This is a genomic window from Stomatobaculum sp. (genome assembly GCF_057248925.1).
This window is the reverse complement of the sequence record NZ_DBHIHF010000013.1, coordinates 1-55,688: the sequence shown is the minus strand read 5'-3', so window position 1 is coordinate 55,688 and position 55,688 is coordinate 1. Positions and strand designations below refer to the sequence as shown.

Below are 55,688 nucleotides of genomic sequence, written 5' to 3'. Positions count from 1 at the left end.
AAGCGCCTGGAACATAAACTGTTGCCCGAAGATCTGAATTACGAGGCGGTCGGAAGTCTTCGCCTCGAAGCTGTTCAGAAACTGAACACATTGAAGCCGCGATCCATCGGCCAGGCTTCACGAATCTCAGGGGTATCTCCGGCGGATATTTCGGTCTTGCTGGTATGGTTGGAGGTACATCAGTCCCGGAAGGAGGGCGGCAAATGACACAGGAAGAAAGAGTATGGTTTGTCCGTAATATGCGGACAGCTCTGGAAGGATTTTCCGGCACAGAAAAGTTGTCTTTTTCGGACGGACAGATGGAACAGTTCGCAATCTTCTATGAAGATATGCTGGAAAAGAACAAGGTCATGAATCTGACCGGAATTACAGAGCCGCGGGAAGTGATTGTGAAACATTATCTGGATAGCCTTGCACCTGCCAGCCTTCTCGCGGACTTCCCCGCAGAACACGCGAAGCTGCTGGATCTGGGGAGCGGAGCGGGCTTTCCTGGCATTCCGCTCGCAATTGCGTTTCCGGCCTTACAGCTAACACTAATGGACAGTTTAAATAAAAGAGTCGTTTACTTGACAGATGAAATCGAAAAACTCGGGCTGAGTCAGCATACCGTAGCAATTCATGCGCGAGCTGAAGATTTGGCTCGTCAGGCGAAGCAACGTGAAACATACGAGTATTGTACTTCCAGAGCCGTGGCACGCCTCTCTGTTCTTTCCGAGTTTTGTCTTCCGTTTGTAAAAATAGGTGGTCGGATGATTGCCTATAAGGCAGGTGATATTGCAGAGGAATTGTCGGATGCGAAGTACGCTATCCGGAAGCTTGGCGGTGAGCCGGAGCAGGTCATTTCATTTTCTTTGCCGGAGGATGCCGGAGACCGCAGTCTGGTAGTAATTCGCAAATGCCGTGAAACGCCTGCTATGTATCCGAGAAAGGCAGGCATGCCATCCAAAGAGCCGCTGTCCAATTCGTCACGGAAATCCTGAGTGTGTAAAAGAACTGAGTCTCCGATGTGAGACTCAGCTCTTTTTGAATAAGGATATGTCACAACAGAGCAAATCAAGTTCTCGGAATATGTTTCACGTGAAACATACTTCTTGTATAAGCTTTTTCCGGTAACAGCAATAAAAGCGAATGAAAATGCCGGTAATCAGTTAAATTTATCTTTCGAGGAATGTTGCGAATAATTTGATATCTTAGCTGCTTGTACCGAAGTTCATCTTCTACCGCAAAGGATCGGTTTGCTGTTGACTCCTTGTTATCATTCATGGAAGCATACCTCCTTAATCGAAACGAGTCGGCATAAGTTTCGGGAACATCTTCGCCTTACTTCTGTGTATCGGATCATTCGGAGCAATGCTTGCTGTCTTGGCAAAGCGGCTCACGATGTCTTGGCAAGCGGCTCACGAGAATCAGTGCAACACTTTCGTGTCTGAGAACATGTCGGGCGACAATCCGAAATTTGTGCAAGCCGAAACGGCGGCATATATGTTTCATGTGAAACAATGATTAGAATTCGATAGAATTAGACAGTTGCAGGTCATTCTGGCACCAATTTTGCAGGATTTTTGCTGAGGTCCGAGAATATCAAAGAGGATCAAATATTTCACATGAAAGCAATCATAGGCAATACTGTTTGGTTTTAGGTGCTTGCAAATTAGCGAAGCCAATTTATGCAGGAAGAATGATGCAGGGAGTCGGATCATATCATGGAGAAGCGATCACCGTGCATTTTCCCGAATTAAGAAGTTTCAGCATCTCTGCGGGAATACTTGTCGTGATATTTCCGTTGAAAGAAATCAGATGTTTCACATGAAATTTCTTCGTAGCATTTAGCTGTGTTCAGGTTTCCGCAGAATGATTACGGTTGTTCGGAACTTTCGCGTGAAAAATTTGTGAAAGGAATCAACTGTGTTCTATGTGAAAGCGCTTGCCGAAAATTTAACTTGGCTTAGATACTTACAAATAAGTTAAACGATTGATGCCGAGCGCTAAGCGAATATAGGTCAGCGTATAGTCGTATACGGCTCCAAGGAATTTCTGCACCTAGTTTCATAGTTCACGTGGAAGGGTTCATCCGAACGGAAGCAGATGTTTCATATACAATCTCGCACTTCAGCAGTCTTTACCTAGTCATACGAAGGTTCTGTGGCGGCTCGGCAAATTTTTCACAATATGAATCCGTCAGAGAAAGCAGATGTTTTAAGTAAAATAGCTTGTCACTACAGGGATTTTCACTGTAGTATGCGATTCCCGAAATGGTCCGCACATTTTCCGGATATGGCTCTGTCGAATAAGCGATACGTTTCACGTGAAACATATCGCCACGAATATCGGATTAGGAAGTTTAAGCTTTATCAGGAGTGCCGGGATAGCTGCGATTGCTTGCACACTTGTATTGATATTTTCCGGTCAAACTGAGATAGATGTTTCACATGAAACATGTTGCCGACAATATCGATGGTCTCGAGATATTTGTAAATGAGTTGGGTCGGTTTGTGCAGAGATCCGTACTGCAGTGTGAAGACATTTGATTCAGTCATATTCGAGATGCAAGAAATCCGTGCGAGTATCTGTACATTCATAGCAACGGAGCCTGTTAAATAGAAATAGGTGTTTCACGTGGAACAGATTGATGTCAATTTCAGTCGGACTCAGATGAGGTCACGAATGAGCTAAGTGATTGATGCAGAGAGTCAGACTATGGCGTAGTCTATGCAGTCAATCATATCCGCAGTGCTACGGAATCACCGGCTGTGATTGTCCGTAAGTGTGCTGAGATATGACGCTGTCAAATAGAATCAGGTGTTCCATCTGAAGCAAATTGCCACGAATAGCGATTGTCTCAGGATAGTTAATTGTAAACGAGTTGAGTCGCTTTGTGCCGAGCTGCTACAGTAAAATCATTGAATTCGGCCATATCGAAGTATCAGGGAATACCTGTGATTGTCCGTGTATTTGCTGAGACGTGATGCTGTCAAATAGAAATAGAATCAGATGTTCCACAGGGAACCTCTTGCCGCCAAAACGGATCGAACTCAGAGGAGAATAAATGAACTAGCTTGTTGGTATAAAGAGTTAGGCTAAAGAGTCGGACTACAGTGTGATCAGTAGAGGCATTCATGTTCGAAATGTCACGGAAGCTGTGCGAGTACCTGTCCTTTTGTAGCAACTGGCACTGTTAGATGAAATTAGATGTTTCACGTGAAACATCTCGAGACGAATGTAATTCGTCTCATTAGGATTCGAAATTGGCTGAGTTAAGTTATGGAGAGAACTGTGCTGCGTGGAAAACAGTATAGGTACTCATGTTCGAAGTGTCACGGAACCCTTACGAATACCTGTAATACATAGCGACCGGGACTGTTAAATAGAAACAGATGTTTCACGTGAAACATATTGCGGCGAATGTCAGTCGTCTCATTAGGATTCGAAATGGGCTGAGTTGAGTTATGGAGAGAACTGTGCTCTGCAAAACAGTATATGTACTCATGTTCGAAGTGTCACGGAACCCTTACGAATACCTGTAATACATAGCGACCGGGACTATAAATAGAAATAGATGTTTCACGTGAAACATATTGCGGCGAACGTCAATCGTCTCATTAGGATTCGAAATGGACTGAGTAGAGTTATGGAGAGAACTGTGCTACGGGGAAAACAGTATAGGTACTCATGTTCGAAGTGCCACAGAACCCTTACGAATATCTGTACATACATAGCGACCGGGACTGTTAAATAGAAACAGATGTTTCACGTGGAACATATTGCAGCTAATTTCTATCGAACTCATATGGTTGTGAATTAGCTAAGACCTGCGATTGCACGTACATTTGCGGGATACAATTCTGACAAGTTAAACAAAGGTTTCACGTGAAACATATAGTCGCTAATATGAATCGGATCCGGATGCTTGTAAGTGAATCGATTCGTTAAGGAGCCAAAGGCGGTAAAGTTGATTCATTTGTAGCTGCAATATCGAAACTGATTTCGGATGCCATATCAAAAATTAGAAGTCATAATCAGATATTCAATGTACGGATCAGGTCCGGAAGGCAAATCTGAGATCAAATCATAATTCTAAGCATAGATGGTCGGCAATCAGATATTTTAGTATTATGTGAATGATGCACAGCTGTCATCTCGAATGATTTCGGATTACTTGTGACCTGAGTGCGTCTGCAGAGCTGACTTGAAACCGAACCTTGCCAGAACATGTTTTGCGGATTGTCATAATATCTGTTCAGTTACAACCAGGAACAGAAATGGATAGAATTTTAGGGCTACTCTTTGGAGTTAAGTTGTGCCGGTATTGGCTGCTTCGTTGGCCGATTACAGGAAACATTGAGGATGTGCCTTGAGAAAGAAGGATATTTCCAGTAGAGAGTTAACGTTCTTTGTACATCAACTTGCTCGTTGTTATTTCAATGTTTCACGTGGAACAAATTATAGCTTTTCCGAAAGGCAATATATCTTACTCAAATAAGTGCAGTATAAACAGATGCCTAGCGATAGTACTTTTAAAAATTGATTTCGCAAAAATCTTCGGAGAAATTCATCCTCCTCTCAGCCATTCATAACCCTGAGAAGCTACTTTCTTCTGACATTTCATGTCAAACAAAGGGATGGGTTTCCGGAGATCGGGAAGTAAATGTTTTTGCTCAACCAAGAGCGCCGGGAGCTGATTTAGAGGAGTTTTTACATTACTTCGTAGCCGATACTGCAGCTTTGGTCGTTTACTTCAGAGGTCCACGATATTGATACTGCTATGTTAAATCCTATGACGATTGCTTTGATGTTTCACATGAAACGGATGACTGCTAAGAAAAGGAGAGGGTAATCTTCTGCCTCTATAAGAATCATTTGAAACGATTCTTATAGGGGCTCGCCGAAATGAATTCCAAAAGCAGTGAAACAGAATAAGCCGATAATCGCAGTGATCAGGATTCTGAAAAATTGCTTTTTGCCGGTGCTTACTTTGATGTTCCATGTGAAACGAAATGAGGGAGTTCCGGGAAACAGGGTGTAAATGATTTTGCTCAAATAAGAATGTTCTGAGCATACTCATAGCGATTTTCGGAAGTATTTATTCCGAAAGAAATATTTCTCACAGAATCGGAGAAAACAAGAAAATGAAGCTGTTAAAACAGAGCCTAGGTGTCACGATTAGAATACAAGAATACGGGAATGGACGGCGATGAAAGGGAAAATGCTTTCGATGAAAAGATCGGTGGTATAACAGTGTATAGAGCTCTTGAGAGGAAGAGTTGTACAGACATATGATATACGGCTATGCAGACAAGAATTATCGCCTGTTCGATTTTGATATAACGAAAGAGAAGGCCTGAGAAATCCGGGAATAGTTTCTTGTTTCATGTAAAATGCAAGGGAAAAGGCTGTTTCTCCGCAGATAATATTTCGAAGGAATAAAAATTATGTTATGATATAAAAAAGCGGAAATGAACGAATAGAGAGGCGCACGGTGGGGGCATGAAAAAGATCATTGCATTGGCAAATCAGAAGGGCGGAGTTGGAAAAACAACAACTGTCGTTAATTTGGCGGCGGCTTTTGCGGAAGCCGGAATGCGCGTATTGGCGGTCGATTTCGATCCGCAGGGGAATTTGTCAAGCGGACTGGGTATTGAGAAGAAAAAGGAAGAAAATACGATTTATGAGCTTCTGATGGAGCAATGCACTTTTGAAGAGGCTGTACATAAAACATATTCGGAAAACCTGGATGTACTCACCTCGAATGTCAATCTTTCGGGCCTGGAACTGGAGTTGCTCGACAAGCGGAACCGGGAGTATGTCTTAAAACATTATCTCGAGCCTGTGGTGGAGCAATATGATTACATTTTTATCGACTGCCCGCCGTCCTTGAGTCTATTGACGGTCAATGCGATGACAGCCGCAACCGATGTTATCATCCCCATTCAGTGCGAGTACTATGCGATGGAAGGTTTAAATCAGATGCTCCGCAGTATTAAACTCTTACAGATGAAGTTGAATCCTGCGCTTCGCATCAACGGAATCGTTTTTACGATGTATGATGCCAGAAATAATTTGTCACAGCAGGTTGTTGACAGTGTGAAAGATGTGCTGAAAGAGTATATCTATGACACGGTGATTGCGCGAAATGTACGGGTGGCGGAAGCACCCAGTTACGGTATGCCGGTGACAGAATATGACCCGCGCTCCAAGGGAGCGGAAAATTATCGGAAGTTGGCGGCAGAAATTTTGACGAGAGAGGCAGATTAAGTTATGTGTGCTGTGAGTAAGAAGCGAAGATTGGGGAAGGGACTCAGCGATCTGATGGGAGGAATGGAGCATCTCGAGGACAGATCGGAGGAGAGTGCGGTTCAGGAAGAGAATCATACTGCGGGCGAGAGCGAAGCTGCGAAAGATAAGGAGATGCTGCTGCGGATTGAAGAAGTACACGGAAATCCGGATCAGCCGCGCAAGCACTTTGAGCCGGAGGCACTGCAGGAATTGACGGACTCGGTCCGCCACTTTGGTATCTTGCAGCCGCTGCTGGTACAGAGAGATGAAAAGCTGGGGGGCTATCGGATTATTGCCGGCGAGCGAAGATATCGGGCCGCGCAGGCAGCCGGACTCAAGGAAATTCCTGTGCTGGTCAGAGATTACAGTTCGCAGCAGGTGGCGGAAATTTCCATCATCGAAAATGTGCAGCGCGCGGATTTGAATCCGATTGAAGAGGCAATGGCATATCAGATGCTGATTCGGGACTATGGTCTGACACAGGAAGAGGTGGCGGACAAGGTCAGTAAGAGTCGCACGACCATTACGAATGCGCTCCGTCTGTTGAAACTTGCAGAAGGGGCCAGAGAACTGCTGATGGAGGGAAAAATTTCCTCCGGGCATGCAAGAGCACTGCTCGCTGTCGAAGATGAGGATGACCAGGATGCGCTTGCGGAGAGAATCGTCAAAGAGATGCTCAGTGTCCGCGAGGTGGAAAAGCTTGTCAAACAGGCGAAAAAGAAACGCAAAGAACGGAAAGAAGTTGTGGTGGAGACAGCGGATTTGAGTCTGTACTATCAGAACTATGAGGACAAGATGCGAAGCATACTTGGTACGAAGGTTCACATCAACCGCCGTGATAACAATAAGGGGCGGGTAGAGATTGACTACTATTCGACAGCTGAGTTGGAGCGCATCATGGATCTCTTGCGCTCCGTAGAAAATAAGTGAGGGGGCGTGAGTCATGCATACCACAATTCTATTGGGGGCACTGATTGCTTTTGACGCAATCATGCTGATTCTTGTGTTGTTTTTACTGAGCAAGTATACGAAGGTCAAGCGATCGTATGACTTCTTTATGCGCGGGAAAGATGCGGAGAGCATGGAAGATATGATTTTTGACTTGGAAGAATCTCTGCGGCAGTTGCGGGCGGAAGATCAGGTAAACAAGGAGGCAATCCGTGTCCTGAATAAAAACCAGAGAGCATCCTATCAGAAGGTCGGCATTGTGCGCTACAATGCGTTCAAGGATATGGGGGGTAAGATGAGCTTTGCGCTTGCCCTTTTGGATTATACAAACTCGGGTTTTATTCTGAATACGGTACATTCGCGGGAAGGCTGTTATCTTTACATCAAGACTGTAGACTGCGGCCAGACGGAAGTGTTGCTCGGTGCGGAAGAAAAAGATGCTTTAGAGCGCGCGCTTGGTTATACGGAAGCGTAACTTAAGAGAATTGAAAGAAATTTTTGCTACTTTCTGTGCAGAAAAATAGCAGAACTATGGTACTATCATACATAGTTCTGCTGCGAATGTCGAACAGCGTGATTGAAAAATTCCGCTGTTTTTTTTGTAAAAAAAATGAACCTTTTACTGCTTTTTACCGTCCTTATATAAGTGGAGAGAAGTTGCATCGAAAAAGACAGCGTACTTGTGGAGGGAACATGATATGGAAACGGCAAAGAAGTATATGCGCAGAGGGATTCCTTATCTTGCGGTAATCTTCATGGTCTTGTGGCAATGGCCGATATGGCAGCACACGGCATGGGCGGCCGGTGGCGTACACGGTTTTTCGGTCGAGAGCATTCAACAGGCCGGCGTGCGGGACACAGCTTTTGCGGAGGCTATATTCGATAGTATCTCTGCCCACATCGCCGATGGCAGTTATTCGATATCGCCGGGTGACAGCACGGAGAAGATCCTGCTGGAGTACGGTGCACGCACAGCGCAGGCAGAAATTGACGCACAGGGCAGAGAAATCAGAGATATCAGCGGAATATGGCTGCTACGGCATGCGACGCGAATCGACCTCTCGGACAATCAGATTCAGGACTTGAGCCCGCTGAAACGGGATATGAGCATAGAGGAGCAAGCGAATTATTTTGCGGCGACGGAAATTGTGCTGACAGGGAACCCCATCTGTCGGGTGCCGGAACAGTTGATCGGATTTACCGCAGGCTGTTATCGCCTGGATGAAAAGATCACCATACCTGTTTCGCTTTCTTACCGGAATGATGAGGCAGAGAGACGGTTGCTGCTGCACTATTTTGAGGAACCCGGTGGTCGGCCGACCGAGAAGGCAGTTGCTTTCCGGAATCGCGAAGAAGCAGAGAGTTTACACAGTATAGAACAGGCGTATCCCGTATCGTTTTCCATGACAGCGCGATACCTGCAGCGTGAAGGTACGGAAGCACAGTTACAGCTACAGTGGTCCATGCCGCTGGATGTCAGGTTTATGCGAGAATTTGAGGACGGGATATACGAGAAAACGCTGGGGAGCATAGAACTGACAGCTACGACAGAAGAAGGAGAGCCGCTTCCGGGTATTTGCTACCGCATATGGCAAGTGGACAGCGGCAGAGAGATCCGCAACGCAGACGGCGGTGCGGACTATATAACGGATGTGACGGGTAGGATTTACATTGCGAATTTGGAAGCCGGTACGTATCGGATAGAGCAGCGGAATCGGAAGCCGGGATACGAAGCGCGCCGGAGAAGTTTCCAAGTTGTCATACGGGATGCCCGTCAAGGCGCCGAGATTCCGGAAAAAGAGGCGCAGTGTTCAGGCCTTCCGAAAAGGTACGTGCTGACAGGAGATATGAAAAATATCCGTTTTCTCAATCGCGGCGAAATGCAAGGAATCGAGACGGAAGAGGATACAGCTGTTTTGCAGCAGGCAGAGGCACTGAATTGTGATGGGTTTTTATCCGACCGGGGATATGTGGAGCTTCTGAAAGGAGAGTTGCCGTACAAAGAGGGATATGGGCTCCTTCCGGGAAGCAGAGTTTCAATCTATGAGGATGAGACACTGCTCGGAAGTTATTCGTACCCGACAGAAGCGAAGCAAGTGCTCAATCGAAGAATACAGGAGCAGGGCTTGCGAAGAGACAGTCGACGTATTCGCGTGGAGGAGGCCTTATTCTATGACGGGGGCTGTCAGAAAGTGAACGCAACCTTTTCGAGATCCGAGGACTCGGAAATTCACCGCATCGTAGTCAAAAAGAGCTGGCGAGGTGCAGCCACGCCGTCAGAGGCATATTTTCGCCCGGTGCTTCGCAGAAACGGGGAAGTGGTCGCTGTGCTCGGAACTGTTAAGGCGGTCAATGCGGAAAATGGCTGGGAGGTCAGCTGGAACTTATTACAGGCTACACCCGCCGACGCGAGACGCGGGCTCATACGGCGCGCAAGTATGACAGATGCAGAGCGGGAAGAGGAATTTCGCGAAGATGCGGAACTGTTGAATGACAGCGGCGATACAGGTGGACAAATCAGTGTGGAAGAAGTGGACATTCCGGCAGGTTGGACGCCGGAGTATCAGGCGTTCCGGCGTATCGGTGACAGCGCATATTTTGATGTGACGAATCGGAAGGAGATGTCAGTCGGGATTGACAGATTCTTCTCGCGGGGACAGGATGCCACGAATGCAAAGAAGCGAGAGGGACAGCCGGAACGGTTACGACGGACCGAACGCGCGACGGAAGAAGTGAAAGAGCAAGCGGAACCGACAAAACAGCAGGAAGTGAAGCGGGAAGAAGTAAAACCGCAGGAAGCAAGGCAGGAAGTACAAAAAGCGGATGCGCATCCCGGCAGAGCAGACGAAGCGCACAGGCAGATACAGGCCGAAAAAAGAGAGACGGCAACGCTAATGTATCTTCCCTGGGCAGAAATCAGAAGTTGTAAGGTCAAAAAAACACAGGGACATGTGCCGGGACGGCAACTTGTTCTGGCCGGCACGGGAGAGCGAACACAGCGCACGGTACTGCGTCGACTTCCGCACACAGGAGAAATAGCTGAAAAACAAGGGGTATGGTTTCATCTGGCAATTCTTTGGTCACTGGCAATGTTATTGCGTGCGCTGCATATGGTTGCAAGGCAGCACTGAGGAGACAGGATGAAGGACAAGATGGAGAAGGCAAGTCGCGAGCGCAAACAACGTGTAACGGAGCTGATTGCAGCGTATCAAAAAGGGGATAAAAGGGCATTTGACGGGATTTACTCGCTCTGCTACGGACCGATATACTATATCATTTATAAGATGATTCGGGACAGACATGAAGCTGAGGATGTCACCCAGGAAGTGTTTTTGCAGATTTTTCATCAGCTCCGCGAACTGACGGATCCGGAGAGCTTTCAGTGCTGGTCCAATCGAATTGCATATCACAAGACTTTGGATTATATGGTCTCAACCCGCTATGCGGGAGTAAAAAATACGGTTTCTCTGGATGCGCTGCTCGAGTCGGACTTTAATACAGAAAAGTTTTCGGATCAGGGAAGACAGATTGAGCAGGCTGAGCAGAACAAGGTAATCATGGATGCGGCAGATCATCTCTCCTGGGCGTTGCGTGCCACGCTGTTGCTTCGGTTTTTTGCGGGACTTCGAGAGGCAGAGATCGCAGACATTATGAATGTGCCGCTCGGAACCGTTAAAAGCCGTCTTGCCGAAGCCAAGAAGAAAATGAAAAAGAGACTCGGCACAAAGCTGTACTGTTTCAGCCCTTTTACGCTATATACATTTCTTTCGCAGCTCGAGTCCTGGAATTTGAGCGGAAAAGTAGCAACGGCCTCGGTCGGATTCATGGGAAAGACAGCAATGGTTTTGCTCTCCGTAGGGATGGTCGGTTCGGTTGCACTGCGCGGGATACGGATTTCTTCTCTGCAATATCGGGATACCAATCGCTATGTCAATGAACAGTTGGTGCGTTTTCGCGTTGACAGCGGAGCACCCATCGAAAAAGTGACTCTTTCCGGCAAACAGGAGGTTCCGTTGACCCGACAGGGAAAAGTGTATGAGGCACATATTGATGCCAACGGAACCTATACCATTACGGCAAAGGATATTGCAAATCACACGATTGAGCAAGTCGTGGAAATTTCCAATATTGATCGCGAAGCTCCGAACTATGCAGGTTATCGGGAACAGGATGACATGATCTACCTGTATTTTAAGGATACGGGTGCGAGTATTGATTGGGATGCCCTGTGTTGTCAGCGGGAAGACGGCAGTGCAGAGACAGTTCGAATCGACAGAGAGCAGAGTTGCATTGCGGTTTCCAAGACACAGTTTCCGCTACAGGTGCAGGTGCGCGATTTGGCAGGCAACCGGGCGGTCTATGCCTTTCGGCAAAATCAATTTACAGAGGATGTGACGGATGTCACAGAGGAACTCACAGGAGAGTCATATTAAAACAGAACCGCGAATAAGGGGAGGAGAGTCATGCGTCAGCTTGCGGAAAGGGTCCTTCGTATAGGAATAGGGATTCTTATGTTTCTTGTAGCTATACTGCTTGTTGCGGCGGCTCCGGTGCGGGCAGAGCAAAACCAGAGTGAGGAGACGTTGCAGATTTCACCGGAAGTTTTGATGGACGGAAATACGGATATTTCCGTGCGCTGCGAGATAGAAAATCAGACTGAGACGGAAGTCCCGGAATTGGAGTTGCAAATTCGGTTGCCGGAAGGAATCGGAGCACAGAAGGTGAAATATACAGAAGCTTTTGTCACAAGAGGACAGAGAGCGGGTGCCGTGACAGAAACACAGGCTTTGACGGCAGACGGCCGGTTTGACTGGCGGAGCGGTGCCGTGAAACCGGGTGAGCATTATGTTTTGCAAGCGAAAGGTGTACGCCAGACAGCGGAAGAAGGAAAACACTATACGGGCATGCTTGAGGTGACGGCGACCTTGCAGTGCGGGACGGAACAGCACATCACGAGGCGACGCTATCAGCTCAGCGGCATGGAAGAAAAAAAACAAACCGCTGTGAGCAGTGTGCTGTTGGAGACAGGAAGCGATACGGCAATGAATCAGCAGGTCGCGCTGCGGAATGCAGCTCCGGCGGTGGGACAGCTAAGTCTGCTTCCGGGGAAGGCGAAAGACAGAAAGAGTATGCCGGGAAGAGGAATTCCGGTGATGGAAATTCTGGTCTGCAGTATGGCACTCTGGGCACTGAAGGTCTTGTTGCGACAGTTACTGATCTACCGTGAGGAAGGAAAACGGAAGTTTAATCCGGAGTGGAAACCTTTCGAAGAGCGGAAAGCGGAGAAGAAGGAGGAAAAGACTGCGGAGGATAAGAAACCGGAGCAATAAGCAGTAAGAAAACCCGGCCCACGATATGCGGAATCGCAAAAGTCGTGGGCCGGGTTTTCTGTATCATTCGAGGAAAGCTATCCGCATCAGAGTTCCACGAGATGGAACGGCAGCATGGAAGCGGTGAGCAGTTGCGCTTCTCGGAGACGCGGCGTGAAGAGCAATATCTGCCGCGAAGCATAGGTCTCCAACATCCAGTGGAGAACCGTGCGGAGGCGCTGATCATCATAGTTTGCAAAGCTGTCGTCCAGGAAGAGTGGGAGCGAATTGCTGCCGAACTGCAGTAAATCGGCTGCGGCAAGACGGAGAGCGAAATAGACCTGGTCAACGGTACCTGCGCCCGCCTGCTCGAGCGGAATCAGCTTTCGCGAAGTGTTTAGAAACACATTCAGATTCTGGTCGACAGACAGAGAATCATAGACATTGCCGGTAATGCCGGAAATGAGCTGTGACGCCGATTGATTCAGATAGCGACCGAAAGAATCGTGGATGGTCTCGGAAAGGCGGACCAGAGTCTCGAGGGCGATGTTGATGGCCTCGATTTCTGTATTCAGGCGATCATTTTCCGCGACCACACTTTTCAGCGCCGCAGTTTCGTCTTTTAAACTCGAGAGGTGCTGTAACTGTTGCTCGAGAAGCCACTGGCTCTTTTGTTGATTCGCCATGGAGGCCTCGGTCTCTTCCTGTCGGGTTTTCAGGAGGCGCAGCTTTTCTTCAATGTCATAGACATCGGATTCGCTGCGCTGTATTTCATCCTGCACCAGAAGGAGCTCGTCAATTTTTGCGCTCCCTGCTTTGGCCAAGGAGGTCGGACGGCGGGCAAGCTCTTTGTCTAAGAGAAGTTCCGGGAAATGTGCCTGAATGAGTTGACGTATATTGCGGTTAGACCGCATTCGACGTCGGTTCCCGCACAGGACGGAAAAAAACAGGCAGAGGCCGAGGGCAATACAGCCGACTGCCGTGATGCAGAGTAACGCCTGCAATTTGTTGGCACTGTCCGGCACAACACGCCGCATGGTGAAATAGAGTAATAGGGCGAGTGGGATCAAAAGAAAAGCCGTAATCAGCTGTGCACGGAGGCTGCTCTTAGATCGGAGCGCAGCCCTCTCCTGTTGCCATGCGTTGAGCCAGCTTCGGAGGGCCAGTAAATCCTGGCGGTTTCGGAATCCGCGTGCCTCCAGAATTTGTCGTTTGGCAGCGAGTGCTCGGATGCGCTTTTCCTTTTCACCGAGCAGAGTCTCCTGGACGGTCTTACTGTCCTGCTTGGAGGCGCTCAGGCTCTGGAGTGTATTCCGGTAACCGGGCGCCGCAATCTGTTCTTCCAGTTTCCGGATTTCGGATACATTCGCCGCGTAGTGTTTTGCGGCATCCGGAACCAGGCGTTGCTCAAAGGCCTTGCGCTGGTCGCGGAGATAGGCGGTCGCGCGGTCAATGTTCAGCGTGTGCTCGCCGGTCGCATTCATATTGGCGATGTAGTTTTTGAGTTCCTGGGTCATTCCCGCGTCGGTGGCACTCCGGAGTTGGCGTATGCTGACGGTGTTCATGTAAGCGGTCTGGCTGAGACCGCAGAGGCAGGTGCGGAGAAAGATTTCCGGATCTTCAATCGACAGCCCCGCACTCTCATCGATGATGCTGAGGTCGGTCGGACTTTTCCGGAAGTCCCGCTCGATGCGGTACAATTTACCGCCCTCTTCGAAACGGAGGCTGCCGCCGTAGGCGCCGTCACCGAACCAGGGCTCGTAGAGCGCATAGGTATCAGTCTTGGCGGCACGGCCGCGCGCCCGCTCGAGTCCGTAGAACATGGCGCGGAGAAAGAGGTGAAGGGTCGATTTGCCGGCTTCATTTCCGCCGTAGAGGATATTCAGGCGGTCGCCAAAGACAAAGCGCCGGTTTTGTAGTGCACCGAATCCGCGTATGTTGAGTTCACGGATAATCATGTCTTTTGTCCCCTTTCCTCTGTCGTATGCAGCAAGGCGCTGACGCCGTAGTAGAGCGCCTTTTTGTCGAGCAGGCTGAGATCGGGTTTGTCGAGTTCCTGAATGAAGAAACCGATCATATCCGACGAGTGCTCTGCGAAGAGGCGTGAAAAATCATATTTGGGTTCGGAGTAATCGAAGAGCTCGGCAATGCGGAAGCGCTGTCGCAGCGTGTCGAGATCAAATACGACATCCGGGTCCCGGAGGCCCTTAATTTGCAGGCGATAAATATTCTGACTGCCGCGCCGTGCGAGCTCGTCGCTCAAGGTCATCAGGAGTTCCGCATTGGTGGAGTCCGGCGTCACATGTACAATCAGCGAGGTGTATTGCACCTTGGCAAGTCGCACGAAATCGAGAGAAGTAATCTGGCGACTGATGTCGTTAATCTCGCCGAGAAAGTAACCGTGCGGTCCGGTCTCCGTCAAGTCGAGCGGTTCGGGAGAACCGCACCAGGCGACCTTACCCGGGACGGCGATTTCGGGCTTATGGATGTGTCCGAGCGCGCAGTAGGAAAAACCGGATTCCGAGAGCTCTTTGACATCGAGCGGCAAATGTTTCGCATCTCCGCCGTGGCAGAGCAGAATGCGGATGCGTCCGTTTTCCGGGGCCTCCACGCCTTCGAGCAGGTTGTCTCGGATTTCGCGTGTGTGGTAGGAAAAACCGTAGACCTCGGTGTTGATGCGTCGGAGGTAGACAGAACTCAGCGAACTCTCGGTAAAATAGTAAACATTTTTCGGCCAGGGAAAGGAGAGCACGGCGGAGTTATCGCGAATGCGGTCGTGATTGCCCGCTATGACAGCGACGGCAACATCCGGAATCGAGGCGAACAGGTAGCTGATCTCCTTTAAGTCACGCACAAGCGGCTGATGATGAAACAAATCACCTGCAATCAAAAGGAGATCCACTTTCTCATCGCGCGCAGCCCGGACAATCGAAGCAAGCGCATCTTTGACAGCCTGCGCCCGTTCCGCACTCCAAGGTTTTCCGATATCCGGTTTCATACCGTAGTGGAGATCGCCTGTGTGAATAAACTTCATGAGATAGCTCCTTGTTAATTTGGAAAGATTACTGTGGCTTACAGCTCACAGTTTCCAACTGTGCGGGGGAAGGGAAGGACATCGCGGATGTTCTGGATGCCGGTCAGATACATGACGCAGCGCTCAAAGCCGAGGCCGTAGCCGGCGTGGCGGCTACTGCCATATTTGCGGAGATCCAGGTAGAAGCGGTAACTCTCTTCATCCATATGGAGTTCCTGTATGCGCGCAAGCAATTTATCGTAGTCATCTTCACGCTGGCTGCCGCCGATAATCTCGCCGATACCGGGGACAAGGCAGTCCATCGCCGCAACCGTCTTGCCGTCGGGGTTTAGCTTCATATAGAAAGCCTTGATATCCTTCGGGTAATCGGTAACGAAAAGCGGACGCTTGAAGACCTGCTCAGTCAGGAAGCGCTCGTGTTCGGTCTGGAGATCCGTTCCCCAGGAGACTTTGTAATCGAAGCTGTCATTGTGTTGCATCAGAATATCGACTGCCTCTGTGTAGCTGATGCGACCGAATTCGGAGTTCAGCACATGGTTCAGGCGCTCAAGCAGGCCTGTGTCGACAAAGCGGTTCAGGAATTCCATCTCTTCCGGCGCGTGTTCCAGCACATAGCGGATAATATATTTCAGCATATCCTCTGCGAGCGCCATTGCGTCATTCAAATCCGCGAAGGAGATTTCAGGCTCAATCATCCAGAACTCCGCAGCATGGCGGGTCGTGTTGGAGTTTTCGGCGCGGAAAGTCGGACCGAAGGTATAAATATCGCGGAAGGCCTGCGCAAATGCTTCACCGTCCAGCTGGCCGCTGACCGTGAGATTGGTCTCCTTGCCGAAGAAGTCCGCACGGTAGTCAACTAAGCCATCGGGTGTGCGCGGAATATCGTTCGGGTCGAGCGTGGTCACGCGGAACATTTCGCCGGCACCCTCGGCATCGCTCGAAGTGATGAGCGGCGTGTGGACATAGACGAAATTTCTCTCCTGGAAGAAGCGGTGGATTGCAAACGCAATGACAGAGCGCACGCGGAAGGCTGCTTGGAACAGATTTGTGCGGGGGCGCAGGTGTAAAATGGTGCGCAAAAATTCCGGAGAATGGCGCTTCTTCTGGAGCGGGTAGTCCGGTGCGGAATCACCTTCGACAGAGATCTCGCTTGCCTGAATCTCAAAAGGCTGTTTTGCGTCTGGCGTTGCGACGAGGGTGCCGCGGATGATGAGGGCAGCGCCGACATTGATTTTCCGGATGGTCTGGAAATTTGTCAGATTGTCATGGTAGACAACCTGCAGGGGCTCAAAAAAGCTGCCGTCGCTGACGGTCAAAAAGCCGAAGGACTTGGAATCGCGATTCGAGCGCACCCAGCCGCCTAATTCGATTTCTCGATCTAAATACGCTTCGCGATTTTCCCATATTTGTTTGACTGTTGTGAGCTTCATTCGCTTATTCCTCTTTCTCTCAAAGATATTGCCGGGAACAGAGAGAACCCGAGCTTATAACTCTTCTATTCTAGCGCACTTTGACCCAAAATAAAAGGCAGAGGCGGGAGGAAAAGAGCCCTTTCCGACAGGTATAAATCACGACTAAGCGGACAAAAAGAGTTGGTGTTAGCTCCAGAGTCCGGGGTAGGGCGTTGTCCTATGGAGTTCACTCCATACAATTGCATCACCCCACATAGAGATTGAATTCTCCACCTTTTTCTGTGGCTTGTAGCTGTTTTGCCGCATGATCAAACTTGGGTGTAATAATCATCGAGCAGGCATTGCAGCGCCACCGTTGGATCCCGGACTCATTATTCCCATATTTAATGCAAGGCCCACCACAAGAAAGACAGCTAGCATGCTTCATGACTTTTTCCTCCAAACATACTGTTTCAAGGAAGATGTAAGCAGCGAAAAGCCTTGTATAGCAAGGGCTTGAAGCACTTTTTGCCAACTCTTTTTGTCCTATAACTCTAAATCACAGCGTCATTATAACAGTACGGCGGTCGAGGAGAGAAAAGAGAAGGATAGACGGAATAGATGGAACAGATGGGACAGGACACTGCCGCGGCGTGAAAAAACCGCAAAATCTGAAATACAGAAAGTGCAGCTGTGAAAGATAACGATTTTTCGGGCAGACAGGGAAGATCGGCAGAGCGGGTGTGGCAAGTGGGATAAAGAGTAAGAGCAGCGGAAACTACGAAAAAAAGCAGGGTAAGATGAAAAACGGAAGATGCCGAGTCAGAAGATGAGCCGAGAAGAAAGGGCGGGAGGAGCAACGAAATAACGTGTGAAACCTGTCGGGGGGAGCAGACGGAAATGAGTGAAACTACGAGATACGGTAGAGAAAAATAAATATCATACATTAACTGGGAGAAAAGAATCGAAAGGCAAAGGAATCAACGAAAATATGCCCAAGACGGGCTGTTACGGCAAAAGAAGAAATGTGAAATTCTGCGAAGAATCCCAAAAACTATGCAGAATTTTGCCAATGTTTTGTACACGTTTTCAAAAACTATGATATACTAAAACTGGCAGCAGACTATCTATGGTGGCATAGCTGTCTGGGAGCAGAGCTGTGCCTACCCTCAGGAGGCAAGCGGACCGGTTCAGATTCTTACATCATTGACGTTTACATAATAAAGGTTCATAAAGTAGTAATACACTTGACTGCGAGGTGAGAGCGTGATTAAAAAAGAAATGGTTGCCATGTTGCTGGCAGGTGGTCAGGGAAGCCGTTTGGGCGTCCTGACTCAGACGGTTGCAAAACCTGCGGTTTCCTTCGGCGGGAAGTATCGTATCATTGACTTCCCACTGAGCAATTGCATCAATTCCGGCGTGGACACAGTGGGCGTATTGACCCAGTACCAGCCCCTGCGTCTCAATGCGCATATCGGAATCGGAATTCCGTGGGATCTGGATCGCGCGGTCGGCGGCGTGACGCTGCTCGCGCCCTATGAGAGTGCAAAAGGCAGTGACTGGTATTCCGGCACGGCCAATGCAATCTACCAGAACATCGAGTATATCGACTCGTATCATCCGGATTACGTCCTGATTCTCTCCGGAGACCACATCTATAAGATGGACTACGAGGTGATGCTCGACTTTCACAAGGCAAACCGGGCGGATTTGACTGTGGCGGTTATGCCTGTGCCAATCGAAGAAGCCAGCCGTTTTGGCGTCATGATCACGGACGAAACAAATCGGATTGTTGATTTTGAAGAAAAACCGAAAGAACCCAAGAGCAATCTGGCATCTATGGGCATTTATATTTTCTCTTGGCCGGTTTTGAAAGAAGCGCTGCTGCGACTTCGAGAGGTTCCGGAGTTGGATTTTGGCAAGCATGTGATTCCGTACTGCAGAGACAAAGGAAAGCGCCTGTTTGCCTACGAATTTCACGGCTACTGGAAAGATGTGGGGACTCTCTCCTCTTACTGGGAAGCCAATATGGAGTTGGTGGATATTGTTCCGGAGTTCAACCTCTATGAGGAGTACTGGAGAATATTCACGAAGAGCGACTTTATTCCGCCGCAATACCTCGGTGAGCATGCAAAAATCGAGGCGAGTCTCATTGGCGAGGGCTGCGAGATTTACGGGGAAGTGCGACACTCCGTGATCGGCGCCGGTGTCGTGATTGAAGAAGGCGCAGTGGTCCGTGACTCTATCATCATGCGCGAATCTGTGATTGGCGCAGGGGCAAAGATTACGAAGTCAATTTTGGCGGAACAAGTTGTTGTCGGCAGGAACAGCGAATTGGGGGTGGGAGAATTCCGGGAGAGCAGTTATGACCGACGCGTCTACAATTCAGAGCTGGTGACAGTCGGTGAAAAGACGGTGATTCCAGACAATGTGAGCATCGGAAAGAACACGGCAATCTGGGGCGACACGGTCACTGCGGATTATCCGGACGGAAGACTGGAAAGCGGTGGCGCAATTATAAAGGCAGGTGGTTTGAGATGAGAGCGGTTGGAATCGTATTAGCGGGCGGAAATTCAAAGCGCATGAGGGAGTTATCTGACAAAAGAGCCATCGCAGCGATGCCGATTGCAGGAAGCTACCGAAGCATTGATTTTGTTTTGAGCAACATGTCGAATTCTCATATACAGCGCGTAGCTGTCTTCACGCAGTACAACTCGCGCTCTCTGAATGAGCACCTCAGTTCCTCAAAATGGTGGGATTTCGGCAGAAAACAGGGAGGTCTGTTCGTTTTTACGCCGACGATTACGGCGACATCGAATGACTGGTATCGCGGCACGGCGGATGCTCTCTACCAGAACCTGAAGTTCCTGAAGAATTGTCATGAGCCCTATGTGGTCATTGCTTCGGGCGACTGTGTGTACAAGCTGGATTATAGCAAGGTGCTCGAGTATCATATTGAGAAGAAAGCAGACATCACTGTGGTCTGCAAAGAGGCGTCGGCGCTGGAAGATCTCACGAGATTCGGCGTCGTGGAGACGAACGGAGACAACCGGATTACGCAGTTCGATGAGAAACCCATGGTTGCGGAATCCAAGATGATCTCCTGCGGCATCTACATTGTCCGCAGAAGGCAGCTGATTGATTTCATCGAGAAATGCGCAGCGGAAGACCGCTATGACTTTGTTCGTGACATCCTGGTGCGGTACAAGAATTTGAAACGCATTTATGCCTACAAACTGGATTCCTATTGGAGCAACATCGCAAGCGTGGAGTCGTATTTCAAGACGAATATGGATTTCCTGCGACGGGACATCCGGGAGTATTTTTTCAGAACCTATCCGGAGGTTTATACCAAGGTTGACGATTTACCGCCCGCAAAGTACAATCCGGGTGCGGAGGTCAAAAATTCACTCGTTTCAAGCGGTTGTATTCTGAACGGGCGGGTTGAGAATTCCGTGCTGTTTCGGAAGGTGTTTGTCGGTCAAAATTGCGTGATTCGCAATTCCGTGATTTTGAACGATGTCTACATTGGAAATGACACAGTGATCGAAAATTGCATCGTAGAGAGTCGGGATACGCTCCGGGCAAATACGAGATATATCGGGACACCGGAGGAGGTAAAGATCGTTATTGAGAAGAATGAGCGGTATGTGATCTGAGTTCAGTGTCAGGGGAGCCCGGGTTGATCACCCTATCGCCATCCACATCCATGCTGTATCGGAGGAGGCGCTATGCAGATTACAGATGTTCGTATCAGAAAGATTCAGAAAGTCGGATCTATGAAGGCAGTGGCATCCATCACACTAGACAACGAGTTTGTGATTCACGACATCAAGGTGATACAGGGAGATCGGGGCCTATTTATTGCAATGCCGAGCCGTCTTTCCAGAGACGGCGGATACAGAGACATTGCGCATCCTATCAATTCGACGACGCGCGACAGAATGCAGCGGAAGATTTTAGAGCAGTATGAGGAGCTTCCGGAGGACATGATTGAGAGTGTCGAGGAAATGGTGGGTAGCGGAGATATTTAATTCATGGCAATAAGCTATATCGTTTTTGATTTGGAATGGAATCAAAACCCCAGAGGGAAGGTCGGGAAGTTACCTGACCTTCCCTCTGAGATTATAGAGGTGGGCGCAGTGAAGCTGAACGAGAACCTGGAGACAGTCTCTGAGTTCTCTCGCTTCGTGCGCCCTTTTATTTATAAGAAGCTGGATTCCCGTGTGCGCGCGCTCACAAATATTCAGATTGGACAGCTTCAAAAAGAGGGCAAGGCGTTTGCGCAGGTGATGCGAGAATTTTTTCACTGGTGCGGGATGGACAGCGACGAAGAAGTCATCTTTTGCAGCTGGGGCAACATGGACCTTTTGGAGTTACAGCGCAACTTACATTTTTTCCATGTCCGGAATCCCTTTTCCTATCCGCTTTTCTACTATGACGTACAAAAGCTGTACGGAAGATGTTTTCCGGATGCAGAAAAAAAGGCGACGGCACTCGCGACAGCTGTGGAGGCGCTGGGGCTTGAGGAGGAGGGAGCTTTTCATCGCGCAATTGAGGATGCGCGCTATACGGCGAAAGTGCTTCAGCAACTTCCCTTTGAGACACTGAAGGTATACCGCTCCCTTGATTACTATCATTTGCCTGCGAACGAGGACGAGGAGCTCTATATCGGTTTCCCAGACTATGCCAAGTATGTGTCGCGAATTTTCCCGGATCGGGACAGCGCGATTCATGACAAGACAGTCACCGATATGCTCTGCTTCCGCTGTCATCGCATGCTGAAAAAAAAGCTGCGCTGGTTTTCAGCGAACCAGCGCAGTTATTATTGCATTGCCGTCTGTCCGGAACACGGTTTGCTCCGCGGAAAGCTTAAAATACGACGGGCAGAGGGAATGCAGGTGTATTGTATCAAGACGACCAAGTTTGTGAGTCAGGAGACGGCAGAGCGAATCGCGCAACTGCAACAGACCCTTCGGGAAAAGCAGAATCTCAAGAACCGCAAACTGCCGCACAGGCGGAATCCCTAGCGGCGCCGGAAGAGCCGGGAGAAAAAGCCGGGTTTGCGTCTGCGGCGGGAGAGCGAACTGTCACCGAGATAGCGGTCCAAAGAAGAAGCACTGTCCGAGAGCTCCTTTGGTCCGTTGAGACTCTCGCGGTCTGCGACGCGGTTTAGGCTGCGAGAAAAGGCTAGGTCTGCGGCCGCCCGCTGCCTTTTGTGCCGGCGCAGGGCAAAGAGTAGAAGCAGGAGCAGGAGGATAAGACCGCCGATGGCCGTTGCGAGCGGGAGCGGTAGACTCGTGAGGCGATAGCGCAGTCGACGGAGTGCCTTGGCATTGGAGGAAGTCGAGACTTTATTGCCGGAATCCGGCAGGGTGGTGCAGAGCCAGACAGAGCCGACTGTCCGCTCTCCGTAGAGATAGCGGATTTGTGCGACAGCATTTTCGGGTGCATCGGACGGGAGTTCATAGCTCAGCGTGCTGGTCGTATCTGAGAGCTGCGCGGTCTTCGGGAGTGTTATGGTCTTGTCGCCTGACAGGGAGAGAAGGGTCTTATGGCGGCCGACAAGATCGAGATCGGTCTGCGGTTTTTCATAGTGATTATCGGTGCCCTCCGGATTGACGGCTTTGAAATTGGCAAAGCCGAAGTCCAGGAGTTTTTTTGTGTCACTGTAATGTGTGAGATGTCCGTTCAGAATTACGGTAATCAGCTTTAGATTGTCGCGTTCGGCACAGGTCACGAGCGTGTTGCCGGCCGTCATGGTATAGCCTGTCTTGCCGCCGATGATGCCCGGATAATAGAGACCCGAACTCTTCTTTAACATCTTGTGCCCGCAGTAGATGGTAAAGGGTTCGGCGTTTGCGCTGTTCGGCGGAAGTTCGTAATACGTGGTTGAGTCAAACTCGACAAAGGTCGGATTTTTGAACGCTGCCATCGCAATCAGAGAATAGTCGTAGGCAGTCGTGTAATGGTTTTGGTCGTTCAGACCGGAGGGATTCGTAAAGTGTGATTCTTTACAGCCGAGAGAGGCTGCCTTCTCATTCATTAGGCGGGCAAAGGCCTCGCGACTTCCCGCACAGTGCTCGGCGAGCGCATTGGCCACTTCGTTGGCCGAGCGGAGCAGGAGCGCGTAGAGTGCCTCTCGGACGGTGATTTTGTCGCCGACGCCGTAACCTGCGCTGGTAGAACCGCTCTCGACATTGTGAATCGCGTCATAGGAGAAGGTGATGGTATCATCCAGTTTGCAGCGCTCAATGACAATGAGAGCAGTTAGGATTTTTGTGATGCTCGCAGGATAGTAGCGCTGATGAATATTCTTTCCGTAGAGGACGGTGCCGGAATCGGCATCTACCAGAATGCCGCTTTCCGCTTCAATCAGGACATCCTGCGGCCAGGCGGGCTCGGCAAAACTCTCGGAAGACTGCAGAGCCGTGAAGCAAATACAACAGGCAAGAAACAGCGCGAGTGCGCGGACTTTGATATGTGAAAAAACGGTAGTCAATCAGGCCTCCTCTCTGTTCGGTACTTACTTTCGTTTGAACCAAGGTCTTTAAAAGGAAAATGCCATCTCTGCATAAGCGCGGGATGGCATTTTGAACGTACAAATACGTTTACTTAGCGGGAACCGCTTTTGGTTGTGCTGCTCTTGGCAGAGCTGCTTTTTGCTGCACTGCTCTGCGCTTTTTGCGCACTGGTTTCATTTGCCGCAGTGGTGCCGGAAGCGGTGCTGCCGAGGGCGGGTTCGGTTTCGGCTGCACTGCTCTGCGAGGCGCTCTTAGTTGCGGAAGCACTGCCGCGCTCAGCCGGGTTGACCTCGGAGGCAGTCACATACTGGCTCGCCACATAGGCGTGAGTGCCGTTGTAATTGATGACCGTCCACTGGTCATTGTATTTTTCAACGAAGTCGAGGACGGTGCCGGCCGGCAATGTCGTGAGCAACTTGCCACCGGTAGAGGGCGTCTCACGCACATTCAGCGAAGAGCTGGTCGTATAGACAGTGATCGCGGACGGTGCGACAGCACTGGTAGTCTCGGCCTCCGTGGTGAGTTCCGCTGCTGCGCTACTCTCGCTGCTCACGGCTTCCGTTGTAACAACGGGCTCCGAAGCCTTGCGATGTCCTGCAAAACTCCGCACGAGGAAAATCAGAAACAGAAGAATTACCAGCGGTAGGCCGAACTTTACATAGGGCGGCAGCTGATCGAGTGTACCGCCGGATACCCTTCGGCGAGCGCTGCGCCGTGCCGAGCTACCGTTTCGATGCATGGTCTGTGACTGGAGCATCTGCTGATAGGCGTAGACCGCCTGACTCAGAAGCCGATAAGATTCGTTTGCACTGAAGGTATCATTGTAGCCTTGAACAGCAGCCAGTTCACCGAATTTATAAATTTTAAAAAACTCACCGCAGACTTCTTTGGAAATAATGCCACCCAGAAAAAGGCTCTCAACCATCTGCTCGGGATCGCTGTCCGAAATATTGTTGCGACGGCAAAGACTCCGAACCAGGAATTCCAGAGTTTGGCGTGAACAAATCATTGCTTTGGTATAATCTTTCTGGGAAATCAGGCTCTCTGTCGTACTGAGCCCTTCTTCAATGAGTTCCCGAACAGTTCTTCTATCTGCCATGCCGGCCTCCTTTGTTGAACTTATCTGTATTATACAGGAAAAAGGACAGCTTTGCACCTTATTTGCGTGAGAGATGGTATGATAGAAAAGACACAGGCTTTGTGACAACGTTTGCGATACATAAGAGGAGAGAGAAGAATGAAGCGTGAAATCGAAGCATTGTTAGGATTGATTCAGGAGAGCCCCACGGCATTTCAGGCCGTTGCGGCGTTGAAATGCCGCCTGCTGGCGGCAGGATATACGGAGTTGAGAGAGGCGGAGCCCTGGACACTTTGCCGGAGCGGCAAGTATTTTACGACAAGAAACGGTTCGGCACTGATTGCGTTTCGGCTTCCCGCGGGCGAGACGGACAGTTTCCAGATTATTGCGAGTCACAGCGATTCTCCCTCTTTTAAGATCAAAGAGAATCCCGACATGGAGGTCGAAGGACACTATGTCAAATTGAATGTGGAGCGCTACGGCGGCATGCTCTGCGCACCCTGGTTTGACCGGCCGCTTTCGGTTGCAGGTCGCATTGCCGTGCAGCGAGGAAATGAGATCCGGACGGAGCTGGTCTGCATTGACCGTGATCTCCTGATGATTCCGAATCTGGCGATTCACATGAACCACGAGGCCAACAAGGGATACGAGTACAATGCGCAGCGCGACATGCTGCCGCTCTGGCGCGACGGCAACTCAAAAAAGAAATTTATGGACTGTATCGCGGAGGAAGCCGGTGTACGACCGGAGCAGATTGTCGGCGCGGATTTGTTCCTCTATAATCGCATGCCGGGAACGGTCTGGGGCGAGGGAGATTGCTACTTCTCGGCGCCGCGGCTCGATGACCTCGAGTGCGCCGCGGCTTCCATGGAAGGCTTTCTCGCAGCGGAAGAGAGCCGGGGGACGCCGGTTTTTGCGCTGTTTGACAATGAGGAGGTCGGAAGCGGCACCAAGCAGGGCGCAGCGTCTACCTTCCTGACGGATGTGCTTCTGCGTCTCTTCCTCGAACAGGGAAAGAGTCGGGCGGATTATCTCCGCGCAATCGCAAACAGCTTTATGATTTCGGCCGACAACGCACATGCCGTGCATCCGAATTATGCGGACAAGCACGATCCGAGCAACCGCGTCTATATGAACAGCGGTGTCGTGGTGAAGCACAGCGCGAACCAGCACTATACGACCGATGCGGTAAGCGATGCGGTGTTCCGCTATCTTGCGGCCAAGGCGGGTGTTTCGTTGCAGCACTTCCACAACCGCTCGGATGTTGCGGGTGGCTCTACGCTCGGCAATATCTCGGGCAACCAGGTCGCACTGGCAACAGTCGACATCGGCCTCGCACAGCTCGCGATGCATTCGCCATATGAGACGGCGGGCTGCTCGGATTATCTGGACTTTATCCGAATTGCACGCTGCTTTTACGGCCTGCGCACGGAAGCGCGGGACGGGGGCTTTGCTTTCTCAGAATAAAAAGATTGGAGACAGAATCAATGCGGCTTAGACACATTCCCGGTAGCGAAGACTTTGTGCGGGAGGCGGCTTCCGTCGTCAATGCGCCCGAGCAATACAGAGGAAACTGGAGTACCTTCTTTCGGAAGGAGGCGCCGCTTGCGCTGGAAATCGGCATGGGAAAGGGGCGGTTTTTGCGTGAGCTCTCGGCCAGAGAACCGGAACGGAATTTCCTCGGACTGGAGCGCTACGCTTCCGTGCTGCAAAAGGCCATTGAGCGGAAGGAGCGGGAAGAAAGAGAGCAGGGGAAAAGGGAGAGAGAGAATCTCTATTTTCTCTGGGAGGATGCAAAGCGCCTCACCGAACTCTTTGCGCCCGGCGAAGTCGCGCGTATTTACCTGAATTTCTCCGATCCCTGGCCGAAGGCCGGACACGCGATGCGTCGTCTGACCTCCTCGGAATTTCTGAAACTCTACGATGCGGTGCTGGCACCCGAGGGTGAGATTTGCTTTAAGACCGACAATGACGGCCTGTTCGAGTGGTCGCTCGAGGAGATTCCGGCAGCGGGATGGGTGTTACAAGACGTGACGCGGGACCTGCACCGAGACGTGCCCGCAGAGGAGAATGTGATGACCGAGTATGAGGAGAAATTTTCCGCGCGGGGGCAGAAGATTTCTCGTCTGATTGCGACGCGAAAAAAAATAAAAAAAACGTATTGACAGAAAGACTGATAGCAAGTAGAATACTGTTTGTGTCACGGAGATGCGGCACAAACAAAAGCGCCTTTAGCTCAGTTGGTAGAGCAGTAGACTCTTAATCTATTTGTCCAGGGTTCGAGTCCCTGAAGGCGCACGAGAAGTCCTGACTTGGCAGACTGCGAGCTGCTGGGATGGGGCTTTTTTTGTTGCTTTGGACGAAAAGAAAACCGCGGAATGCTGTCTTGCATCCCGCGGTTTCGCGTTTTCAGGCATTGGCGGCAGAACAGGCTGCCTTTTCGCGTCCGATGGCTTCGACCAGACGATCGACATAGGAGACCCAGTCGTAATAGTCGGCGGCCTCCAGCCAAAAAGCGGCATAACTCCGCTCGCAACTGTCAATGTCGTCCTGAATTTCCTGCAGACGGCGATGTAAAAAGGCGAGGCTCTCGGGGTCGGCGCTGACTTCTGCAAGTGTTTCGAGCCCCGCGAGCGCGTGGCGGCTGTTTTTCAGTGCGGACAATTTTTTTTCGCCCTGCATTCTGTCGTAAAACTCCGAGAGCGCGAGTACCGCGAGATCGTAGTCCTCGGTATTCGCAGCGTCTTCCGAGTCAAGCAGCTTTTCACTGCGGAGCAGCGCGATGATGTCCGCGAGTTTCAGGCTCTGCTTCCCGGCGGCGAGTTTTTCGCCGATGCGATCCAGGAGTAGCAGCCCCTCATCCGATTCCAATGCGTGAAATCCCCAACATGCCATGGTTTTGTCCTCTTTTCTTTCCGTGCGCGCTGTGTGCGGCACAACAAACTCTACATATCTTCTCCACTATTATACACGTGTGGGCGCGCTTTCCAAGCGAAAGTTTCGGCGGTATACTGAGCGGAAACAAAAGGAGGATTGCGATGGACGTATTGGTCTCGAATTTATTGATGTACGGCAAGACGGCGGAACAGGGGGTGCTCGCGACGCTCGCTGCGCTGGAGGGGGAGCGGAAACGGGGGGAGACCTTGACCGCGGAACACAGACAGCGCGCTTATCGCGCCGTGCGGGAACTGTTGGAACTTGCGACGGAATATGGCTTCGACGAGAATCTTTGGCAAAATTATTTGAGTTATCTGCTCATGATGGATGAAAATCCGTTTACGCTGACGGCGGAGAAGAGCGGCGCGGGCGAGGGCAGTGTGAATACCTTTGTGGAGCAGGATTTTCATATTTTCCGCGCACTGTTTCACTATGACTTTCAGCCGCTCGAGACCGCACTCGACATGAACTGCTTCTCGGTGCTGACGAACTATCGGGCTTTGCCGAAGCCTGCCGTACGCTGTTATCGGGCAGTCAGCGAGAAGGTGAAGGTGCTGAGCCGGAAGCTTGCGGCTGCGGAGAGCGACGCCGCATTTTTTGCGACGATGAGTGATTTTTACCGCGCCTACGGCGTGGGCAAGTTCGGCCTCAACGCGGCGTTCCGCCTCGAAGACGATGAGACGAAGGGGACATTGTTAAAGGCCATCCGCAATATGGATTCCGTGCAGTTCTCGGATCTGATCGGCTACGAGACGCAGAAGGAAGAACTCCGGAAAAATACGGAGGCCTTTCTCCGCGGGCAGAGAGCTAACAATGTGCTGCTTTACGGCGACAGCGGCACGGGAAAGTCGACGAGCATCAAGGCGGTTGTAAACGAATATTATAAAGACGGTCTCCGCATGATAGAGATCTACAAGTATCAGTTCCGGCGGCTCTCCGAGGTGCTTGCGGAAATCAAGAACAGAAATTATCGCTTTATCATTTATATGGATGACCTCTCTTTTGAGGAAAACGAGTCGGAGTACAAGTTCTTAAAGGCAGTCATTGAGGGCGGCGTAGAGACCCGTCCCGACAATGTGCTGATTTACGCGACTTCGAATCGGCGGCATTTGATTCGGGAGAGCTGGAGAGACCGGAATGATGTGGAGCAGGATGCGGACATTCATCATTCCGATACGATGGAGGAAAAGCTCTCGCTCGCGAACCGCTTCGGGCTCTCAATCGGCTACTATAAACCGGCGCGCCGAGCCTATCATGAGATTGTGCTGGCACTCGCCGAGCGCCATGGCATAACGCTTGCGGAGGAGGAACTGCTGCGGCGTGCGGATCAGTTCGAATTGCGGCATGGCGGGGTGTCGGGGCGCACGGCTCAGCAGTTTATCAATGCGGAGCTCGGAAACTGAGCTTGCAAGATGCATTGCGGAGACATACAAAAAGCTCTCACCGCAAGTTCGGTTTGCGCAACTTATCATACCTTATCGAGAGAGAAAGTCCGGGCATAAAACTGTTCGGACTTTTCTCATATACTCTGATAGTCTAAAGCTACGGTAGAATTGTTCACAAGTTTCATGGTATATTTTGAATGCGAAAATTGATCAATAAATCGGAATTTATGGAGAGATGCGATGCGTGGCTGCGAATGGTGTGCGTATAAAGAAATTGAGTGGTTGCTATATCAATCACTGCATTGGTCAGTCTATTTGGCAGATAGACAGGATTATGTCGGCAGATGTATTCTGGTGTTGAATCGGCATTGCGGTAGTCTTTCAGAATTGGAAGTTCCTGAGTGGATGGAATTGAAAACGATTATAGATCGACTGGAATGGGTCTATAAAGAGGTATTAGGCGCCGAATTATGCAATTGGAGTTGTCTGCTGAATAACTTTTACAAAGAAGCAGTACCAAATCCACATCTACATATCCACGTGCGGCCGCGGTATAAAAATGCCATTGTAATCAATGACCACGCATACATAGATACAGAATTTGCCCATCACTATGCTTTGAAAAAAGAGAGCATAGTGTTTGATGACAGAAAAGTATTGTATGCACTTATGAAGAAGCATTTTGTTTTATAACTGTAGTGGTACAGTGAATTTGTAACACCTCTGCCTGATAGATTATAATGTCAGTAGGGGAGAAAAATACAGGACTCGAATATCAGACGGAACCAGACGAAAAGTTGTTCGTGCGCACATTCCGGATGGGCGCACGATTGCCAGCCTTGTGGCTGAGTACGGCATATCCAAAGTCACTGTTTCCAAACTGGGTACGCTCGTATCGCGAAGAATGCCAAGACAATGATGCGGAGAAGTCTCAGTTGGAGATGACTTTTTAAAAAGCCACATAATTCATCTGAACGCTTATTACAATCACTTCAGAAATGCGAAAGCGGGTTATCTCGCTCAAAAATCTCATTGTTGTCAACGAATTCAAGCACTTTACCATGAATCTCATGGTGTCACGGGGCACCGTAAAATGAAGGCGTTTCTGCAAAGAGAAGGAATCTTATTGAGTAAAACAACAGTCCACAAGTACATGAATCGTGAACTGCAACTGCACTCGATTTATTGCCGAAGGAGACCCGCATACCATCGGGGATTAGCTCATAAAATTTTCCCGAATCTGTTAAAGTGGGATTTTTCTCCTGAGCAGCCGAATTGTGCGTGGTGTACTGACTTCACATATATGACACTGACAAATGGAACCATGCGCTATCTTTGTTCCATGATTGATATGACAGAAGCGTTGTTGCCGATGAAAACAGCTCTTTAATCACGAGTTTCCTGGTCGTGCGGGCTGTCCGTATGACAATGTGCCGACGGAGCGCTATTACAATACCTTAAAGATCGAGCTGATTTATCAGTATCGTTTTGAAACTGCAGCAGAACCAGATTTTGTCGTTTCAGAGTTTGCTTACGATCGGTACAATCAGGTACGCCCACACACGTATAACGGATATCTGACTCCGTTTGAAAAGAGAGCAGAGTGTATCATTAAGTAGCGGTGTTACAAAAAGGTTAACCACTACAATATAAGCACACAGGTTAATTGATGTTTAGCTTGAGCAAATGGAAAATGTGAAAACAGTGATATGATGAGATGGACGAGAAATTGACAACCAACTCAAATCGAAATAATACAAAATCACGAGGAAATTATAAGATGGACGATTATATCAAATTAAATGAAGATAGATGGAATCATGTAAAGAACGACTATACTGAGCCATTGACACATGAAGAATTGGAAGAAGTTAGAAAGAACCCGATTTCTGTTGCATTAACGGTTGGGAAAAAAGTTCCGAAAGAATGGTTTGAAAAAGCCAAAGGGAAAAAGATATTAGGTTTAGCTTGTGGTGGTGGACAGCAGGGACCGGTTTTTGCAATAAAGGGTTATGATGTAACCATAATGGATTTCTCTAAATCACAATTACAAAGAGATGATATGGTTGCCAAAAGAGAAGGCTTAAAAATAAACACGGTTCAAGGCGATATGACAAAGCCATTCCCATTTGCAGATGAGACGTTTGATATTATTTTCAATCCGGTTTCAAATGTACATATAGAAGATTTGGAAAACATGTATCAAGAGGCCTCTCGGGTACTGAAAAAGGGAGGACTGTTAATGGTCGGATTTATGAATCCTTGGATATACATGTATGATGCTGACATTGTATGGGACAAACCTGAGGAGGAATTACTTTTAAAGTTTTCAATACCTTTTAATTCAAAAGAACTTGAAGAGGAGGGCAAGATAACCATAAATCCGGAATATGGATATGAATTTAGCCATACCTTAGAAACACAGATCAGAGGACAGCTTAAAAATGGTCTTGCTATGATAGACTTTTATGAATCGTGTGACAAAAGAAATAGATTAGCACGTTATTGGAATGACTATATAGCTACACTTTGCATGAAACTCTAATGTCATAGAATATACTTCGGGAGAATAGCCCGTTTTATTTTCTGTAAGGGTTAAAATCGAAATCCCGGTTTATGAAAATGCCAATATAATGGTGTAAATTCAAAAATCGAAAAGAGTCGGCGACTCCTTATGAGCGGCCTGACGGTTGGCCGGACAGTCACGACGACTTCGCGCCGGAGAGCTTAAGACATGGATTGGAAGAATTACACGCGCGGTTCCGAGACACCGGAATGTTCCGTTCAAGACTCTGATTTTTGATACCTATTTCGGAAGCGAAGCAGCTTTGGTTGCTGCAAGGACAGAATCATCAAAATCCTCTGCGGAACGAGTGTGTCTAAATCCTCTGTCGCAGAGATCGGAACAGGGGGAGATCGAACAATCAAAATAAAAGGCTGAACCGGGAGATTCAGCCAGGTTCTCGATGCATATTGCCTCGAGCAACTCTGTTGGGCAGATAATAGCGGAAAATAGATTGAATGCAAGAAGCCATCCCGGTAAATCCTCTCCTCCGCAACATAGACGCGTATCCGTAAGACAGCCCCTGCGAGGCATATACCGCGAATATGGTATACTGGTTTTCGGCATAGACAGGAGGCGGAGATGGCAAGAAGAAAGCACAAATTACGGAAGAGAACGCTTCGAAGTGTCGCAACGCTACTGGTACTTCTGTTGACGGCGGCCGCGTTCCGAGTCGGAGCGGGCACAGCTGAGATAGCGGTACAACAGGAGAGCGTGGACGCTGTTTCAGAGAGCAGTGAGGCGATCGGTGTCATTGTGCCGCCGCCCGGAGAGTCGGAATTTCCGGTGCTCTCGGCAGCGGGCAGCTATACGGGACAGGCGGCTGTCGACATCAACCGCGGAGTCCCGAACTTTACGGCGGAGGAGCGGGAACTCGGCAGGGCGCGGGCCAAGGAGGGCTATGAGTCCTATGCGGCGCTCGACGCCCTCGGGCGCTGCGGCAGTGCGTTTGCGGTTCTGACCAAAGAGACGATGCCGACAGAACCGCGGGGCAGCATCGGCATGGTGCGTCCGAGCGGTTGGCACACAGTGCGTTATGATGATTTGATTGACGGGAAATTCCTCTATAACCGCTGTCATCTGATTGCCTACATGCTCTCCGGAGAAAATGCGAATCCGAATAACCTGATTACAGGCACGCGCTATTTGAATGTGGAGGGCATGTTGCCCTATGAGAAGCAGGTCGGAGATTTTATCCAAAACGGCGGCGGCGCTGTCCTCTACCGGGCAACACCTGTCTTTTCCGGAGATGAGCTGGTGGCGCGCGGCGTAGAACTGGAGGCAGAGTCCTTGGAAAAGGGAGGAATCCGCTTTCATGTGTTTCTCTACAATGTACAGCCGGGTATTGTGATTGACTATGCGACCGGAGAAAGTCGGCGGGAAGCGTGAAGGACAGAGGAGGTTCTTATGAAAGTGACATACTTAGGCCACAGCGGTTTTCTGTTGGAAGAGAAAGACCGCTACTTTATTTTTGACTATTATAAGGGTGAACTGCCACCGCTCGACAGGGAAAAAGAAGTACTTGTATTTTGCAGCCACTGTCACGGGGATCACTATAATCCGAAGATTTTTGACCTTCTCGATGAGAGGGGCCTGCGCTACCGGGCGGTGTTGGCAAACGATATCAGCGATGAAAAGCGGTTGTCGAAGATAGAGCGCTGTTTTGTGGATCCCGATCAATGCTATCGGCTTGAGAGAGGGATTCAGGTCGAGACGCTACTTTCCAACGACAGTGGCGTCGCGTTTATCGTGAGCACCGGAGAGGGAAGCATTTACCACGGCGGTGATTTGAACGACTGGTATTGGGAGGGAGAACCGGAGGAGGAGAACCGAGAGCTCCGCGCAATCTTTCACGCGGAGATTGAAAAAATCAAGGGCAGACATTTTGATCTTGCCTTTGTGCCGCTCGATCCGAGACTGGAAGCGCACTATGCGGACGGGCTCTTGTATTTCCTGGAACGTGTGGACTGCAATGAGGTCTTTCCGATACACTACTGGGGAGAGCCGAGTGTGATTCAGCGTTTTCTCACGGAATACCCGCGGTATAGCTCCCGCATCAAAAACACGGAGACAGCGAAAGGAGAAGAGATATGAAGTTTAAGATGATACACGAGAATTTGAATGTTGCGGATTTGGAGCGCTCCCTCCGCTTCTACAGCGAAGCCCTCGACTTACACGAGGTGAGACGAAAGACAACGGACGCTTTCATCATCGTGTATTTGAAGAGCGAGGTCGGGGAATTTGAGTTGGAACTCACCTGGCTGAAGGACCATCCGCAGCCTTACGACCTCGGCGAGTGCGAATTTCACCTTGCATTTCGGACGGACGATTTTGAGGCGGCTCACAAAAAGCACAAGGAGATGGGATGCATTTGTTTCGAAAACGAGGCGATGGGCATCTACTTCATCGAAGATCCGGACGGCTACTGGCTTGAGATTTTGCCGTAATGTGAGTTTGTTGTAACGAAAAAGGACAGAAAAGCGAAATCACGCTTTTCTGTCCTTTTATTTTGTGATGTCTGTGTCTGAGGGCGGTGGATCAAATTTGGCGGCGGCATGAAAGAAGCGAACATCCCGAACCTGTTCAAGCCGCAGTTCCCAGAAGGTTGCCTGAATGTCGTACCCTTTTCTCATCCAGCCGTTGTCTAAGGGGCTTAGATCAAAGACGCGCTCCCAATTTTTCTCTTTCATGCGGCGCTGCTCGGAAGGGGAAAGCGCCTCGTAGTGTGTCTCGAGGCAACGGTCTTCGTGCTCGGTATCGGAGAGGAGGCCGTTGTTTAAGATGATACACCAGTAGTCAAAATCGGATAAAAGAACATCTCGGTCGGGAATTTCGATTTCGAGGCAGGCAAAACGAGTCCCGTTGCAGCCGAACGCCCAGCGCTCTCTGCGGAGATCTAGCTTACGGTGTTTGCCGTCCTGTTGATAGAAGGCCCAGACCGGATAAGTGACCTCGTCAGGCGGCGGGCCGATGCGCCGTCTCATTTGCCGGACCAGCCAGTCGTACTGCTCGCGACAGTCTTTCATCAGTGAGAGATTAAAATCACAGCGATAGACGCCGGTTTTAAGAAGTTGCTGGTAGACGGCTTCTTCCTGACAAGTCCAAAGAATCATTCCGGCTCAGCTCTCCACGCGGTTCATATAGTAGTCCCAGCCGAAGACAGCCTTTTCGCAGCGGATACCAATCCGGTAGGAGGGGGTGACGAGCGTATCAAACTCTTCGGCCTGCGGGAATTCGATGCCGAGTTCCAAGAGAACACGGCCGTCGGCTCTTGTTTCGCTGAGAATCTGGAAGAGGTACACATCGCGGAACGAGGGGAACAGCGCCTCGACTTCGGCCGGGGAGAGCACGGTGTCCGGGACGGATTCGAGGAGCTTTCCGTCGGCATCGCGGTAGCGGTAGCCTTCTTTGACACTTTCCGTCAGCTGTCCGCCGATGAGGCGCAACTGTACGGGCCCCGCATAGCTCTTGGTGAAGTTTGTATTCTGCGAATTTTCCGGGAGGACAATGAGTGCCTCGAGTGTGAGCTGTATGCCGGCAGGGTTCAATTCGATTCCTGTGAGTACACAGTCGGAAAAAGAGAAGTGGGAGAATTCGTTGACAGATTGAAATTTCATGCTTGTCCTTTCGTAGGAGTGCAGTGCGCTCGGTCGGGTCCGCAAAGCGGAACGTTATCCAGTATAGTGTGCATGCGTAACAACTGCAATCATGACATTGGTACCGGGGCGAGGGGGGAGCGAAAGAAAAACCGGCACAGTCTGCTCGGACTGTGCCGGTTTGAAAAGAGGATTGCGTTGATGTCGGCTTAGAGCGCGGAATTGTCGGGAGCGCTGTCCTGTGCGGGTGGTTCTTCGGTGCCGTTTTCAGCGGTGGGAACTTCCGGCTCTTCAGGTGCGGGAGTTGTACTTTCCGGCAGCGCCGTACCTGTCGCAGCGTTTTCTGCCTGTGCGGCTTTGGCGGCCTTCGCTTCTTTGGCTTCCTTCAGCTTCTCACTTTCCTTCTTGATTTCCTCGGAAGCGGACTTTACAACCGTAGTGGTCGCCTGTGCGACGGTCTTGGAGAGATTTTTGCTCGCATCCATGACCTCGGTCAGTGTGTCCTTTGAGAGCTTGCCGCCGGAGAGTGCCATTGCGCCGAAAACGGCGGTCGCAATACCGGCGAGGAGGTCGAACAAGAAGCCGATGCCAATGTGAACGCTGACGCCGTAGCTTTTCAGCGCAGCGCCCTGTGAACCGAACACGCGGCTCAGGTTGAGGAGGTTGATCAGCATAATCAAGGTCTGCAGTGCGCCGATGACGGCAACGCCGGTCGCAAAGTTTCTCGGCAGCGCTGTTTTATTGTCCTGTAGGCAGGCGAGGACAATCGCGATAACGCCGAGTACTGCGATGAAGGTCCCGTCGCCCTGGGTGCCGCGAATGCTCATGGCGCCGAAGAATCCGGCAGAGACACTCGCCCAGGGGAGGAAGGCTCCGAGAATTGCAACAGCCGAGGAAATGATGATAAGCAAGCGATTTCGATTCATGACATATCTCCTTTCTATGCCATATAACTATAGCATACTTTCATAAAACGTGACATATTGAACATGATAGATCTGTTTAAGACCTTGATTGTGTAAAACACACAAAACGGATTCACAAAGCACTTTCTTTTTGGTACGATGATACAGAAGTCAACAGTTGCTCTCGAAAGGAGAACCCAATGGAACAGAAGCTGCCCAAGAGAAGTGAAGTTGCGGTGGAACAAACCTGGAAGCTGGAGGATGTCTACCCGGATGTACAGGCCTTTGAAGAAGATCTGAAGCGCGGCCTCGCCCTTGCGGACGAAATTGCAGGCTATGAGGGAAAACTCGGCGACGGTGCAGATGTGCTCTTAAAGGTCTATGAGCTCTACCAGGAGTGCAAGAAGACAGACTACCGCTTCTTCGGCTATGCGATGATGCGGAGTGATGTGGACACCGGAAATGCGGACAACCTCGCGCTTTTACAGAAAGCACAGAGTGCGGATGTAAAGATCCTCGAGAAGACGGCTTTTATCGAGCCGGAAGTGCTGGCGCTCGGCGAGGAGAAGATGAACACCTACTACGAGAGCTGCCCGGCGCTCCGCGCATTTAAGATTACGATTGACGATGCGATCCGTCTTGCGCCGCACACGCTGAATAAGAGCGAGGAGAAGCTGCTCGCGGCGGCAAACATCATGGCCCTCGCCCCCTATCAGAGTTTCTCGATGCTCCAGAATGCGGACATGAAGTTTCCGACGGTGAAGGACGGCGACGAGGAAGTGCAGATCACGAACGGCAGATTTACGCTGCTCGAGGCATCTCCGAACCGTGAGCTCCGCAAGGAAGTTTTTGAGCAGTACTACGGAACCTATAAGAGCTTCCGCAACACCATTGCGTCGCTCTACGATGCGCAGATGAAGCAGCTCTATTTCTTCGCGAAGGCGAGAGGTTATAAGAGCTCCTTTGAGGCGGCGGTCGGCAGAGACAATGTGTCTCCGCAGGTCTGTGAGCGGCTGCTCTCGAGCGTTCACAAGAATATTGCGCCCTTCCACCGCTATATGGCACTCAGAAAGAAGATGCTCGGCGTGGATGAGCTTCACATGTACGATATCTACGCGAACATGTTAAAGGACTACGAGCGCAGCGTGACTTACGAGGAGGCAAAAGAGATGCTGCTCGAGGGTCTTGCACCGCTCGGCGAGCACTACCTTGAGCTGCTCCGCGAGGCGTTTGAGAATCGCTGGATCGATGCGGTCGAGAACGAGGGCAAGCGTGTCGGCGCATACTGCAACTCGGTCTATGCGACCCATCCCTTTGTCCTGATGAACTTTAACAATACCTTTGAAGATGCCTTTGTGCTTGCGCATGAGCTGGGTCACGCAATGCACTTCTGGCACTCCGACCACAGTCACGACTTCTTCAACGCACAGTATAAGATGTTTGTCGCGGAGGTCGCTTCGATTACCAACGAGGTCCTGTTGAACCACTACCTGATCGGTAAGGCGGAGTCCCGCGAGGAGAAGGCGTATCTCATCAACCACCTGCTTGACAGCTTCAAGGGCACGCTGTTCCGCCAGGCAATGCTCGAAGAGTTCGAAATCGAGAGCAATCGGATGTCGGAGACAGGTGTGCCGATCACGGCGGATACGCTTTCCGAGCTCTATCTCCGCCTGAACAAGGAGTACTACGGTCCGGCTATGATATCCGACCCGCTGATCGGCGAGGAGTGGAGCCGTGTGCCGCACATGTACATGAACTTCTACTGCTACCAGTACGCGACGAGTTTTGCGGCTTCGGTTGCGGTCGCAAAGCGCATCCTGACCGAGGGAGAGCCGGCACTCAAGGATTACATCCGCTTCCTCTCCGCAGGTTGCACGGACGATCCGGTCAGTATCCTGAAGATTGCAGGCGTGGATCTTTCGACCGAGAAGCCGGTTGAGGACGCGATGAAGTACTTTGATGAACTGCTGACACAGCTCGAGGAGCTGGCAGAGTAAATCACGAGAGGCGCCCGAAGGGGCGCCTCTTTTTGTGCCGTGCTTCAGGCTGCTTAGGAGAGCAGCGGGGGGCACAGAGCAGAAGAGGGAGGAAAACAATGGCAGTTACATTTTTTGCGGCGCTTGCGCGCATGAAGTATATTGACCGCTGGGCATTGATGCGGGCGAGCCGGCGCGAGAACCTGAGCGAGCATGCGGCCGAGGTCGCGATTCTCGCCCATGCGCTCTGTGAGATCGGAAATTTGCGCCACGGCAGACAGCTAAACGCCGAGCGCGCGGCCGTGATCGGTTTATTCCACGACGCGAGCGAGATTATTACCGGCGATATGCCGACGCCGGTCAAGTACGGCAGCGCGGCGCTCCGCGAAGCGTATCATGCGGCGGAGGAGAGGGCGACGGAGAGTTTACTTGCGCGTCTGCCGAAGGATCTCGCGGCGGTCTATGCGCCCTTACTCGGTGTGGTCACCGCAGCGGAAGAAGGCGGAGAGGAAGAACTCTATCTTTGGCGGCTCGTCAAGGCAGCGGATAAGCTCTCGGCCTATATTAAGTGCCTGGAGGAGGAGAGTGCGGGTAACACCGAGTTCCGTACGGCAAAGCGCAGCATAGAGGCAGAGCTTAAGCGGCTCGCTGTAGAATTGCCGGAGCTTCGGGATTTTATGGAGAATTGCCTGCCGCCTTACGGCAATACGCTGGATGAGCTTTCCGTACAGGGTGACTGGGATGAAAAAAAGCATACGGAGACAGTGCCGGATGCAGAGGCGTAACGCGAACAAAAATTAGCGCCTCTAAAGTTAAAAAAATTTGACTTTTCCGGAAAAGATGGTATTCTGGAATAAACAAATGAACAAATGCTCATATGTTCAAATGTGATAGATGCTTGCAAATTCAGAGGAGGAGATATGCCGGAGAAAGTCAGACAGCAGGTGCCGAGCGAAGATCAGCTCTACGATCTCGCCGAGCTCTTTAAGGTTTTCGGGGATTCGACGCGAATCCGCATTCTATACCGCCTGTTTTCGGGAGAGTACGGCGTGAATGAGCTCGCGGAGAGTCTGAACCTGACGCAGTCGGCCGTTTCCCACCAGCTGAAACTGTTAAAGCAGGCGAGGCTGGTGCAGGCGCGCCGCGAGGGGAAGTCGATGATCTATGCGCTCGCCGATGACCATGTGAGCACGATGATCGGGCAGGGCTTGGAACACATTGCAGAATAAGGAGACGAAAGATGAAAAAGAAGTTTGCTTGTGAGATTGATTGTGCAAATTGCGCGCAGAAGGTGGAAGATGCTATCCGGAAGGTGGACGGCGTCGTGGATGTGAAGGTGAATTTCCTGATGCAGAAGTTCACACTTGAGGCGGAGGACGCGTCGTTTGAGCAGGTTTTGGATGCCGCAATCCGGGCCGGACAGCAGGTTGAGGCGGACTTTACGGTGGCGCGCTGATAGATAGGAGGAAGAGGCATGAATCGCAAACAACAGGCGTTGCTTCGGCGCATTCTGATTGCGGTGGCGTGCTATGTGGCGCTGCTGCTTTTTGAGAAGAGCGGCACAGCCGAACGACTGCACATACCGGAATGGTGTAGCGCCGCGCTTTTTCTGGTGCCGTACCTCCTGGTGGGGCGGGATGTCATTGTCAAGGCACTCAAAAATATCCGGAACGGCCAGGTCTTTGACGAAAACTTTCTCATGCTGATTGCGACGGTCGCCGCCTTCGGCATCCGCGAGTATTCGGAAGCCTGCGCGGTCATGATTTTTTATCAGGTCGGCGAGCTCTTTGAATCGCTGGCGGTCGGAAAATCCAGAGCTTCGATTACGGCGATGATGAGCATTGCGCCGGAATCGGCCAATGTGGAGCGGGACGGGAAAATCCAGGAAGTGGATCCGGATGAGGTAGAGGTCGGTGAGATGATTCTGATCCGCCCCGGCGAAAAGGTGCCGCTTGACGGCATTGTCCTCGAGGGAAGTTCTTTTCTCGACACGGCGGCGCTGACCGGTGAGCCGGTGCCGCGCGAGGTGCGCCCCGGCGATGCGGTGATCAGCGGCTGTGTGAACGGGGAGACCGCACTTCGCGTGAAGACAAGCAAGGCCTATGAGGACTCGACGGTCTCGCGGATTCTGCAGCTGGTCGAGAGCGCGAGCGAGAAGAAGACCCGCATGGAAAATTTCATCACCCGCTTTGCGCGCTGGTATACACCGATCGTGACGGTCACGGCACTCCTGCTGGCACTTATCCCGCCACTTTTCTTCGGCGCTCCGGCGGCGTCCTGGATAAAGCGCGCCTGCATTTTCTTAATTGTCTCCTGTCCCTGCGCACTGGTCATCTCGGTGCCGCTCGGCTTCTTCGGCGGCATCGGTGCGGCGTCCAAGCGCGGCGTTCTCGTCAAGGGCTCTAACTTTCTCGAGACCGCTGCGGAGTTAAAGACGCTGGTCTTTGATAAGACCGGTACGCTGACCCGGGGAGAGTTCCGTGTGGTCGGGATTCACCCCGCGGAAGGATGCAGCGAGGAGGAACTTCTCTCGATGGCGGCGCACGGAGAGAGCCTCTCTTCGCATCCGATTGCCCAATCCATTTTACAGGCCTATGGCGGTGAAATTGACCGCGCGCGTCTCGGTGAGATGCATGAGGCGGCCGGGCACGGACTCGAGGGCATGTTGGACGGCAGAGAGTTGCTTCTCGGCAATGAAAAGCTCCTTGCGAGCCGTGACATTGCCTTTTCGGCAGTCAAGGAGCACGGAACCGTGGTATACGCCGCACACGGCGGCAGTTATGTGGGACATATCATCATTGCGGATGTCGTGAAGCCGGGCGCCGCGGCGGCACTCCGTCAGCTCCGCGAAGTCGGCATCGAGAAGCTGGTCATGCTGACCGGCGACCGGAAGGATGCCGCAGAGGCGATTGCCGCGGAGGTCGGTGTCGACACGGTCTATCACGACTTGCTGCCCGCGGATAAGGTTGAGAAAGTCGAGGCTCTGCTCGCGGCCGAGAAGAAGAACGAAAAGATCGGCTTTGTCGGCGACGGTATCAACGACGCGCCGGTGTTGATGCGCGCGGATGTGGGCATTGCAATGGGCTCGCTCGGCAGCGACGCGGCCATCGAGGCTGCGGATCTTGTCATCATGGACGACGAGCTCTCGAAGATCGCGGACATCATCCGCATTTCGAGAAAGACAGTTCGCATCGTGCGGCAGAATGTCGCCTTTGCGTTGATTGTCAAGGCGGCGGTCCTGATTCTCGGCATCTTCGGTCTCGCGAATATGTGGGAAGCAGTCTTCGGCGATGTCGGCGTGACGGTGATTGCCGTGCTGAACGCGATGCGCGCGCTCACACCGCCGTCCGCTCGGCGCTGAGGCAGCGCTCAATTTCTTCGAGAAAATGAAGCATCAGATCATTCGGAACGGTTCCTTTTTTCAGGATGTAACCGATCCGCATGGTCTGATTTTTATTGTGCCTGTCTTCGCGAAACGGAATCGCGACATAGTCGGAGCCGTTTAAGTCGCGGCTTATGATGCCCGAGCAGAGGGTGTAGCCCTGAATGGAGCGCATAAGATTTAAGTTGGTCGCGCGGTCGGAGGTCTTGATGACGCGCGGGTAGTCGCGGTCGCTCAAAATTTCCTCGGCGAGAAAAGCAGAGCTGTCTTCGCCCTGGTCAAACTGAATGCAGGGGTAGGGCTGCAGTTCTTCGAAGCTAATCGAGGCGAGAGAGGCCAGCGGGTGGTCTTTGTAGAGATAGACATAGGCGTTGCACTCAATCAGCGGGTGGAATTCGAGTAGTTCCTCGCGGAAAATTTTTGAGAGAAAGCGGTGGTTAAAGCTGCTCTCATAGAGGATGCCGACATCGGACTTGCTGCTGATCACGTTGCGGATGACATCGATCGTGCGGGTCTCGAGCACCGAGAACTGGTACGCATTCGTGTCAAAGTGTCGGGTCATATTGGCAAAGGCCTGGGTCACAAAGGAGTAGTGCTGGGTCGAGATGGAAAAGCGCTGCCGGATCTGGCGGGAAGCGCCGAAGCGATCCATCAGGAGCTCATATTGCTGGTGAAGTTCTCTCGCGCGCGCCAGAAATTCCGTGCCGTCCGGTGTCAGGCTGATGCCGCGTGAGTTTCGGTTAAAGAGACGGAAGCCCAGTTCTTCCTCGGCCTCTTTGACGGCGTTCGTGAGAGCGGGCTGTGAGAGGAAGAGTTTTTCCGCGGCGCGGTTGATACTGCCGGCATCGGCAATTTCTGTGAGATAATAGATTTGCTGAAGAGTCATGACAGCCTCCCGATATATCTTGAATTGATAACGTAGCGTGTAATCGCATTTGATACTAACATGCAAAACCCGGCGAAACAAGGTCATCGCCGCGGCAAAACGGGCGCGGCGGCGCAACAGGAAATAAGCGCGGGCAAGATAGAGAGAAAGCGGTGAAGACAGAGCGCGATTGAATTGAAAGAGGCAGGGTTTCAGGACAGGAAAAGAGCTCGTCGCCGGAAAGACCGGAGACGAGCTCTTGTTGGATAAGTTGCAAGAAGAACTACGCTTTACTCTCCCCGAGCGCGTCGGGAGGAAAGCGAGCGTGTAAGTTCCGGTGTTCGCCGAAAAGCTTGTTCCGAATTTGTGCCATTCTCGCAAGCGGTCATTGCGGCAAAGGCAGGATCAGAGTTTCTCTAAGAGAGAAATCATCTCGAGCGCAGCGACCGCGCATTCGAAGCCTTTGTTGCCGGCCTTCGAGCCTGCGCGGAGCAGTGCCTGCTCGAGCGTGTCGCAGGTCAGAACCCCGAAGAGCACGGGGAGACCGCTCTCCAGGCCGACAGCGGCCAGACCCTTGGAGACTTCGTTGCAGACATAGGTATAGTGGTCGGTATCGCCGCGAATGACCGCGCCGAGCGCAAGGACCGCGTCGTACTTGCCGCTCTCCGCCATTTTTTTTGCGACGAGCGGAAGCTCAAAGGCGCCGGGCACCTTGACCAGTGAAATCTGTGCGGGGAGCACGCCGTGGCGGAGCAGAGCGTCCTCCGCACCGTCAATCAGACGGGAGACCACAAGGTCGTTAAAGCGCGCAGCAACGATACCGATGCGGATTTTTTCGGGGGACTCGAGATGTAAGCTTCCTTCGTAAAGGTTCATGGCAGTATCCTCTCTTTCACGGATTCGGTTTTCTGGGTGTCTGTTCGCAAAGGGGTTCAGCAGCTCTCGCGGAGCAGGGTCGCATCCAAAAGATGCCCCATGCGGTGCCGCTTGGTGCGGAGGTAGCGGATATCATGGCGGTTTGCGGGAATTTCGAGCGGGACGCGTGCCGCAACCGGAATGCCGAAGTCCGTGAGCTGGGCGATTTTATCGGGGTTATTGGTCATAAGGTGCAGAGACCGCACGCCGAGGGCGCGGAGCATGGCGGCCGCCGGGGCGTAGTTCCGGAGATCGTCCGGAAAACCGAGCGCGCGGTTGGCCTCGACGGTGTCGAGCCCCTGTTCCTGGAGCGCATAGGCTTTCAGCTTGTTGAGGAGGCCGATACCGCGTCCCTCCTGGCGGAGATAGAGGAGCACGCCCTCACCCGCCGCCTCAATCTGCCGGAGAGCGCGCTGTAGCTGTTCGCCGCAGTCGCAGCGCTTCGAGCCGAAGACATCGCCGGTCATGCACTCGGAGTGCATGCGGCAGAGCACTGCCTCTTTTCCGGCAATATCGCCCTTGACGAGTGCGAGGTGTTCGAGCCCGCTCAGCGGATCGAGAAAGCCGTGAATTTGAAAGTCACCGAAGGCACTCGGGAGGGAAGCGTTCGCAACTTCTTCGAGCGCGTAGTCGTAGCGCTCGCGGTAGCGGACCAGATCCTCGATGCTGATGATGCTGAGGTCCTCGCGCTCGGCGAAGGTAAGCAGTTCTTTGGTCCGCATCATCTCGCCGTCCTCGCGCATTATCTCGCAGCAGAGGCCGGCTGGCTTTAGTCCCGCGAGGCGGCAGAGGTCAACGGTCGCCTCGGTGTGGCCGCGGCGCTCGAGCACGCCGTGCGGACGCGCGAGGAGCGGAAAGAGGTGTCCCGGGCGGCGGAAATCCGAGGGAACGGCGTCTGCGGCAACCAGTTTCCTTGCGGTCAGGGCGCGCTCGGCGGCGCTGATGCCGGTCGTGGTCTCGATATGGTCAATCGAGACCAGAAAGGCAGTCTCGTGGTTATCGCTGTTTACGGCGGACATCGGCGGCAGACCGAGCTTTTTTGCATAGTCCGCGGCCACCGGGAGGCAGATCAGGCCGCGCGCAAGTCCGGCCATCCGATTCACGAGTTCCGCAGAGGCAAATTCGGCGGCGCAAATCAGGTCGCCCTCGTTTTCGCGTGAGGGGTCATCGATGCAGACAATCAGTTTTCCGGCGCGAAGATCCGAGAGCGCCTGTTCAATCGTTGAAAATCCCATGGCAGAAGTCCTTTCTCTTATTGTGGCAAACGGTTTCAGTAACCGAGTTTGCGAAGCCAGTCCTCGCTGATCCGGTTCTTTGCGTCTGCGCCGCCCTCTCCTGCGAGGGAGAGGGCGCGCAGCACATATTTGCCGAGCAGGTCGGTCTCGAGGTTCAGCATGTCACCCGGCCGTTTTGCGGCGAGGGTTGTGACTGCGGCTGTGTGCGGAATCACGGAGACCGAAAATCGGTCCTTGTCGACGGAGACTACCGTCAGGCTGATGCCGTCGATTGCGACGGACCCTTTTTCGACGACGCCCTGTAAGATAGCGGGGACTGCGCGAATCGAAAAGAGCAGGGCGTTATTCTCGCAGTGGATGCCGAGCAGTTCGCCGGTGCCGTCGATGTGGCCGCTCACAAAGTGCCCGCCGAGGCGCCCGTTGACCGGGAGCGCGCGCTCCAGATTGACCTGACTTTTTGCGCGAAGCATACCGAGATTCGAGCGCCGCAGCGTCTCCGGCATGACATCTGCCGTAAAAGACTGCGCGGTGAAAGAGACGACGGTGAGACAGACGCCGTTGACTGCGATGCTGTCTCCCATAGAGAGGCCTTCAAGCACCGTTTGAGCGGCGATGGTGAGCTGATGCTTTTCGGAAAAGTTGAGAAGCGTGCCGCGCTCCTCAATGAGGCCGGTAAACATAATCAGAGATCTCCTTCGATGCACACATCGGCGCCAATAGAGCGGATGTGCAGATTTTTGAGGGCAAACGCATCCGGTGGGTACGGCACGCCGCTTCCGCCGAGCGCCGAGGGGGCGGTTTTCCCGCCGAAGAGTTTCGGGGCGATATAGGCCTGTACGCGCTGCACGAGACCGGCGCTGAGCAGTGCCCAGCCGAGTTCCGCGCCTCCCTCGACCAGCACCTCGTTGATGCCGCGCGCGCCGAGCGCTGTGAGCAGGGCGCGGAGGTCAACGCGCTTGCCGGGAAAGGTGAGGACTTCACAGCCGGCGGCAAGATAGGCTTTGTGGCGGGCCGTATCGCTCACGCAGCAGGCGAGCAAGGTCGGGACTTCTTTGGCGGTCTTTACGAGGGCACTGTCAAGCGGTGTCCGGAGACCGGAGTCACAGATCACACGGAGCGGATTTCGCCCGCCCGGAATGCGGCAGGTCAAGAGAGGGTCGTCCTGCAGTACGGTATTGATGCCGACCATCACGGCGCCCACCGCAGCGCGGGTCCGGTGCACCTCTGCGCGCGCGGCCTCGCCGGTAATCCAGCGGGACGCGCCGGAGGCACAGGCGGTTTTGCCGTCGAGTGTCATCGCGTATTTCAGAACGACAAAGGGGAGGCCGGTTCTGATATGGTGAAAAAAGGGAGCGTTCAGCGCATCGCACGCGGATTCCGACACATGTTCCGTGACGGCGATACCGCCCTGCCGGAGCGCGGTAATGCCCTTGCCTGCGACCAGCGGGTTCGGGTCGCTGCTTCCCACAAACACCGCGCGGATGCCGGCAGCGAGAATCGCCTCGGTGCAGGGGGGCTGCTTGCCGGTATGACAGCAGGGTTCCAGTGTCACATAGAGTGCGGCACCCGTCGGAGAGAGGCCGCGCTGAAGGCAGTCTTCGAGCGCGGCGCGCTCGGCGTGCAGGCCGCCGTAGACGGCGTGATAGCCCTCGCCGATGATTTCGCCGTCTCGTACGAGGACTGCGCCGACCAGCGGATTCGGCGCGGTGTGACCGCGGCCGCGCTCTGCGAGCGAAATGGCGCGGCGCATAAAAGTTTCGTGCATGAGACCTCCTTTCGGCAATGAAAAAAGCCCCGGCGTAAAGCTCGGGGCAAGTAGAAAAAAGCCCTTGGAATTTCCATTCCAAGGGACTTTTGACTATGGAGGGTGCGTTGCTTCTTCCATCCAGACTATACTGTCGGCTCCGGAATCTGACCGGATCATGCCTTTCGGCTCGCGGGCTGTACCGCCGGTAGGGACTTTCACCCTGCCCTGAAGACTACAGGCTCAGTATAGAATAGCAGAGCAGTTCTGTCAAGATTCGCGATACTTGGCCATCATACTTTTGAAGAGCTCGGCGGTGGAGGGCGGTGTGAAGGTGATCGCATTGGCGCCGGCCGCGATGGTTGCCTGAATGCTCTCTTCGGTATTGCCGCCGCTCGCAATGATCTGGACTTCCGGAAAATCGCGGCGGATTTTCTGTACCAGCGCCGCGGTGCCGGGACCTGCCGCGACATTCAGGATACTCGCGCCGCTTGCAAGGCGCGCGGCGATATTGGTCTCTTCGCTGATGACCGTGATGATGACCGGAATATCCACGACCTTGGTCACGGCGAGGAGGTTTAAGTCGCTGATCGGCGCATTCAGGACGATGCCCATGGCACCCTGGCCCTCGGCATCCTGTGCGAGCGAGAGCGTGCGAAGTCCCTTCGTCGTGCCGCCGCCGCAGCCGCAGAAGACGGGGATATAGGAGCCGTTGATCAGTGCGTGACTGATGGCCGACTGCGGGGTAAACGGGTAGACCGCGAAGACCGCATCGGCGTCACAGTTCCGGATAATCGCGAGATCGGTCGTGAAGACCAGGGACTTGATGCGCCGCCCGTTGACCACGATGCCGCTTGCCTGATAACAGGAGAGAGGCAGTTGTTCAAACCAAAAAGTTTCTTTCTTTATAAGGCTGTCGCTGAAAAAAGACAAGCGGATTTCCGGTTTACACTTTTCTGTTTGCAAAAAAAGTTTTATGATAAGGAAATCTTAAGGCAAGCAAGGTAAAGGAAGAATCGGAACATGAGATTGATGCGACAATTCGGCATTATCGCGGGCATGACTTGTGTCGGCGAGTTAATGCATTATTTTATACCGCTGCCGGTGCCCGGCAGTATCTACGGCCTGGCGCTCATGATGATTGCGCTGATGACAGGGATGATAAAGCTGGAGAGTGTGCTCGAGACCTCGCAGTTTCTGATTGATGCGATGCCGCTCATGTTCATTCCGGCCGGTGTGGGACTCATGACAGCCTGGGGGCAGCTCCGGACCATCATTCTGCCGGTCACCGTCGTGACCTTTGTTTCGACCGTCCTGGTCATGGGTATCACAGGGCGCGTGACCGAAATTCTGCTCGCCGTGACGGCGCGCGGACGGGCAAAAGGCGAGACAGCTTCTCAGGAATTAAAGGAAGAGGTTCTCGCCGAGGAAAATGTAATCGCCGAAGAGCTGCGGGAAGCGGCAAAACACGAGACGGAAAAAATCAAGCACCTGTTGCACGGCGAGGTGACCAAGAGCGAAGAGACAGAGGCAACGGGCGGCGCCGCACGGTCAGAGTCTGCCGCAGCGGGAGAGACAGCGAAAACGGAACGCACTGCCGCTGCGGAAGCGGCAGCGCACGGGAAGAAAAGGAGGAAGCATCATGGGCATGGATGAGGCGATGAATGAAGTGATTCGAAACTCGACCATCATAGGCATCGTCATCAGTCTGCTCGCCTTTGATATCGGCAGCGTACTGCGCGCCAAGACGGGGCTTGCGGTGCTGAATCCGCTGCTGATCTCGATTATTCTGGTCATCGGCTTCATGGTTGCGTTTAACATTGACTACGGAAGCTACATCCGGAGCGCGCGTTATCTCAGCTACCTTCTGACGCCGGCGACGGTGGCGCTCGCCGTGCCGCTCTACCAGCAGCTGCAACTTCTGAAGGACAATCTGCTTGCGGTCGTGCTCGGCGTCCTGGCAGGTGTGCTCACAAGCCTCGGTTCGATTCTCGTGCTCTGCGCGCTGTTTCATATGAACCATGTGGAGTATATCACGCTGTTGCCGAAGTCCATCACGACGGCAATCGGTATGAGCGTAGTTGAGGAGCTCGGCGGCTATACGACCATCACCGTGGCTTCGATTATTGTGACCGGTATTCTCGGCAATGTGCTTGCCGACCCGATTTGTCATCTGTTCGCGATTCACAGCCCGATTGCCAAGGGACTCGCGCTCGGCACTTCGGCACATGCAATCGGCACCTCGAAGGCAATGCAAATCGGTGAAATCGAGGGTGCCATGGCAGGACTCGCGATTGTAGTCAGCGGTATCATGACCGTGGTCGGCGCTTCAATCTTTGCCACGTTCCGCTGAGACAGCGCAAACACTGCCGCAGGTTTAATGCAAGGCAGCGGCCATTTCATAGAGAGGTCCGCTTTCATAGGCGGGAAGCAAAGCGCAGGCATAGTCCCGCGCTTTTTCTGTTTCCGGGGGAAGTTCCAGCGTTTCGGTTTTTTCGAGCAGCTGCGCGCGACCGCTCTGCCGGAGATACTCCCGGAAAGAGTTGAGTTTCAGCGCAGAGAGCGGGTCGGAGAGCACGGGCATGAAGATGCGGTCACAGAGTTCCAGGAGCTCGAGTGCGCGGCGACCGAAGGCGCCGAAATCCAGAACCATGCTGCGGTAGCCGCTCTCCCGCGCGATGCGCTGCAAGAGGGCAGCGAATTCTTCCGGGGGGAGCAGAGACAAATCTTCCGCACAGCGCACCGGCGGCAGCAGATCCAGCGCGCCGAAGACGGAGAGTTTGCTCTGTAAAACGGGCCAGCTGTAGCGACCGCTGCTGTGGGCAAATAAAAGTTCCGAGAGACTTTCGGCGGCATCCGGCGCAATTTGCGCATAGACGCCGGCGTAGTCTTCGAGCGAGAAAAGCAGGGTCTTGCCCTGTGCGGCGCGCGCGAGTCCGAGGGAGAGGGCGAAGGTGGTCTTGCCGCAGCGGTGAACGGGAGAGTAGATGCCCAGGATTTCGCAGTCGCCGCGCTGAACCGGGGAGAGAGCTCCCGGTCTTGCGGTTGCATAGAGTTGCATGACGCGGCGCGCAAGGGCGTCGGCTGGGCGATAAGAAAAGACAGCGGGAACCGGGAGCGCATTTTGACAGCGCTCGCTGACAAAGCCGTCTTCGCTCAGCAGGATGGCCATGCTTTGGCCGAGCAGGCCCTGCATTTCTTCGGCAAAGTGCTCGGAAAACAGCAGTAACTCCACATCGGCACGCGTGCGAAAGGCGCGGAACGCTTCGAGTGCGGAGAAGGCGTAGACGGGAAGGCCGAGACTCTTTCGCTGGTTCCAGAAGTCGGCAAGGCGTCCGGCGTAGTCGGCGTCGGGGTGTAAAAGAACGGCACAGCGTCGCATGAGAAAAACCTCCTTTGGGGGTGTCAGAAGAAAAGGGTGTGAAGAAGCGGGGTTTCGGAGAGCAGCTTTAGGAGCGCAAAGCCGACAAAGAAAAAGGGGGCAAGCGGCAGCTGTTCACAGCGCCGATCGGCGAGCAGCAGCCAGAGCGCCGGCAGAGTGGCGGCGAGGAGGCTCAGAAAAAAGAAGCCTAGAAAAGCGGAGAGCCCCAGATAGGCGCAGCAGAGACCGAGGAGCTTGACATCGCCCGCGCCGAGGAGATGCAGGCGGAACCAGGGATAAAAGAGAAGGGCAGCGAGGCAGAGGCGGAGCAGGAAGTGCGGATTCTGTGTCGCCATACCCGGGAGCAGGGCCAACAGGAGAAGGCGGTTTGGAATACGGCGTTCTTTCAAATCCGAAATCGAGAATAGTGGCAAAAAGAGGGCGAGCGGAGAGAGTTGTAAAAGCATAAAATCCTCCTTTTATTGCTTTGTCAAATGTCGGAAAAAAAGCTATACTTGTAGCATAAAAAACAATCGTTGCGCGGAGGGAGTATGGCAGAAGTCAACAGAGGTATGGGTGTCATCACAGAGACGGATTGTTATCTGTTCGGGCAGGGAACGCACTACGAGATTTATAAGAAGCTCGGTGCACATCCCATGACGCGGGACGGCGTAGCAGGGTATTACTTTGCGGTCTGGGCGCCGCACGCGCGCGCGGTGAGCGTGGTCGGCGAGTTCAACGACTGGCAGGCAGAGGCAAACCCGTGTGCGGAAATTTTTGAGGGCGGCATCTGGGAGTGCTTTATCCCGGGACTTCATGCGGGCATGCTCTATAAGTTTGCCCTGCGGAGTGCGGCGGGAGAACTCTTATTTAAGGCGGACCCCTATGCGCGGAGCGCGGAATTCCGCCCGGGAACGGCGTCGAAACTTGCGGACGAACCCTGGGAATACGCTTGGAAGGACGACGCGTGGATGCAGCAGAGGGCAAAGCAGAATCCACGGCAGGAAGCGATCAGTATCTACGAGTGTCACCTCGGTTCCTGGCGGCGGGGCGATGAAAACGAGCGGGACGGTTTTCTCTCCTATGAGACCCTGGCGCGGGAACTTTCGGCCTATGTCAAGGACATGGGCTATACCCATGTGGAACTCATGGGCATTGCGGAGTACCCGTTTGATGGGAGCTGGGGTTATCAGGTGACCGGTTACTATGCGCCGACTTCCCGCTACGGGAGCCCGGCGGAATTTCAGGCCTTTGTCGATACGCTGCATGTAGCAGGCATCGGTGTGATTCTCGACTGGGTTCCGGCGCATTTCCCGCGCGATGCCTTCGGCCTTGCGGATTTCGACGGACAGGCGCTCTATGAATATGCGGATACCAGAAAGGGAGAGCATCCCGACTGGGGCACCAAGGTCTTTGACTACAGCAAGACGGAGGTCAAGAACTTCCTGATTGCGAACGCGCTCTACTGGATGAACGAGTACCATGTGGACGGACTCCGCGTGGATGCCGTCGCGTCTATGCTCTATCTGGACTACGGTCGCCGGGACGGACAGTGGTGCCCGAACCAATACGGCGGCAACGAAAATCTGGAGGCGATAGAGTTCTTCAAGCACTTAAACTCTGTGATTGCCGGTCGCAAGGACGGCAGCATGATCATCGCGGAGGAGAGCACGGCTTGGCCGCTGGTCACCCACAGTCCCGAGGAAAACGGGCTCGGCTTCACCTTCAAGTGGAACATGGGCTGGATGCACGACTTCCTCGAGTACATGAAGTTGGATCCCTACTTCCGGCGCGATAACCACAACAAGATGACCTTCGGCCTCACCTATTTCACGAGCGAGAACTATGTGCTTGTGCTCTCGCACGATGAGGTGGTGCATCTCAAGTGCTCGATGATCAATAAGATGCCGGGCATCTACGAGGACAAGTTCTCGAATCTGAAGTGCGGCTACAGCTATATGATCGGTCACCCGGGCAAAAAGCTGCTCTTTATGGGACAGGAGTTTGCGCAGTGGCACGAGTGGGATGAGAAGGTCTCGCTGAACTGGGAGCTGTTAAACGAGGCGCCACACCGGGATATACAGAACTTTGTGCGGGGGCTCCTGCAGCTGTACCGCTCGCATCCGGCGCTGTACCGTCTGGACAACGACTGGCAGGGCTTTGAGTGGATCAATGCGGACGATGCGGACCGTTCGATCTTCTCTTTCCTCCGCCGAGATGAGAGTCGGAAAAAGTCGCTGCTCTTTGTGATTAACTTCACGCCGGTTGCGCGCGAGGACTATCGTGTCGGCGTGCCGCACGCAGGAAGTTACCGGCTGATTCTGGATGAGCACGAGGGGCTCTATACGCTTCAGAAGAAGCGCGCGGTCTCCTATCGCGCAAAACCGGGTGAGTGCGACCAGAGACCGTTCTATCTGGAGGCGCCGCTGCCGGCGTACGGTGTGCGGATTTTCGAGTTTGATGAGACGAAGAAACCGGCGGCGAAGAAACCGGTGGGAAGTAAGAAAGCCGCGACCGAGAAGGTGACGGGAGCAAAGAAAACGGCGGCTAAGAAGGCAACGGGGACAAAGAAACCGGCAACCGAGAAAGCGGCAAGGAAGAAAACCGCGGCGAAGAAGACTCAGGGTTCGCGGAGTGCCTCCAAGAAGACGGCATCTTCCGCGGAGTGATTCGGTTCTTCCGTGCGGTGAAAGAGGCGGCGGAGCAATCCGCCGCTCTTTTTTTGCGGAAGTTCCTCGGCACTGACCTCCCGGACTTCGCTGACGAGGGGATCAAGCGGCGGCGCGGCATCGGCAGCAGGGTCTGCCGCGCGCGGCGTTGTCTCTGCGGCAGTCAGAATGCGCTCCAGATAGTCGAGAGAGTGCGGATGTGAGAGACTTTCCTGATAGAGGCGGTAGGCGAGCACCATGTGTCGCTCTTCATTCTGATCGGTCAGCGCGAGGAGCGCATGTAAAAAGGCGGAGAGACTGCCCGCAAAGGCTGCATGTTGTCCCGGGTGATAGAGAAAGCAGGGGGCGCGGCTCTGCGGATCCAGGTAAATCGCGTCGGCATCGAGGACCAGGCCGTCCGGAGACAGGAGATAGGCCGGGAGACGGGAGAGCGCCTGAAGAAGATAGAGCAACAGGCGGCGAAGATCTTCGGCGCGAAGCTTTTGCTCGGCTGCGGCGTCGGAGAGAGAGAGAAGGCCGGTCACATCGTAGGAGAGTGTCTCGGGCAGTGCCTCACTGTCGGGGCGGAGCGGCAGAAAACCGGGAATGCGGTTTTCTTCGAGCATGCGGCGTGGAAAGCCGGATGCATCGGCGGGGGAGAGAGGAAGTTCGAGGGTGCTGTGTGTCGCACTATGAACCGGTTTCATCAGGGGTTTACCTCCTTTGTGCTGTCTGGAAGCGGACTGTTGCTGCGAAGCGCTGTTTCCGGGCGCAGCAGTTTGTATTCGATGCGCGCCGAGAAACGGGGCGCGCGGAGCTCGACACCGCCGACCTCCTGTCCGCACCAGACGGTGAAGTTACCGTCGCTCACGGGGAGCAGGGAAGAGAGACGGCGCAGATAGTGTGACTTCAGCTCTGCCGGGACAGCGGCGATGTCGCCGGTGCGGGAATCCGCGCGCGAGGCCTGTACCGCGAGATCTTCGAGCAGAAAGCCGGCAGTGCAGCGGGCCTGTTCCCGATAGACAAAGCGGGTCGCTGCGGTCAGCGATAAAAAGAGAAGCGAGAATACATAGAGTGCTTCCACGGTGAGGGAGGCGCGAAGACGCAGGGACAGAGGCCGTCTCATGCCGGAACCCTGCCCGAAGCAAAAAGAGTAAAAAGGGCGGGGAGCAGAAAAAAGGGGAGCAGCGGGATGCGCTCTGTCCCTGCCTTTTTCGGGCGCCCGAAGCGGCGGCAGAGCAGGAAAAGGGAGAGGAGTGCCGCAGATAAAAAACCGGTTGTCAGCAGAAACAGCAGGCGGTGAAAGCCGGCGCCGAGACCGAAACAGAGGAGAAACAATGCGTCGCCGAGCCCGAGGGCTTCGCGGGACAGCAGGGAAAAGGCAAGCAGCGGAAGAGACAGGCAGAGCGAGAGCAGAAGCTCTGTCGGCACGGTCGCGTGGACAAAGAAGAGGCGCCACAGATAAAAGCCGAGCTCCAGAAGGAGCAGAAGCTCAAAAAAGCGGCGAGGTACGGTTTGATAGAGAAAGTCCTCGCATGCACAGGCAAGTGAAAAAAGCGTGAGACTGACGCAACCGAAGAGGGTGGTCGCAAACATCGGAAACTCCTTTCAGGGATAGCAATAACTGCAGGGGCCAAGCTGCTCCACTTCGCGTTTCGGCACAGCTCGAACATAGGCGCGAATCGCGCGGCAGGCCGGATCGCGGTGCCAGGCGGTGCCGCTCGGCATCAGGTAGACAGTACCGCCGCTTGCGCCGCGCGCACAGACCGGGCAGGCGTGATAACGACCGCCGGAGGTATTGCGCGCAGCCGTCGCTTCGGAGAGAGACACGGCGCGCAGGTCGTTGTAGAGATAGTGGCAGCGGGCAGTCTTATGGTAGCGGGTCGAGTGCCTGCCGACATAGACAATTTCCTCTTTCGGATTTGCCGCGACGCAGTTTTCCGGATCGGTTTCCCCGATCCAGGCGCGCCGCCATGCCGTGCGGCTGCAGCGGACGGCGGGCAGACGAAACAGAGGAATCGGGAGTGTGTAGCTGTAGTCCAGCACGACGCGAACCGTTTCTCCGTCCGCGAGGAAGCTCGAACGCTCGGCACTGAGCCCGCTGAGATTCGGATCGGAGACAGCGGCACGCGCGGCCGCAAGCGCCAAGGCGCTCAGCGAATTTCTGTATTGCGCGGCCTCCGGCGTTGACAGCGCGGCTAGGGCAGCGGCGCGGTCACAGACGGTTTCCGCAGCGCGCTGCATCTGCCGCTCGGTGGTCATGATGCGGAAGGGCACGGAAAAGAGGAGGAGCACAAACAAAAAGAGAGGCAGCACGAGCGCTGCCTCTACCGTGAGCGAGGCAGAGAGCGGGGCGCGGCGCCTCAGCGCTGCGCTCCTGTGAAGAGAAAAAGAGACGGAAAGTCGGGATTGTGCCTGGAGAGCTGTTTTCCGATTTTGATTGACAGTGGTTTTCATGTGGCCGTCTCCTCTGTTCACAGAAACGCAAGGTTGAAGCGCCGCGCGCCTCCTCAGTAGGCCCGGAAACTCTGCACGGAAATCTGAAACCGGTTCGGCGCGGCGGCGGGCAGGGAAAAGAGTGCGGTGAAGAGATGTGAGGCATTGCAGCGGAGCTCCGCGCGGAGCGAAACCAGGCAGTGCGTGATCCGGAAGGGCGTCTGTCCGTTCGAGAGCGCTGTTTCCATGAGATCGAGCATGCGGTAATTCCGCGCAGCGCGGGAAGTTTGCAGGTAGAAAAAGAGCAGAGCTTCCCGGTAGGAGAGCCCTTCTCCGCTCTCCGAAAGGGCGGGGGTGGGAGGCTGAAAGCCGCCGCCTTGCAAGAGCCGGTCGGCGGAGATACGGGGGACGGGCGCAAGCGTGAAGAGCGGTGCTTTCTGTCCGGCGAGCAGCAGGGACAGGTCTGTGAGACTGTCATAGGCTGCGACGGCATAGAGCAGCAGGAAACGGAGCAGGGCGCGAAGCCGCGGGGAAGCAGTCGCGGTACAGAGGCTGTCGGCGGCGCGCTCCGCGGCCTGACAGGCAGCCGGGTCCGAGAGCAGCGCGAGCAGGCGGAGGCTTTCCTGATCCGCAAAGAGGCGGGAGCAGACGGCGGAGAAGTTTTCGCGGTCGGTCTCCTTGCCGGCGCTCAGATATTCCAGCTGGAGGCTGAGACCTGCCTGCGCCGCCTCTTTCGTTTGGGTCAGATAGCAGGGGAAAAAGGAAGCCGCATAGTGCGCAAAGAGACAGTCATCTTCATCACTGCGCAAGGCGCCCGGCTCCGCCGCCGCAAGCTGTGCGGAGGGAAGCTCGGCGAGAGACAGGCTTCCGGCGGGAACGGCCGCGTTCGCCGGGAGGCAGAGCGCCTCGCGGGTCGCGGGCTCGGTTCGAAGGAGAGCGGCGAGTGAGAGGGGAGAAGCGTCTTGACGGAGACCCGAGGCAGCGCTGAGAGTCGGCAGACTGAGCGCCGCGGAAAAGTCGGCGGCAAGTGATTGCCAGAGGGCTTCGGCATCGATGCCCATGCCGTCGTCTTCGTCATCCTCTTCGGATTCTTCGGCGATGCGCGCGGCAAGCTCGGCGGCTGCCGTCTCGTAGGCGGAGACCGCCGCTGCGAGAGCGGGTGCGGCCGTCCCGGCCGCGGAAA

At 53.1% G+C, this 55,688-nt stretch carries 53 protein-coding genes, 1 tRNA gene, 1 pseudogene and 1 riboswitch (1 of these 56 running past the window's edge); of the genes and pseudogenes, 31 read left to right on the top strand and 24 right to left on the bottom strand.

Annotation, left to right across the window (positions count from 1 at the left end):
* Positions 1–207 carry the final stretch of a tRNA uridine-5-carboxymethylaminomethyl(34) synthesis enzyme MnmG gene (gene mnmG, locus ACO4XG_RS06255; protein ID WP_308509091.1) on the top strand. The gene continues 1,704 nt to the left of window position 1, outside the view, so only the last 207 of its 1,911 coding nucleotides appear in the window; its start codon lies beyond the left edge, outside the window; the stop codon is at positions 205–207.
* Positions 204–980: a 16S rRNA (guanine(527)-N(7))-methyltransferase RsmG gene (gene rsmG / locus ACO4XG_RS06250; RefSeq protein WP_308509092.1), complete on the top strand. Its 777-nt coding sequence runs from the start codon at positions 204–206 to the stop codon at positions 978–980. Before mnmG ends, rsmG begins: the two co-directional genes overlap by 4 nt.
* A 73-nt stretch (positions 981–1,053) precedes the next feature.
* Here the strand turns inward: rsmG and ACO4XG_RS06245 are convergent, their stop codons facing one another.
* On the bottom strand, positions 1,054–1,263 hold the full coding sequence (locus ACO4XG_RS06245) for a hypothetical protein (RefSeq protein ID WP_485129667.1): 210 nt from the start codon (positions 1,261–1,263) through the stop codon (positions 1,054–1,056).
* Positions 1,264–5,484: 4,221 nt separating this feature from the next.
* Between ACO4XG_RS06245 and ACO4XG_RS06240 the strand changes: the two genes are divergently transcribed.
* The 6 genes from ACO4XG_RS06240 to ACO4XG_RS06215 all read left to right on the top strand — a co-directional run bounded on the left by ACO4XG_RS06240 (position 5,485) and on the right by ACO4XG_RS06215 (position 12,551).
* Positions 5,485–6,252: a ParA family protein gene (locus tag ACO4XG_RS06240; protein WP_308509093.1), complete on the top strand. Its 768-nt coding sequence runs from the start codon at positions 5,485–5,487 to the stop codon at positions 6,250–6,252.
* A gap of 3 nt (positions 6,253–6,255) precedes the next feature.
* The gene (locus ACO4XG_RS06235) at positions 6,256–7,203 is read left to right on the top strand and encodes a ParB/RepB/Spo0J family partition protein (RefSeq protein ID WP_308509094.1); all 948 of its coding nucleotides are present in this window, start codon (positions 6,256–6,258) and stop codon (positions 7,201–7,203) included.
* Positions 7,204–7,216: 13 nt separating this feature from the next.
* Entirely contained in the window at positions 7,217–7,696 is a 480-nt protein-coding gene (locus ACO4XG_RS06230; RefSeq protein WP_308509095.1) for a DUF4446 family protein, read from the top strand.
* 223 nt (positions 7,697–7,919) lie between these two features.
* Positions 7,920–10,352 carry a SpaA isopeptide-forming pilin-related protein gene (locus ACO4XG_RS06225; RefSeq protein WP_308509096.1) on the top strand — a complete coding sequence of 811 codons (2,433 nt, stop codon included), beginning with the start codon at positions 7,920–7,922 and terminating at the stop codon, positions 10,350–10,352.
* Between the two features lie 9 nt (positions 10,353–10,361).
* Entirely contained in the window at positions 10,362–11,654 is a 1,293-nt protein-coding gene (locus tag ACO4XG_RS06220; RefSeq protein ID WP_308509097.1) for an RNA polymerase sigma factor, read from the top strand.
* 78 nt (positions 11,655–11,732) lie between these two features.
* A complete protein-coding gene (locus ACO4XG_RS06215; protein ID WP_308509098.1) occupies positions 11,733–12,551 on the top strand; it encodes a hypothetical protein in 819 nt (272 codons plus the stop codon).
* Between the two features lie 86 nt (positions 12,552–12,637).
* Here the strand turns inward: ACO4XG_RS06215 and ACO4XG_RS06210 are convergent, their stop codons facing one another.
* From ACO4XG_RS06210 to ACO4XG_RS06195, 4 genes are all read right to left on the bottom strand, one after another.
* A complete protein-coding gene (locus ACO4XG_RS06210) occupies positions 12,638–14,488 on the bottom strand; it encodes an ATP-binding protein (RefSeq protein ID WP_308509099.1) in 1,851 nt (616 codons plus the stop codon).
* Entirely contained in the window at positions 14,485–15,564 is a 1,080-nt protein-coding gene (locus ACO4XG_RS06205) for a metallophosphoesterase family protein (protein WP_308509100.1), read from the bottom strand. The genes ACO4XG_RS06210 and ACO4XG_RS06205 overlap by 4 nt, the downstream gene beginning before the upstream one ends.
* 38 nt (positions 15,565–15,602) lie before the next feature.
* Positions 15,603–16,994, bottom strand: coding sequence for an asparagine--tRNA ligase (asnS, locus tag ACO4XG_RS06200; protein ID WP_308509101.1), 1,392 nt, complete (start codon positions 16,992–16,994; stop codon positions 15,603–15,605).
* A 226-nt stretch (positions 16,995–17,220) separates the two neighbouring features.
* Positions 17,221–17,403 carry a transposase-like zinc-binding domain-containing protein gene (locus ACO4XG_RS06195; protein WP_485129670.1) on the bottom strand — a complete coding sequence of 61 codons (183 nt, stop codon included), beginning with the start codon at positions 17,401–17,403 and terminating at the stop codon, positions 17,221–17,223.
* 818 nt (positions 17,404–18,221) lie between these two features.
* On the opposite strand from ACO4XG_RS06195, the gene ACO4XG_RS06190 reads away from it, so the two are divergent.
* The 4 genes from ACO4XG_RS06190 to ACO4XG_RS06175 all read left to right on the top strand — a co-directional run bounded on the left by ACO4XG_RS06190 (position 18,222) and on the right by ACO4XG_RS06175 (position 21,985).
* Positions 18,222–19,496, top strand: coding sequence for a glucose-1-phosphate adenylyltransferase (locus ACO4XG_RS06190; RefSeq protein WP_308509102.1), 1,275 nt, complete (start codon positions 18,222–18,224; stop codon positions 19,494–19,496).
* Positions 19,493–20,614 (top strand): glucose-1-phosphate adenylyltransferase subunit GlgD, encoded by a 1,122-nt coding sequence (gene glgD / locus ACO4XG_RS06185; protein WP_308509103.1) that lies wholly within the window; start codon positions 19,493–19,495, stop codon positions 20,612–20,614. Before ACO4XG_RS06190 ends, glgD begins: the two co-directional genes overlap by 4 nt.
* Before the next feature lie 72 nt (positions 20,615–20,686).
* Entirely contained in the window at positions 20,687–20,989 is a 303-nt protein-coding gene (gene spoVG / locus ACO4XG_RS06180) for a septation regulator SpoVG (protein WP_308509104.1), read from the top strand.
* A 3-nt stretch (positions 20,990–20,992) separates the two neighbouring features.
* Entirely contained in the window at positions 20,993–21,985 is a 993-nt protein-coding gene (locus tag ACO4XG_RS06175) for a 3'-5' exonuclease (RefSeq protein WP_308509105.1), read from the top strand.
* On the opposite strand, the gene ACO4XG_RS06170 is transcribed toward ACO4XG_RS06175, so the two are convergent.
* Together ACO4XG_RS06170 and ACO4XG_RS06165 are read right to left on the bottom strand one after the other, a co-directional pair.
* Complete coding sequence (locus ACO4XG_RS06170) at positions 21,982–23,457, bottom strand: D-alanyl-D-alanine carboxypeptidase family protein (RefSeq protein WP_308509106.1); 1,476 nt, start codon at positions 23,455–23,457, stop codon at positions 21,982–21,984. The two genes, ACO4XG_RS06175 and ACO4XG_RS06170, sit on opposite strands and share 4 nt — an antisense overlap.
* Positions 23,458–23,570: 113 nt before the next feature.
* Positions 23,571–24,578: an SH3 domain-containing protein gene (locus ACO4XG_RS06165; RefSeq protein ID WP_308509107.1), complete on the bottom strand. Its 1,008-nt coding sequence runs from the start codon at positions 24,576–24,578 to the stop codon at positions 23,571–23,573.
* 138 nt (positions 24,579–24,716) lie between these two features.
* Between ACO4XG_RS06165 and ACO4XG_RS06160 the strand changes: the two genes are divergently transcribed.
* The 3 genes from ACO4XG_RS06160 to ACO4XG_RS06150 all read left to right on the top strand — a co-directional run bounded on the left by ACO4XG_RS06160 (position 24,717) and on the right by ACO4XG_RS06150 (position 26,855).
* Positions 24,717–26,024, top strand: coding sequence for a M18 family aminopeptidase (locus ACO4XG_RS06160; protein WP_308509108.1), 1,308 nt, complete (start codon positions 24,717–24,719; stop codon positions 26,022–26,024).
* A gap of 20 nt (positions 26,025–26,044) precedes the next feature.
* Positions 26,045–26,722 (top strand): tRNA (guanosine(46)-N7)-methyltransferase TrmB, encoded by a 678-nt coding sequence (trmB, locus tag ACO4XG_RS06155; RefSeq protein WP_308509109.1) that lies wholly within the window; start codon positions 26,045–26,047, stop codon positions 26,720–26,722.
* Positions 26,723–26,782: 60 nt separating this feature from the next.
* Positions 26,783–26,855: transfer RNA gene (locus ACO4XG_RS06150), tRNA-Lys, on the top strand.
* Positions 26,856–26,966: 111 nt separating this feature from the next.
* Here ACO4XG_RS06150 and ACO4XG_RS06145 read toward each other — a convergent pair.
* Positions 26,967–27,452: a hypothetical protein gene (locus tag ACO4XG_RS06145; RefSeq protein WP_308509110.1), complete on the bottom strand. Its 486-nt coding sequence runs from the start codon at positions 27,450–27,452 to the stop codon at positions 26,967–26,969.
* Positions 27,453–27,595: 143 nt separating this feature from the next.
* Here ACO4XG_RS06145 and ACO4XG_RS06140 point away from each other — a divergent pair, with 143 nt between their 5' ends.
* From ACO4XG_RS06140 to ACO4XG_RS06105, 8 genes and pseudogenes are all read left to right on the top strand, one after another.
* Positions 27,596–28,897, top strand: a complete 1,302-nt coding sequence (locus ACO4XG_RS06140; protein WP_308509111.1) for an ATP-binding protein — start codon at positions 27,596–27,598, stop codon at positions 28,895–28,897.
* A gap of 222 nt (positions 28,898–29,119) precedes the next feature.
* Positions 29,120–29,572, top strand: coding sequence for an HIT family protein (locus tag ACO4XG_RS06135; RefSeq protein WP_308509112.1), 453 nt, complete (start codon positions 29,120–29,122; stop codon positions 29,570–29,572).
* Between the two features lie 268 nt (positions 29,573–29,840).
* Positions 29,841–30,269: an IS3 family transposase gene (locus tag ACO4XG_RS06130; RefSeq protein ID WP_485129669.1), complete on the top strand. Its 429-nt coding sequence runs from the start codon at positions 29,841–29,843 to the stop codon at positions 30,267–30,269.
* 28 nt (positions 30,270–30,297) lie between these two features.
* Positions 30,298–30,498 (top strand): annotated as a pseudogene (locus tag ACO4XG_RS06125) (integrase core domain-containing protein); the annotation flags it as partial.
* Between the two features lie 161 nt (positions 30,499–30,659).
* Positions 30,660–31,424: a class I SAM-dependent methyltransferase gene (locus tag ACO4XG_RS06120; protein ID WP_308509113.1), complete on the top strand. Its 765-nt coding sequence runs from the start codon at positions 30,660–30,662 to the stop codon at positions 31,422–31,424.
* Between the two features lie 600 nt (positions 31,425–32,024).
* Positions 32,025–32,831: a DNA/RNA non-specific endonuclease gene (locus tag ACO4XG_RS06115; protein ID WP_308509114.1), complete on the top strand. Its 807-nt coding sequence runs from the start codon at positions 32,025–32,027 to the stop codon at positions 32,829–32,831.
* A gap of 18 nt (positions 32,832–32,849) precedes the next feature.
* Positions 32,850–33,536, top strand: a complete 687-nt coding sequence (locus ACO4XG_RS06110) for an MBL fold metallo-hydrolase (protein ID WP_308509115.1) — start codon at positions 32,850–32,852, stop codon at positions 33,534–33,536.
* The gene (locus tag ACO4XG_RS06105) at positions 33,533–33,889 is read left to right on the top strand and encodes a VOC family protein (RefSeq protein ID WP_308509116.1); all 357 of its coding nucleotides are present in this window, start codon (positions 33,533–33,535) and stop codon (positions 33,887–33,889) included. Before ACO4XG_RS06110 ends, ACO4XG_RS06105 begins: the two co-directional genes overlap by 4 nt.
* A gap of 57 nt (positions 33,890–33,946) precedes the next feature.
* On the opposite strand, the gene ACO4XG_RS06100 is transcribed toward ACO4XG_RS06105, so the two are convergent.
* From ACO4XG_RS06100 to ACO4XG_RS06090, 3 genes are all read right to left on the bottom strand, one after another.
* Positions 33,947–34,555: a DUF3841 domain-containing protein gene (locus ACO4XG_RS06100; protein WP_308509117.1), complete on the bottom strand. Its 609-nt coding sequence runs from the start codon at positions 34,553–34,555 to the stop codon at positions 33,947–33,949.
* Positions 34,556–34,561: 6 nt separating this feature from the next.
* Positions 34,562–35,059: a hypothetical protein gene (locus tag ACO4XG_RS06095; RefSeq protein ID WP_308509118.1), complete on the bottom strand. Its 498-nt coding sequence runs from the start codon at positions 35,057–35,059 to the stop codon at positions 34,562–34,564.
* Between the two features lie 188 nt (positions 35,060–35,247).
* Positions 35,248–35,964 carry a hypothetical protein gene (locus ACO4XG_RS06090; protein WP_308509119.1) on the bottom strand — a complete coding sequence of 239 codons (717 nt, stop codon included), beginning with the start codon at positions 35,962–35,964 and terminating at the stop codon, positions 35,248–35,250.
* Positions 35,965–36,143: 179 nt separating this feature from the next.
* On the opposite strand from ACO4XG_RS06090, the gene pepF reads away from it, so the two are divergent.
* The 5 genes from pepF to ACO4XG_RS06065 all read left to right on the top strand — a co-directional run bounded on the left by pepF (position 36,144) and on the right by ACO4XG_RS06065 (position 41,280).
* A complete protein-coding gene (gene pepF, locus ACO4XG_RS06085) occupies positions 36,144–37,940 on the top strand; it encodes an oligoendopeptidase F (protein ID WP_308509120.1) in 1,797 nt (598 codons plus the stop codon).
* A 98-nt stretch (positions 37,941–38,038) separates the two neighbouring features.
* Positions 38,039–38,704, top strand: a complete 666-nt coding sequence (gene yfbR, locus ACO4XG_RS06080) for a 5'-deoxynucleotidase (protein WP_308509121.1) — start codon at positions 38,039–38,041, stop codon at positions 38,702–38,704.
* A gap of 135 nt (positions 38,705–38,839) precedes the next feature.
* Entirely contained in the window at positions 38,840–39,148 is a 309-nt protein-coding gene (locus tag ACO4XG_RS06075; RefSeq protein ID WP_308509122.1) for an ArsR/SmtB family transcription factor, read from the top strand.
* An 11-nt stretch (positions 39,149–39,159) separates the two neighbouring features.
* Complete coding sequence (locus ACO4XG_RS06070) at positions 39,160–39,375, top strand: cation transporter (RefSeq protein ID WP_308509123.1); 216 nt, start codon at positions 39,160–39,162, stop codon at positions 39,373–39,375.
* 18 nt (positions 39,376–39,393) lie between these two features.
* A complete protein-coding gene (locus ACO4XG_RS06065) occupies positions 39,394–41,280 on the top strand; it encodes a heavy metal translocating P-type ATPase (RefSeq protein ID WP_308509124.1) in 1,887 nt (628 codons plus the stop codon).
* Here ACO4XG_RS06065 and ACO4XG_RS06060 read toward each other — a convergent pair.
* The 6 genes from ACO4XG_RS06060 to ACO4XG_RS06035 form a co-directional block, all read right to left on the bottom strand.
* A complete protein-coding gene (locus ACO4XG_RS06060; protein ID WP_308509125.1) occupies positions 41,255–42,187 on the bottom strand; it encodes a LysR family transcriptional regulator in 933 nt (310 codons plus the stop codon). The two genes, ACO4XG_RS06065 and ACO4XG_RS06060, sit on opposite strands and share 26 nt — an antisense overlap.
* Positions 42,188–42,571: 384 nt before the next feature.
* Entirely contained in the window at positions 42,572–43,042 is a 471-nt protein-coding gene (gene ribH / locus ACO4XG_RS06055) for a 6,7-dimethyl-8-ribityllumazine synthase (protein WP_308509126.1), read from the bottom strand.
* Positions 43,043–43,098: 56 nt separating this feature from the next.
* On the bottom strand, positions 43,099–44,316 hold the full coding sequence (ribA, locus tag ACO4XG_RS06050) for a GTP cyclohydrolase II (protein ID WP_308509127.1): 1,218 nt from the start codon (positions 44,314–44,316) through the stop codon (positions 43,099–43,101).
* Between the two features lie 35 nt (positions 44,317–44,351).
* Entirely contained in the window at positions 44,352–44,996 is a 645-nt protein-coding gene (locus ACO4XG_RS06045; RefSeq protein ID WP_308509128.1) for a riboflavin synthase, read from the bottom strand.
* A 2-nt stretch (positions 44,997–44,998) separates the two neighbouring features.
* The gene (gene ribD / locus ACO4XG_RS06040; RefSeq protein ID WP_308509129.1) at positions 44,999–46,081 is read right to left on the bottom strand and encodes a bifunctional diaminohydroxyphosphoribosylaminopyrimidine deaminase/5-amino-6-(5-phosphoribosylamino)uracil reductase RibD; all 1,083 of its coding nucleotides are present in this window, start codon (positions 46,079–46,081) and stop codon (positions 44,999–45,001) included.
* 105 nt (positions 46,082–46,186) lie between these two features.
* Positions 46,187–46,300, bottom strand: a riboswitch (FMN riboswitch).
* 30 nt (positions 46,301–46,330) lie between these two features.
* A complete protein-coding gene (locus ACO4XG_RS06035; RefSeq protein ID WP_308509130.1) occupies positions 46,331–46,993 on the bottom strand; it encodes a beta/alpha barrel domain-containing protein in 663 nt (220 codons plus the stop codon).
* Between the two features lie 90 nt (positions 46,994–47,083).
* On the opposite strand from ACO4XG_RS06035, the gene ACO4XG_RS06030 reads away from it, so the two are divergent.
* Together ACO4XG_RS06030 and ACO4XG_RS06025 are read left to right on the top strand one after the other, a co-directional pair.
* On the top strand, positions 47,084–47,716 hold the full coding sequence (locus tag ACO4XG_RS06030; RefSeq protein ID WP_308509131.1) for a CidA/LrgA family protein: 633 nt from the start codon (positions 47,084–47,086) through the stop codon (positions 47,714–47,716).
* A 4-nt stretch (positions 47,717–47,720) separates the two neighbouring features.
* Positions 47,721–48,413 carry an LrgB family protein gene (locus ACO4XG_RS06025; protein WP_308509141.1) on the top strand — a complete coding sequence of 231 codons (693 nt, stop codon included), beginning with the start codon at positions 47,721–47,723 and terminating at the stop codon, positions 48,411–48,413.
* Positions 48,414–48,437: 24 nt separating this feature from the next.
* Here the strand turns inward: ACO4XG_RS06025 and ACO4XG_RS06020 are convergent, their stop codons facing one another.
* Both ACO4XG_RS06020 and ACO4XG_RS06015 read right to left on the bottom strand, forming a co-directional pair.
* The gene (locus ACO4XG_RS06020) at positions 48,438–49,442 is read right to left on the bottom strand and encodes a P-loop NTPase family protein (protein WP_308509132.1); all 1,005 of its coding nucleotides are present in this window, start codon (positions 49,440–49,442) and stop codon (positions 48,438–48,440) included.
* A gap of 23 nt (positions 49,443–49,465) precedes the next feature.
* A complete protein-coding gene (locus tag ACO4XG_RS06015; protein WP_308509133.1) occupies positions 49,466–49,888 on the bottom strand; it encodes a prepilin peptidase in 423 nt (140 codons plus the stop codon).
* Positions 49,889–49,972: 84 nt separating this feature from the next.
* Between ACO4XG_RS06015 and glgB the strand changes: the two genes are divergently transcribed.
* Positions 49,973–52,090 (top strand): 1,4-alpha-glucan branching protein GlgB, encoded by a 2,118-nt coding sequence (glgB, locus tag ACO4XG_RS06010; protein WP_308509134.1) that lies wholly within the window; start codon positions 49,973–49,975, stop codon positions 52,088–52,090.
* Here the strand turns inward: glgB and ACO4XG_RS06005 are convergent.
* The 5 genes from ACO4XG_RS06005 to ACO4XG_RS05985 form a co-directional block, all read right to left on the bottom strand.
* Positions 52,042–52,776: a DUF6382 domain-containing protein gene (locus tag ACO4XG_RS06005; RefSeq protein WP_308509135.1), complete on the bottom strand. Its 735-nt coding sequence runs from the start codon at positions 52,774–52,776 to the stop codon at positions 52,042–52,044. The genes glgB and ACO4XG_RS06005 overlap by 49 nt on opposite strands.
* On the bottom strand, positions 52,776–53,195 hold the full coding sequence (locus tag ACO4XG_RS06000) for a hypothetical protein (protein ID WP_308509136.1): 420 nt from the start codon (positions 53,193–53,195) through the stop codon (positions 52,776–52,778). Before ACO4XG_RS06000 ends, ACO4XG_RS06005 begins: the two co-directional genes overlap by 1 nt.
* Positions 53,192–53,665 carry a prepilin peptidase gene (locus ACO4XG_RS05995; protein ID WP_308509137.1) on the bottom strand — a complete coding sequence of 158 codons (474 nt, stop codon included), beginning with the start codon at positions 53,663–53,665 and terminating at the stop codon, positions 53,192–53,194. The genes ACO4XG_RS06000 and ACO4XG_RS05995 overlap by 4 nt, the downstream gene beginning before the upstream one ends.
* Positions 53,666–53,677: 12 nt before the next feature.
* Positions 53,678–54,526 (bottom strand): hypothetical protein, encoded by an 849-nt coding sequence (locus tag ACO4XG_RS05990; RefSeq protein ID WP_308509138.1) that lies wholly within the window; start codon positions 54,524–54,526, stop codon positions 53,678–53,680.
* 53 nt (positions 54,527–54,579) lie between these two features.
* Positions 54,580–55,688, bottom strand: a 1,109-nt coding sequence (locus ACO4XG_RS05985; RefSeq protein ID WP_308509139.1) for a DUF5702 domain-containing protein, incomplete at its 5' end; no start/stop codon positions are given.

What these genes read in the sequence shown, in the direction of transcription:
- ACO4XG_RS06160 (WP_308509108.1), top strand. Translation starts at nt 24,717, where the DNA reads ATGAAGCGTGAAATCGAAGCATTGTTAGGATTGATTCAGGAGAGCCCC.
- ACO4XG_RS06020 (WP_308509132.1), bottom strand. Translation starts at nt 49,442, where the DNA reads ATGCGACGCTGTGCCGTTCTTTTACACCCCGACGCCGACTACGCCGGA.
- ACO4XG_RS06235 (WP_308509094.1), top strand. Translation starts at nt 6,256, where the DNA reads ATGTGTGCTGTGAGTAAGAAGCGAAGATTGGGGAAGGGACTCAGCGAT.
- ACO4XG_RS06075 (WP_308509122.1), top strand. Translation starts at nt 38,840, where the DNA reads ATGCCGGAGAAAGTCAGACAGCAGGTGCCGAGCGAAGATCAGCTCTAC.
- ACO4XG_RS06120 (WP_308509113.1), top strand. Translation starts at nt 30,660, where the DNA reads ATGGACGATTATATCAAATTAAATGAAGATAGATGGAATCATGTAAAG.
- ACO4XG_RS06045 (WP_308509128.1), bottom strand. Translation starts at nt 44,996, where the DNA reads ATGTTTACCGGCCTCATTGAGGAGCGCGGCACGCTTCTCAACTTTTCC.
- ACO4XG_RS06005 (WP_308509135.1), bottom strand. Translation starts at nt 52,776, where the DNA reads ATGAAACCGGTTCATAGTGCGACACACAGCACCCTCGAACTTCCTCTC.
- ribH (WP_308509126.1), bottom strand. Translation starts at nt 43,042, where the DNA reads ATGAACCTTTACGAAGGAAGCTTACATCTCGAGTCCCCCGAAAAAATC.
- asnS (WP_308509101.1), bottom strand. Translation starts at nt 16,994, where the DNA reads ATGAAGCTCACAACAGTCAAACAAATATGGGAAAATCGCGAAGCGTAT.
- ACO4XG_RS06100 (WP_308509117.1), bottom strand. Translation starts at nt 34,555, where the DNA reads ATGATTCTTTGGACTTGTCAGGAAGAAGCCGTCTACCAGCAACTTCTT.
- ACO4XG_RS06105 (WP_308509116.1), top strand. Translation starts at nt 33,533, where the DNA reads ATGAAGTTTAAGATGATACACGAGAATTTGAATGTTGCGGATTTGGAG.
- ACO4XG_RS06175 (WP_308509105.1), top strand. Translation starts at nt 20,993, where the DNA reads ATGGCAATAAGCTATATCGTTTTTGATTTGGAATGGAATCAAAACCCC.
- ribD (WP_308509129.1), bottom strand. Translation starts at nt 46,081, where the DNA reads ATGCACGAAACTTTTATGCGCCGCGCCATTTCGCTCGCAGAGCGCGGC.
- ACO4XG_RS06090 (WP_308509119.1), bottom strand. Translation starts at nt 35,964, where the DNA reads ATGAATCGAAATCGCTTGCTTATCATCATTTCCTCGGCTGTTGCAATT.
- glgB (WP_308509134.1), top strand. Translation starts at nt 49,973, where the DNA reads ATGGCAGAAGTCAACAGAGGTATGGGTGTCATCACAGAGACGGATTGT.
- ACO4XG_RS06145 (WP_308509110.1), bottom strand. Translation starts at nt 27,452, where the DNA reads ATGGCATGTTGGGGATTTCACGCATTGGAATCGGATGAGGGGCTGCTA.
- pepF (WP_308509120.1), top strand. Translation starts at nt 36,144, where the DNA reads ATGGAACAGAAGCTGCCCAAGAGAAGTGAAGTTGCGGTGGAACAAACC.
- ACO4XG_RS06245 (WP_485129667.1), bottom strand. Translation starts at nt 1,263, where the DNA reads ATGAATGATAACAAGGAGTCAACAGCAAACCGATCCTTTGCGGTAGAA.
- ACO4XG_RS06135 (WP_308509112.1), top strand. Translation starts at nt 29,120, where the DNA reads ATGCGTGGCTGCGAATGGTGTGCGTATAAAGAAATTGAGTGGTTGCTA.
- ACO4XG_RS06065 (WP_308509124.1), top strand. Translation starts at nt 39,394, where the DNA reads ATGAATCGCAAACAACAGGCGTTGCTTCGGCGCATTCTGATTGCGGTG.
- ACO4XG_RS06225 (WP_308509096.1), top strand. Translation starts at nt 7,920, where the DNA reads ATGGAAACGGCAAAGAAGTATATGCGCAGAGGGATTCCTTATCTTGCG.
- trmB (WP_308509109.1), top strand. Translation starts at nt 26,045, where the DNA reads ATGCGGCTTAGACACATTCCCGGTAGCGAAGACTTTGTGCGGGAGGCG.
- ACO4XG_RS06140 (WP_308509111.1), top strand. Translation starts at nt 27,596, where the DNA reads ATGGACGTATTGGTCTCGAATTTATTGATGTACGGCAAGACGGCGGAA.
- ACO4XG_RS06015 (WP_308509133.1), bottom strand. Translation starts at nt 49,888, where the DNA reads ATGCTTTTACAACTCTCTCCGCTCGCCCTCTTTTTGCCACTATTCTCG.
- ACO4XG_RS06215 (WP_308509098.1), top strand. Translation starts at nt 11,733, where the DNA reads ATGTTTCTTGTAGCTATACTGCTTGTTGCGGCGGCTCCGGTGCGGGCA.
- glgD (WP_308509103.1), top strand. Translation starts at nt 19,493, where the DNA reads ATGAGAGCGGTTGGAATCGTATTAGCGGGCGGAAATTCAAAGCGCATG.
- ACO4XG_RS06205 (WP_308509100.1), bottom strand. Translation starts at nt 15,564, where the DNA reads ATGAAGTTTATTCACACAGGCGATCTCCACTACGGTATGAAACCGGAT.
- ACO4XG_RS05990 (WP_308509138.1), bottom strand. Translation starts at nt 54,526, where the DNA reads ATGAAAACCACTGTCAATCAAAATCGGAAAACAGCTCTCCAGGCACAA.
- ACO4XG_RS06000 (WP_308509136.1), bottom strand. Translation starts at nt 53,195, where the DNA reads ATGAGACGGCCTCTGTCCCTGCGTCTTCGCGCCTCCCTCACCGTGGAA.
- ACO4XG_RS06095 (WP_308509118.1), bottom strand. Translation starts at nt 35,059, where the DNA reads ATGAAATTTCAATCTGTCAACGAATTCTCCCACTTCTCTTTTTCCGAC.
- ACO4XG_RS06110 (WP_308509115.1), top strand. Translation starts at nt 32,850, where the DNA reads ATGAAAGTGACATACTTAGGCCACAGCGGTTTTCTGTTGGAAGAGAAA.
- ACO4XG_RS06210 (WP_308509099.1), bottom strand. Translation starts at nt 14,488, where the DNA reads ATGATTATCCGTGAACTCAACATACGCGGATTCGGTGCACTACAAAAC.
- ribA (WP_308509127.1), bottom strand. Translation starts at nt 44,316, where the DNA reads ATGGGATTTTCAACGATTGAACAGGCGCTCTCGGATCTTCGCGCCGGA.
- rsmG (WP_308509092.1), top strand. Translation starts at nt 204, where the DNA reads ATGACACAGGAAGAAAGAGTATGGTTTGTCCGTAATATGCGGACAGCT.
- ACO4XG_RS06195 (WP_485129670.1), bottom strand. Translation starts at nt 17,403, where the DNA reads ATGAAGCATGCTAGCTGTCTTTCTTGTGGTGGGCCTTGCATTAAATAT.
- ACO4XG_RS06220 (WP_308509097.1), top strand. Translation starts at nt 10,362, where the DNA reads ATGAAGGACAAGATGGAGAAGGCAAGTCGCGAGCGCAAACAACGTGTA.
- ACO4XG_RS06115 (WP_308509114.1), top strand. Translation starts at nt 32,025, where the DNA reads ATGGCAAGAAGAAAGCACAAATTACGGAAGAGAACGCTTCGAAGTGTC.
- ACO4XG_RS06070 (WP_308509123.1), top strand. Translation starts at nt 39,160, where the DNA reads ATGAAAAAGAAGTTTGCTTGTGAGATTGATTGTGCAAATTGCGCGCAG.
- ACO4XG_RS06060 (WP_308509125.1), bottom strand. Translation starts at nt 42,187, where the DNA reads ATGACTCTTCAGCAAATCTATTATCTCACAGAAATTGCCGATGCCGGC.
- ACO4XG_RS06240 (WP_308509093.1), top strand. Translation starts at nt 5,485, where the DNA reads ATGAAAAAGATCATTGCATTGGCAAATCAGAAGGGCGGAGTTGGAAAA.
- ACO4XG_RS05995 (WP_308509137.1), bottom strand. Translation starts at nt 53,665, where the DNA reads ATGTTTGCGACCACCCTCTTCGGTTGCGTCAGTCTCACGCTTTTTTCA.
- ACO4XG_RS06030 (WP_308509131.1), top strand. Translation starts at nt 47,084, where the DNA reads ATGAGATTGATGCGACAATTCGGCATTATCGCGGGCATGACTTGTGTC.
- ACO4XG_RS06230 (WP_308509095.1), top strand. Translation starts at nt 7,217, where the DNA reads ATGCATACCACAATTCTATTGGGGGCACTGATTGCTTTTGACGCAATC.
- yfbR (WP_308509121.1), top strand. Translation starts at nt 38,039, where the DNA reads ATGGCAGTTACATTTTTTGCGGCGCTTGCGCGCATGAAGTATATTGAC.
- spoVG (WP_308509104.1), top strand. Translation starts at nt 20,687, where the DNA reads ATGCAGATTACAGATGTTCGTATCAGAAAGATTCAGAAAGTCGGATCT.
- ACO4XG_RS06025 (WP_308509141.1), top strand. Translation starts at nt 47,721, where the DNA reads ATGAATGAAGTGATTCGAAACTCGACCATCATAGGCATCGTCATCAGT.
- ACO4XG_RS06165 (WP_308509107.1), bottom strand. Translation starts at nt 24,578, where the DNA reads ATGGCAGATAGAAGAACTGTTCGGGAACTCATTGAAGAAGGGCTCAGT.